The organism is Phenylobacterium sp., assembly GCF_036821595.1.
GTDB lineage: Bacteria > Pseudomonadota > Alphaproteobacteria > Caulobacterales > Caulobacteraceae > Phenylobacterium.
In genome coordinates this window covers 1-54,819 of record NZ_DAISJG010000017.1, presented here as the reverse complement: position 1 = coordinate 54,819, position 54,819 = coordinate 1, and the positions used below count along the sequence as shown (strand labels likewise).

Here is a 54,819-nt window from a genome sequence, read left to right as displayed (position 1 = left end):
CCGCACGGCCGCCAAGAAGGCCGCCAAGCCCGCGGCCAAGAAGCCGGCCGCCAAGAAGCGCGCCTGACCATTTCCAGACGGGAGAGACCACGATGATGAAGACCCTTCTGACCACGGCCGCCGCCGTGACCGCCTCGGCCCTGGTGGTGGGCTGCGACCGCTCGGCCCAGAACGCCGACGGCGCCACCCAGGCCGGTGATCCCGGCGTGGCCGCCGCGCCGGGCACGGTGGGCGGCGCGGACACCGGACGCGACACCGGTCAGGGGGGCGAGGCGGGCGGCGCGGGCGAGATCGGCGTCCCGGCCGACACCGGCTCCCTGGGTCCCGGCTCCACGGGCGCGAATGCCGGCGACTCGCCCACGTCGGGCGCGCCCAACACCACAAACAACGCCGCCTCAGGCGCGCCGCCGCAATAGGCCGCGGCGGGAGGTCAGCCGGCCTCCGAGCGGCGGTCGTGGATCCGGCCGAGGCGGAAGCCCAGGGCCGCCCAGGCCGCCGCGAAGGCGGCGCCCAGCAGGGCCACCGCCCCGCCGGAGCCCATGGCCCCGATGAGGGCGTTCAGCCAGCCGCTGACCGCGTCGCCGCCGCGGTAGACCACCGTGTCGATGACGTTCTTGGCCTTGTACTTGGTCTCGTTGTCGACGGTGGTGAACAGCATCTCGCGGCCGGGCCGGATCAGGGCGTATTCGCCGACCCGGCGCAGGACCATCACCCCCGCCAGCACCGGGAAGGTGGCGACCGCCGCCAGCAGGCCGAAACCCGCCACCATGGCGACCGGCACGGCGGTCAAGAGGACGGTGACGCCCAGCCGCCGGGTCAGCCGGCCGGTGAGGAACACCTGCACGAAGATGGTCAGGCTCTGCACCGCGACGTCGATGGCGCTGAACACCTGGGTCTGGCGGGTCCTGTCCGGGAAGGTCGCCTCCACCAGCCGCGCCTGCTCGAAGTAGAGGAAGGTGGTCACGGTCGCCAGCAGCACCACGAAGAGGGACAGCCCGAGCAGGTAGGGCGAGCGCGCGATCAGGGTCAGGCCGGCCAGGACGTTCCCGCCGATCGGCCGCCCGGAGCTTGCCGCCGCCTGGGCCTCGCCCGGCTGGCGGTCGCGCCAGCGCAGCAGGAAGAGGACGGGCAGCAGGCTGGCCATCAGCAGGCCCGCCGAGATCAGCAGCAGGCCCGCGTGACCGACGGAGGCGACCAGCAGTCCGCTGGTCAGGGGGCCCATCAGGCCGCCGAGGCTCGCGCCGGCCGCGATCTGACCGAACAGCCGCTTCGCCTGGCCGGGATGGAAGACGTCGGCCATCAGGCTCCAGGCGATCGAGACCACGAACAGGTTGAACACCGACAGCCAGATGTAGAAGGCGCGGCCGAGCCAGACGTCGTCGCTGGCCCGCCAGATGCCGAAGGCGAAGGCCGCGAAGCTGGCGGCGAAGAAGCTGTAGGTGACCGGCAGCAGGCGGCGGCGCGGCATCTTCGTGCTGACCCAGCCGTAGAACGGCACCACCAGCAGGGTGACCACGAAGGTGCCGGTGAACAGCCACTGGAGATTGTCCACCCCGCCGGCGACGCCCATGGTCTCGCGCACCGGCCGCAGCATGAAATAGCCCGTGAACAGCAGGAAGAAGACCAGGAAGCCCGCCACCACGGCGGCGACCTCCTGCGGTTCGGCGACGATCAGGCGGGAGAGGGCGGCCGCCGGGCCCCGGCGGCGCGCGCCCTCAGAGGCCGTCAATGAACTGCTCCATCCGCGTGCGCAGCGCCGCATCCGGCATCCGGCCGCGGGCGGCCCCGAGGTTGTCGTCGACATACCGCGCCTGGGCCATGCCCGGCACGGCGCAGGTCACCGCCGGATGCGACACCACATACTTCAGGAAGACCTGGGCCCAGGTCGCGCAGTCGATCTCCTTCGCCCAGTCCGGCAGCGGCCGGCCCTGGGTCGCCTGGAACAGCCGGCCCCGTCCGAACGGCAGGTTGATCATCACGGCCATGCCGCGGTCGCGGGCCAGCGGCAGGATGCGCTCGGCCGAGCCGCGGTTGTCCAGGGCGTAGTCCACCTGGATCACGTCCAGGGTCTCCCGGCGCATCATCGCCTCGAAGTCGGCGTACTGGTTGTCGAACGAGGTGGTGGCGCCGAGGTAGCGGATGCGGCCCGACTGCTTGAGGTCGCGCAGGGTCGCCAGCTGGTTGGTGATGTCGCGCAGGTTGTGCACCGCGATCAGGTCGAGGCGCTCCGTCTTCAGCTTCTGGAAGGAGGCCTCGATCTGCGCCCGGCCGGCCTCCTTGCTGTCGGCGCCGACCTTGGTGGCGAGGAACAGGCCCGGCCGGATCTTCAGCTCCGCCACCAGTTCGCCGACGATGGTCTCGGCCTGGCCGTAGGACGGGGCGGTGTCGATCACCTTGCCGCCCAGGTCGTGGAAGCGCTTCAGCGTCGCCCGCAGCGGCGCTCGTTCCGCTTCCGTCGGCGCGGCGTCGTAGCGGCGGGCGGTGCCGACGCCCACCACCGGCAGGGCCTCCCCGCTCGACGGGATCGGCTTGGTGATGAGTTCCGCCGCCTGGGCAAGCGCCGGAAGCGGCAGGGCGGCCGCCGCGCCGGCGGCCATGAGGCTGCGTCTGGTGAGGTCCATGGCGTCGCTCCCTGTTCTGGTCCGGCCAGCGAAGCCGCCGGACGTCGCCAGAATGTTTCGAGGGATTGCGCCGGCGAAACGGGTGCGCCCTTGCCGACTAGGACTTCTTCTTCGTCAACATCTGGAAGGCCAGGACGACGGCGAGGACCACCACCACCGCCCAGGCGATCACCCGGATGGCGTCCACCAGGAAGCCCACCACCGCCGCGGCGAAGATCACCCCCAGCAGGATCACGATCCACTTGCCCATCAGCCCCTCAGCTTCCTGATCGCGGGCTCAAGCGGCCGCTCGCTGTCGAAATAATCAGCCCAGGCCTTGGTCTTCTTCAAGAGGCCGGGGGCGGTGCGGATGGTGTATTTCTTCGGGTCGAGGCCGGGCTTCACCTGGGCCCAGGTCAAGGGGAAGGACACCGGCGCGCCCGGCCGCCCGCGCGGCGAGAGGGGGGCCACCGCCGTGCTCATCCGGTCGTTGCGCAGGTAGTCGAGGAAGATCCGCCCGACCCGCTTGGCCTTGGCCATGTTGACCACGTACTTGTCGGGCTCCCCGGCGGCGATCGCCAGGCAGACGTCCTGGGCGAACTTCTTGGCCGTGGGCCAGTCCATCTTGCCCTTGCCGCCCTTCAGGGGCGTGACCACGTGCAGGCCCTTGCCGCCGGTGGTCTTGCAGAAGGAGACGAGGCCCAGCTCGTCCAGCTTCGCCCTCACCGTGAGCGCGGCCTCGATCACCCGGTCGAACGGGATGTCCTCGTCAGGGTCGAGGTCGAAGACCAGCCGGCCGGGCGTCTCGGGCGAGAAGGGCTGGTTGTTCCACGGGTGGTATTCCAGGGCCCCGATCTGGGCCATGGCGGCCAGGGCTTCGACCCGGTCGAGCTGCAGATAGGGCTTGTGGTCGCCGAACACCTGCACCTCGGTGATCAGGGCCGACGAGCCCTTGCCGGCGTGGCGCTGGAAGAACCTCTGCTCGCCGTTGATGCCGTCCGGCATGCGGATGATCGAGCAGGGCCGGCCCTTGATGTGCGGCATCATCCAGGGGCCGATCGTCTCCAGGTACTGGGCGAGGTCGAGCTTGGTGACGGGTTTGCCGTCGCCGCCGTCGGGCCACAGCGCCTTGTTCGGGTTGGATAGCAGGACCCCCATCACCACCGGGTCGGGCCCCTTCGCGGCGGCCTTCGGCTTCGGGGGCGCCTTGGCCGCCTTCGGCGTCGGCTCGGCGATCTCTGTGGAGAGCGGCGCGGGCGTCTCGGCCTCGACCTCGGCGGCGGGCTTGTCCTCCCGCAGCGCCTTGAAGGCGCCCTGCCGGACCATGCCGGAGCCGGTGAAGCCGGCGAACTCGATCTCGGCCACCAGTTCGGGCTTCGCCCAGTGGACGTTGGCCTCCTTGCGCGGCGCGCCGGGGCCGCTGAACGGGCTCTTGTCGCTCTCCGCCTTCTGCAGCCGGGGCAGGACGCGGGCGACCTTGTCGCGGCCGAAGCCCGTCCCCACCCGGCCGACGTAGACCAGCTTGTCGTCCCGGTGCACGCCCACCAGCAGGGAGCGAAGCTGGCCCGCCTCGCCCGTCCAGCCGCCGATCACCACCTCGTGGCCCGCCCGGCACTTGGACTTCACCCAGTCCTCGCCGCGGCCGGAGCGGTAGGGCGCGTCCAGCTTCTTGGAGACGATGCCCTCCAGCGACATCCGACAGGCCGACTGCAGCACGGCCTCGCCCGCGGTCTCGAAGTGGTCGACGTAGCGGATCCGCTTCTCGACCTTCTTCCCGGCCGCCTCGAGCGCCGCCTGGAGCCTCGCCTTCCGGTCCCGCAGGGGGAGGTTGCGCAGATCCTCGCCGTCCAGGAACAGGACGTCGAAGGCGAAGAAGATCAGGTTGGCGGTCTTCCCGTCCGACAGCGCGGCCTGCAGCGCCGGGAAGTCCGGCGAGCCGTTGTGGTCGAGCGCGCAGGCCTCGCCGTCGTAGAGGCCGTCCGGCAGGGCTGCGGCGTCGGCGGCGATCTCCTTGAACTTCGGTGTCCAGTCCAGGCCGGAGCGGGTCTTTACCTGGGCCTTGCCCTTCTCGACCCGGAGCTGAAGCCGGTAGCCGTCGAACTTGATCTCGTGCGCCCAGCCGGACCCCTGCGGCGGCCGCTCCACCGACTTGGCCAGCACCGGCGGCACGAAACCGGGAAGGCCCGCGGCCTTGAGCTTGGGCCCGGGCGCAGCCCTCAGGGCCGCGGCCTTGGGCGCCTCGGCCTCGGTGCGGTTCGATTGCCAGATGTTCTTCGCCGAGGCCCGGGCGCGGCCGCCCTTCATGAACGGCTTCGGCCCCTTGCCCTTCCCGGCGGCGATCTCGTCCATGCTCCGGCCGGAGGCGACCGAGGTGAGCGCCTCCTGCACCAGCCTGTCGCCGTGGCCGTCGAGTTCCTGGCCGTCACGGTGCTTGATCAGCAGCCAGTTGTCCTTCTTCTCGCCCGGCCGGCGCTTCATGCGCACCAGGACGAAGCCGCCCTTCAGCCGCTCGCCGTCCATGGTGAACTTGAAGTCGCCCTTCTTCAGCATGGCGTGGGGGTCGCCCTCGGGCTCCCAGTAGCCGCGGTCCCACAGCATCACCGTGCCGCCGCCGTACTGGCCCTTGGGGATGGTCCCCTCGAAGTCGCCGTAGTCGAGCGGATGGTCCTCCACCTCCACGGCCAGCCGGCGGTCCGCGGGGTCCAGGGAGGGGCCCTTGGTCACCGCCCATGACTTGAAGACGCCGTCCAGCTCCAGGCGGAAGTCGTAGTGCAGGCGGCTCGCCGCGTGCTTCTGGATGACGAAGCGCAGCCTGTTGGACGGCTTGACCGGATCTTCGCCGCTGGGCTCCTCCGTCTTGGAGAAGTCCCGCATCGACTGGTAGCGGGCGAGCTTCTTGTCGGCCATCCGGGCTCCTTCAGCTGGCCAGCGCCGTAACCCTCGGCTCCACGCCGGCCAGCGCCGTGACGAAGGCGTCGCGCCAGGCGGTGACGTCCTCGCGCTCGACGGTGTCGAAGAGAGCGCGCCAGCGCCGGATTCGCTCCGGCTTCTCCATGGAGAGCGCCCGCTTCAGGGCGTCGGCGACCTCTTCGGGACTGTTCGGATTGACCAGCAGGGCGTCCTCCATCTGCCGCGCGGCGCCGGCGAAGCGGGAGAGGATCAGGACGCCGGGGTCCTCCGGATTCTGCGACGCCACGAACTCCTTGGCCACCAGGTTCATGCCGTCGCGCAGCGGCGTCACCAGGCCCACCCGGGCGGCCGAATAGATCCCGGCCAGCTCGTCGCGGCGGTAGTTCTTGTTCACGTAGCGGAACGGCTGCCAGTCGACGTCGGCGAACTCGCCGTTGATCCGGCCCGACAGGGCGTCCAGGCGACCACGGATCTCCTGGTAGGCCTCGACCCCCTCCCGGCTGACGGGGGCGATCTGCAGCATGAGGACTTCCCGGCGCAGGTCGGGGTTGTCGGCCAGCAGCCGCTCGAAGCCGAGGAACCGCTCCTCCAGGCCCTTTGAATAGTCCAGACGGTCGACGCCGACGATCAGGCGGCGGAAGACGGTGCAGGCGATCATGATGTCGCGCATCCGCCGCGCCTTGGGCGAGGTCACCATCCGCGCGAAGTCGCCCGCGTCGATCCCGATGGGATAGGCGTCCACCTGCACGGTGCGGCCGAAGGCCTTCAGGCGTCCAGGCGACAGCTGCTCGCCGTCGGCCTCGGCCAGGACGTACTCCTCGAACGCCTGGCGGTACTCGGCGGTCTGGAACCCCACGAGGTCGTAGTCGAACATCGCCTGCACGAGCTGGCGGTGGCCGGGCAGGGTGGTGACCAGCTGGTGCGCCGGCCAGGGCACGTGGAGGAAGAAGCCCATCCGGTTCCTCACGCCCAGCCGCCGCAGCTCCCGCCCCAGCGGGATCAGGTGGTAGTCGTGCACCCAGATCAGGTCGTCGGGCTCGATGAGCGGCCGGAGCGTCTCGGCGAAGCGGCGGTTCACCCGCTCGTAGCCCTCGCCATAGGCCCGGTCGTAGGCGGTCAGGTCGGACCGGTAGTGGAACAGCGGCCAGAGCGTCTTGTTGGCGTAGCCGTTGTAGTACTCATCGTAGTCCGCCTCCTCGAGGTCGATGGTGGCGGCGGTGACCCCGTCGATCTTCTGCATCGACAGCTGGCCGGTGAACCTGGGCGTGATCTTGCCGCTCCAGCCGAACCACAGACCGGAATACTCACGCAGCGCCGCGGCGAGCGCCATGGCCAGGCCGCCCACGCTCTCGTCGCCCTTGCCGCCGGGCGGCTGGACGCGGTTGGAGATGACGATCAGGCGGCTCACAGCGCCGCCTCCAGCCAGGTCAGGACCTGCTCGACGCTCGCGAGGCGGAAGCGGGCCGCCGTCGGCCGCGGCGGGCCCACCAGGATGCCCAGGCCGCCGGCCGCCGCCACGGCCTCGAAGCCGTGCTCGTCGGTGGCGTCGTCGCCGATGAAGATCGGTTTCGCGGCGGCGAACGGCGCCTGGCCCAGGAAGTCGCCGACGCTGTCGCCCTTGGTGGGGCCGGGCGTGCGCAGCTCCTCGACCATGTCGCCGTGCTGCAGGGTCAGCCCGGTCCCGGCGGCGATCTCCTCGGCCAGCAGGCGCGCCGGCCCGGCGTGGGAACGGGCCAGGCGGTAGTGGAGGGCGACGCTCAGCCCCTTCTCCTCGACGATCAGTCCGGAGTCCCGGCTCGCGAAGTCACGGAAGCGCTGGGCCGCAGCGGGCAGGGCCGGGTGCGGATCGGCCTCGTGCACCGTGCCGTCGGGCTCCCGGCGGACCAGCCCGTGGACGGCGGCGACGGCGACGACGCGGCCTTCCAGGATCCGATCCACGTCCGCCAGCGTGCGTCCGCTGATGACCGCGAGGCGTCCGTCCATGGCGCGGGTGAGCTTCTCCACCAGCCGGGTGCGGCGGGGCTCCGGACGCACGTCCTGCGGGCGCGAGGCGATCGGCGCGAGCGTGCCGTCCAGGTCGAGGAACAGGGCCGCGTCGGCCAGCATCAGGGGCTTGGGCGCCGGCAGTCCGATGGTCAGCTCCTCGAAAGTCATGAAGTTGCGGCGCCCCCGCTGCCCATACCACACGCAAGGCGGCCGGCCGTCGCCGGCGGCGCCATATCAACATGGAACAACTCCCGAAGCCCCTTGACGTTGCATTATCCAGTCGCCGCTATGCGCGCCGTCAATCCGCAAGCAGAAGAGGTGACGCCGATGGCCGAGACGCCGCAGGCCGACGTGATCGTGCTGTTCGGCGGCGCCGGCGACCTCGCCCGGCGCATGCTCCTGCCGTCGCTCTATTTCCTCGATTCCGACGGCTTCCTGCCGGAGGGCTTCAGGCTCGTGGCCACCGCCCGCTCGGACATGACCCGCGGGGCCTTCCTCGACATGGTCCGGGCCGACCTCGCCGCGCGGCCCGAGGGCCTGGACGAGACGGTGTGGGCGCGGTTCTCGGCCCGCGTCGAGTACGTGGCCGCCGACGCCACCTCGCCGGAGGGCGTCGCCGCCCTGAAGCCGCACCTGGAGGGCGTCCGCGCCCCGATTTTCTACCTGGCGCTCTCGCCCAGCCTCTACGGCCGCGTCTGCGTCGCGCTGGCCGCGGCCGGGCTCGCCAGCGACGAGAGCCGGATCGTGCTGGAGAAGCCGATCGGCCGGGACCTGGAATCCTCGCGGGTGATCAATGTCTCGGTCGGCGCGGTCTTCGACGAGGACCGGATCTTCCGGATCGACCACTACCTGGGCAAGGAGACCGTCCAGAACCTCATCGCGCTGCGTTTCGCCAACACCCTGTTCGAGCCGCTGTGGAACAACCTCACGGTCGACCACGTGCAGATCACGGTCGCCGAGACGGAAGGCGTGGGCGAGCGCTGGCCCTACTACGACGAGTACGGCGCCCTGCGCGACATGCTGCAGAACCACATGCTGCAGCTCCTCTGCCTCGTGGCCATGGAGCCGCCGGCCGACATGGAGCCGGACTCCGTGCGCAACGAGAAGGTGAAGGTGCTCCGCTCCCTGCGCCGCTTCACCCGCGCGGACGCCCAGGCCGCCTCGATCCGCGGCCAGTACACGCCGGGCGTGGTCGGCGGGAAGACAGCCAAGGGCTACGAGGAGGAGCGCGGCGAGCCCTCCGACATCGACACCTTCGTGGCGCTCCGGGCCGACATCGACAACTGGCGGTGGGCGGGCGTGCCCTTCTTCCTGCGCACCGGCAAGCGCCTGCCCGAGCGGCGGACCCAGATCGCCATCCAGTTCAAGGGCGTGCCCCACTCGATCTTCGGCAACGCCGCGAAGGACGACCTCACCCCCAACCGGCTGGTCATCGACCTGCAGCCGGACGAGGACATTGAGCTCCTCCTGATGAACAAGGCCCCCGGCATCACCCAGGGCGGCATCCGCCTGCAGTCCCTGCCGCTGTCGCTGAGCCTGCTCAAGGCCTACCAGGGCCCGGGCGCGCGCCGCCGCATCGCCTACGAGCGGCTGCTGCTGGACGTCATCGTCGGCAACTCCACCCTGTTCGTCCGCCGCGACGAGGTGGAGGAGGCCTGGCGCTGGGTGGACGGCGTCGCCGACGCCTGGAAGGAAGCCGGCCTCACGCCCAAGCCCTACGCCGCCGGCTCCTGGGGCCCCGCGGGCGCCTTCGCCCTGATCGAGCGCGCCGGCCGGGCCTGGTACGACTAGGTCCTAGCCCGTGTGCCCCGCGCGGCTCAGCGGGCTGGGCTCGCCGAACCGGTGAGGGTCGCGGCCGAGCGCCATGCGCAGGGTGGTGATCTCCTGCGAGGTCTCGAGCATCTCGACGATCTCGTAGAAGGCCTTCGCCTCGTCGAAGTCGTCGGGACGGGCGAGCCGGTCGGCGACCTTCTCCTGGATGCGGCTGATGAAGGCGTCGGCGGCCTCGGCTGCGGCGCGCAACTCCTCGGGGCTCCCGTGGGGCTTCGAATGGTCGGTCATGGGCGGACGACGCTCCAGATGCGGTGAAGGTTCCCTAGCGCACGCTCGACCAGGGCCGTGAGAGCAGGGCGGCGCAGTTGATCAGGCCCACCAGGGAGTAGGTCTGCGGATAGTTGCCCCAGAGCTCGCCGTCGCCGGAGAACGAGATGTCCTCCGACAGCAGGCCCGCGGCCGTGCGCCGGCCGAGCATCTCCTCGAACAGCTCCCGCGCCTCCTCCGAGCGGCCCGACAGGTGCAGGGCCTCGATCAGCCAGAAGGTGCAGAAGTTGAACGCGGTCTTCGGCTCGCCGAAGTCGTCGGGGATGGCGTAGCGCAGCATGAACGGCCCGCGGCGCAGGCCCTCCTCCACCGCCTTCATGGTGGCCACCATGCGCGGATGGTCCGGCGGGCAGAACCGCACGTCCACGAGCTGCAGCAGCGAGGCGTCCAGCTCGTCGCCGCCGAAGGTCGCCGCGTAGCGGCCGAGCTCCTCGTTCCAGGCGCGGGTCTCGATGGTCTGGCGAACCTCGGCCGCCCGACCGTTCCAGTATCGGGCGCGATCCTTCAGGCCGAGCTTCTCGGCGGCGTTGCCGAGCCGGTCGCAGGCGGCCCAGCACATCACCGACGAATAGGTGTGCACCGCCTCCCGGCCGCGGAACTCCCACAGGCTGGCGTCTGGCTTGTCGTGCAGTTCGAAGGCGCGCTCCCCAATCGGCTCCAGGGCCCGGAAGTCGTCCACCGTGGCCGGGCGCAGCAGGCGCTGGTCGAAGAAGGCCTGGACCGTGGAGAGCACGATCTGGCCGTAGACGTCGTGCTGCAGGTGCTCGTGCGCCTGGTTGCCGACGCGCACGGGCCCCATACGGCGATAGCCCGGCAGGTGCGGCGCGATCCACTCGGTGAGCACCGGCTCCAGGCCCACGCCGTAGACCGGCTGCACGTGGCCGGCGCGGCTGGTGTCGACCACCGTGGCCGGGCCCAGGCCGCCGGCCCCCGCCGCCCCGTAGACCGGCGCCTCGTCGCCCTTGCGCGCCTGGTCCACCAGGTTGCGTAGATAGACCAGGTAGTTCTCCAGCATGTCGGCCGCGCCCAGCCGGTTCAGCGCCTGGACCACGTAGTAGGCGTCGCGGAGCCAGCAGTAGCGGTAGTCCCAGTTGCGCGCGTGGCCGCTGTCGTCGGCGTGCTCGGGGATGGAGGTGGTCAGCGCCGCGACGATCGCGCCGGTCTCCTCGTAGGCGCAGAGCTTCAGGGTGATCGCCGCGCGGATCACCGCCTCCTGCCACTCCAGGGGCGTCGACAGGGTGCGCACCCAGCCCCGCCAGTAGTCGGTGGTCTCGCGCAGCATCCGCTCCGTCGTGGTCGCCACGTCGGAGCCGAAGCCCTCGTCGGGACCGAGGAACATGGCGATCGGCTCCTCCAGCCTGAACGTCCGCTCGTCACCGATGTGGCTGATCGGGGCGTCCGTGGTGAGCCTGAGCGTCACCTCCGGGCCCACGAAGCGCATGTGGTTAGAGCCCACGGTGGTCCCGGTGGCGTGCTCGCCGTAGTTGGCGGTGGGCCGCAGGCGGATGCGGATCCGTGGCGTGCCCGCCAGCGGCCGGATCAGCCGGATGAAGGCCAGCGGGCGGTAGACGCGGCCGAGCTGGCGGTAGCGCGGACAGAAGTCGATGACCTCGAACCGCGCGCCCGAACGGTCGGCGATCTCGGTGCGCAGGATGGGCGTGTTGCGCAGGTAGCCCTGGCGCACCTCCGCCTGGTCCTCCGCCTGCACGTCCCAGACGCCCTGAGCGATCTCGTCGCCCGGGTCGCGGCTGCCGAGCAGGGCGGAGAAGAACGGATCGCCGTCCACCCGGGGCACGCAGGCCCAGACGAAGCGGCCGGCCCGGTCGACGAGCGCGCTGGCGGTGCAGTTTCCAATGGGGAACAGGTCGAGTGTCTGGCCCAAGCCTTCGGATCCCTTCTCTCTGGTATCGATACCGGGCGGAGCCCCGTTTCCGCTCGACGTGCGCTAAACGTGCCTTGATAACCTTGGCTCCGGAAGCCGGGCGAGTCGCTCGCGCGTTCTCGACAGTCGACCCCACCAGAGCAGACGGAAATCAGCCGGATGATCCGAGCCCGACGCGCCCGCATCGTCGCGACCCTAGGCCCCGCCAGCCGCGAGGCCGGCAAGATCCGCGAACTCGCCCAGGCGGGCGCGGACGTCTTCCGGGTGAACTTCAGCCACGGCAGCCACGCCGACCATGCGCGCGCCATCCAGTCGGTGCGCAAGGCCGAGGCGGCGGTGGGCCGGCCGCTGGCCGTGCTGGCCGACCTGCAGGGGCCGAAGCTGCGGCTGGGCGAGTTCGCCGACGGCGCTGTGCGGCTGAAGGCGGGCCAGAGCCTGCGGCTCGACCTCAAGGCCGCCGCCGGCGACGCGGCGCGGATCGGCGTGCCGCACCCGGAGGTGTTCGCCGCCCTAAGGTCCGGCGCCGTGGTGCTGCTGGACGACGGCAAGGTCCGGCTGAGGGTCACCAGGCACGGTCCCGACTTCGCGGACACCATCGTCGAGGCCGGCGAGCAGCTCTCCAACCACAAGGGCCTGAACCTGCCGGGCCTGGCCATCCCGATCCCGGCGCTGACCGAGAAGGACCGCAAGGACCTGGCCTTCGCCCTGGACCAGGGCGTGGACTGGGTGGCGCTCTCGTTCGTGCAGCGGGCCTCCGACATGGCCGAGCTGCGACGCCTTGTGCAGGGGCGGGCCGGCGTCCTGGCCAAGATCGAGAAGCCCGCGGCGCTGGAGGTGCTGGACGAGATCCTCGACCTCTCCGAGGCGATCATGGTCGCCCGCGGCGACCTCGGCGTGGAGCTCGCGCCCGAGGACGTGCCGGTGGTCCAGAAGCAGCTCGTCCGCGCCGCACGGCTGCGCGGCATTCCGGTGATCGTGGCGACCCAGATGCTGGAATCCATGACCAAGTCGCCGACCCCCACCCGGGCCGAGGCCTCGGACGTGGCCGGGGCCGTCTACGAGGGCGCCGACGCCCTCATGCTGTCGGCCGAGAGCGCTGTGGGCGACTATCCGATCGAGGCGGTGTCGATCATGGACCGCATCATCACCCGGGTGGAGCACGACCCCCGCTGGCCGGAGCTCATGCGCGCCGAATATCCGGTCGACGACGCCGACGCCGACGCCCTGGTGGCCGCCGCGCGGCGGGCCGCGGAAGCCGCGTCCACCGCCTGCCTGGCGGCCTTCACCACCACCGGCCAGACGGCGCTTCGCCTGTCGCGGGAGCGGCCGCTGCAGCCGACCCTGGCGCTCACCCCCAGCCTCAACACCGCCCGCCGCCTCGCCCTGGCCTGGGGCGTGGAGCCCCGGATCATCCCCGAGCTGTTCGATCCAGAGGACCTCGCCCGCGTCGCCGTGGAGCAGGCGGTCGCCACCGAACTCGCCCCGCCGGGCCAGCGGGTGCTGATCCTCGCCGGCCTTCCCATGGGCTCGCCCGGCGCGGCCAATATCCTGCGGCTCGCCCATACTCCGCGGCGCTAGCCGGCTCGTGGCGCGTTAGGACGGCATGCTGGAAACCTATCCCTCCGCCGCCGCCATGGCGCAGGCCGCCGCGCACGGCGTCGAGGCCGCCCTGGCGCAGGGCCTGCGCACCCGTGGCCGGGCGAGCCTGGTGGCCACCGGCGGCCGCTCGCCCGGCGCGGTCTACGACGCCCTCCACGGGGCGAAGGTGGACTGGGCCCGGGTGATCGTCACCCTCTCCGACGAGCGCTGCGTCGCGCCGGACGCGCCCGAGGCCAACGCCCGGCTGGTGACGCAACGGCTGTTCGCCGGCGAACCCGCCAAGGCCCACTTCATCCCGCTATGGCCGGAGCCCGAGGCCGCCGCGCTGAGCGCCCTCCTGCCCTTCGACGCCGTGCTGCTGGGCATGGGCGAGGACGGCCACGTAGCCTCCCTGATCCCCGGCGATCCCGATCTCGCCGCTGGACTGGACCCGGAGGGACAGGCGCTGACCCGCGCCGTGCCGGCCGGTCTGGGCTCGCCGCCGCTGGCGCGCATCACGCTGACGCTGGCGGCCCTGCTGCAGGCGCGCGCCATCTTCCTCTTGATCGCCGGGGAGGCTAAGCGCGAGGTGATCGCCCGCGCCCGGGCCGGAGCCGACCTGCCGGTGCGGGCGCTCCTCGTCCAGGACCAGGTTCCCGTCCGCGTCCTGTGGGCGCCCGAGCATTCGTGACGCGAATGCGTTTAGGTGTTTTCGAGTACGCCGTGTCCGCGTCCCGGGACCCGGCAGGTCACTAGAGGTACCGCCATGCATCCGGTCACGGCCGAGGTCACCGAACGCATCGTCGAGCGCAGCCGCGCCACGCGGGCCGACTACCTGGAGCGGATGGAAGCCGCCCGGCACGCCGGCCCCGGACGGGCCAAGCTTTCCTGCGCCAACTTCGCCCACGCCTTCGCCGCGGTGGGCGAGGGCGACAAGCTGCGGATGCGCGATCCCACCGCGCCCAACGTGGCGATCGTCTCCAGCTACAACGACATGCTCTCGGCCCACCAGCCGCTGGAGCGCTTCCCGGCGATCATCAAGCATGCGGCCCGCGAGGTCGGCGCCACGGCCCAGTTCGCCGGCGGCGTGCCCGCCATGTGCGACGGCGTCACCCAGGGCCGGCCGGGCATGGAGCTCTCCCTGTTCTCCCGCGACGTCATCGCCATGTCGACGGCCGTGGCCCTGACCCACGACGCCTTCGACGCGGCCCTGATGCTCGGCATCTGTGACAAGATCGTGCCGGGCCTGACCATGGGCGGGCTGGCCTTCGGGCACCTTCCGACGATCTTCGTACCGGGCGGCCCGATGACCTCGGGCATCTCCAACGCCGAGAAGGCCCGCACGCGGGCGCTCTACGCGGAGGGCAAGGCGACCCGGGAGGAGTTGCTGGACAGCGAGATGAAGTCCTATCACGGGCCCGGCACCTGCACCTTCTACGGGACCGCCAACTCCAACCAGATGATGATGGAGATGACCGGCCTGCACCTGCCGAACTCCGCCTTCATCCAGCCGAACACCCCGCTGCGCGACGCCCTGGTGGCCGCTGCCGCGCGCCGGGCGGTCGAGATCCGCGACGGGACCAACGACTACACGCCCATGTCGGCGGTGTTCGACGAGAAGAGCGTGGTCAACGCCTTGGCCGGCCTGCTGGCCACGGGCGGCTCGACCAACCACACCCTGCACCTCCTCGCCATGGCGCGGGCGGCGGGAGTGGTGATCACCTGGGAGGACTTCGACGACCTGTCCCGGATCACGCCGCTGATCGCCCGCGTCTATCCGAACGGCTCGGAGGACGTGAACGCCTTCCACGCGGCCGGCGGCATGGCCTTCGTGATCCGCCAGCTGCTGGATGCGGGCCTCGCCCACGACGACGTGATGACCGTCGCCGGCCGCGGCCTGCGCCGCTACATCGCCGAGCCCTTCCTGGACGGCGACCGCCTGGTCTGGCGCGAGGGGACGGCGGCCTCCCTCGACCGCGACCTGCTCAGGCCGGTGGACGACCCCTTCCAGGCCGAGGGCGGGCTGCGCCTCCTGAAGGGTGCGCTCGGCCGGGGCGTCATCAAGACCTCGGCGGTGAAGCCGCAGCACCTGGTCATCGAGGCGCCGGCCCTGGTGTTCGACGACCAAGACGACCTGCTCGCCGCCCACAAGCGCGGCGAGCTCAACCGGGACTTCGTGGCCGTGGTCCGCTTCCAGGGGCCGAAGGCCAACGGCATGCCGGAGCTGCACTCCCTCACGCCGGCACTGGGCGTCCAGCTCGACAAGGGCTATCAGGTCGCCCTTGTCACGGACGGCCGGATGTCGGGCGCCTCGGGCAAGGTGCCGGCGGCCATCCACATGACGCCGGAGGCCGCCGACGGCGGCCCGCTGGCCTACGTCCGCGATGGCGACATCGTCCGGCTCGACGCGCTCACCGGGGAGCTGACGATCAAGGTGGAAGCGAACGAATTGATGAGCCGCACCCCCGCCGCCCCTCGGCCGTCGGGCTTCGGCTACGGCCGCGAGCTGTTCGGCTGGATGCGCCGCGCCGCGGGACCCGCCGACGCCGGCGCCTGCGCCCTGTTCGAGGCCGCCTAGTGAAACCCAGCTATGTCGGACTGGTGGGCGACGTGGGCGGCACCAACGCCCGCTTCGCCGTGGTGGACGCCCAGGGGCACATCCGCAATCCGCGCATCTTCCCCGCCAAGGACTACGCCACCATCACCGAGGTGATCGGCGAGTACCTGGAGACCACCTGCGGCCGGAAGCGGCCGCCGCGGGCGGTGATCGCCGTCGCGGGCCCCGTGGTCGACGGCGAGATCGAGTTCACCAACCTCGACTGGCAGATCTCCGAAGGCGACCTGATCGCCGACTTCGGCTTCGAGGCGGTGAAGCTGCTGAACGACTTCGCGGCCCAGGCGCTCGCCTGCCCGACACTCGACCCGGAAGAGCTGAAGCCCATCGGTCCCAAGCTGAAGGGCGGCTCCGACTGCCCCATGGTGGTCCTGGGCGCCGGCACCGGCTTCGGCGTGGCCGGCCTCGCCCGCGCTGACCGCGGCGACGTCTCGGTGGCCACCGAGGGCGGCCACGTGGCCTTCGCGCCCACCGACGAGGTGGAGGTTGAGGTCTGGCGCCGGCTGCAGTCGCGCTACGGCCGGGTCTCGGTGGAGCGGCTGCTGTCCGGGCCCGGGCTCTTCGACCTCTACCGGGCGCTCGGCGACATCGAGGGCACGCCCGCGCCGCTGGCCGACCAGCGCGAGGTCACCGAGGCCGGCAATCGGGGCGATCCGCTGGCCGACCGCACGCTCGACCGGTTCTGCGGCATCCTGGGCTCGGTGGCCGGCGACCTGGCGCTCACCTTCGGGGCCCGCGGCGGCGTCTTCATCTCCGGCGGCATCGCGCCCCGCCTCGGCGACCGGCTCGACCGTGGCGGCTTCCGCGCCCGGTTCGAGGACAAGGGCCGCCTGGCGGACTACGTCCGGCAGATCCCCACCTCGCTCGTGCTCCACCCCTATCCGGCCATCGTCGGGGCGGCGCGTGAGCTGGAGCAGATGGAGCGGCTATGAAGATCCAGGACATCCTCACCCGCGCCCCGGTCATCCCGGTCCTGATCATTGAAGACGTCGCCCACGCCGTGCCCCTCGGCCGCGCCCTGGTGGAAGGCGGCCTCTCGGTGCTCGAGATCACCATGCGCACGCCGGTGGCCTCCGAGTGCATCGCCCGCATGACCGGCGAGATCGAGGGCGCGGTGGTCGGCGCCGGCACGGTGCTCACCCCGTCCATGCGGCAGGCGGCCGCCGACGTGGGCGCCCGGTTCGTGGTGAGCCCCGGCCTGATCGAAGGCGAGGAGGCCGAGGGCCCCGTCCCCCTGCTGCCGGGGATCGCCACCGCCACCGAACTGATGGCCGGGCTGGCCGCCGGCTTCGAGTGCTTCAAGCTGTTCCCGGCCAATGTGGTCGGCGGCCCCGGCGCGCTGAAGGCCTACGCCAGTCCTTTCCCGCAGGCGAAGTTCTGCCCCACGGGCGGGGTCAGCGCGGCCAACGCGGCGGAATACCTGGCGCTTCCGAACGTGCTCTGCGTGGGCGGCAGCTGGGTCGCGCCCACGGACGCCGTCCGCGCCGGCGACTGGGGCAGGATCACCGCCCTGGCCCGGGAGGCCGCCGCGCTCGCCCCGCGCCCGCCGGCTTCGGTGGAGGGCTGATGACCCACACCAACGAACAGCTCCGCTGGCTCGTCACGGCGCGCGCCAAGCCGGGCGATCCGGGCGCGGCCACGGTCAGCGTGCTGGCCCGCAACGCCCTGGTCCCCGAGCTCGCCTTCGACATGGTCGTCGACTGGCATCCCGGCGCCGAGGCCCCCGACGTGGAAGGCCGGGCGCTGGTCATCCTGTCGCTGCTGTTCCGGGAGCTCGCCGCCGAATGCGAGCGCGCCGCGGGCACGAGGTTCAGCGAGGGCTAACGGCCCTTGAAGTTCCCCGCCCGCCGCTCGTTCACCGCGCGGACCCCCTCGGCGAAGTCCTCGGTGGCCCGCAGGATCGTCTGCTGCTGGTGCTCGTGGGCCATCTGCGCGCGCGCGGCTTCGAGCAGGCCCCTGCGCGACGTCTTGCGGGTGGCGGCGACGGCCAGCGGCGCGTTCTCGCCGATCTCCCGGGCGAGCGCCAGCGCCGCGCCGCGCAGGTCCTCGGCGGGGACGAGCTGGTCAACCAGGCCCCAGGCCAGCGCCTCCTCGGCCTTGATCCGCCGGCCGGTGAGGAACATCAGGTGCGCCCGCTGCTCACCGATCAGCCGCGGCAGGGTGTGGGTCAGCGCGAAGCCCGGGTGGAAGCCCAGCTTGACGAAATTGGCCGCGAACCGCGCTTCCGGCGAGGCGATCCGGAAGTCGCAGCAGACGGCGAGGCCCAGGCCCGCGCCCACCGCCGCGCCCTGGACGGCCGCGACAACGGGCGTCTCGATCGCGAACAGCCGGGCCGCCTGCTGGTAGAGCGCCGAGACGCCCTCCATGCCGATCGCCACCCGGTCGTCCGAGCGCGCCAGGTCGGCCCCGGCGCAGAACGCCTTGCCCTCCGCCTGCAGCACGATGGCCCGCACCGCGTCCGCCCCGTCCGCCGCCTCCAGCGCCTCGGCGAGGTCGCGCACGAGGTCCACCGAGACGAAGTTTGTGGGCGGCCGGTCGATGGTGACGACGGCCACATGGCCGTCCATGGCCGTGGTGATGTTCTCGCCGTAAGCCGTCTTCATTTCCGGGTCCCCAGAAGGTTGCGGGCCACCACCCACTTATGGATCTCGGTGGGGCCGTCGTAGATGCGCATGGTGCGCAGCTTCGCCTGCATCAACGCGAGTGGGAGCTCCTTGGTGACGCCCATGGCGCCAAAGGCCTGCATGGCGCGGTCCACGGTCTCGTAGGCCATCTCGGTGGCGTACCACTTGATCATGCTGATCTCGTTGCGGACATCGCGACCCTGGTCGAGCTTCCAGGCGCAGTCGTAGGTCATGAGCCGCGTGGCGTGGATCTTGGTCGCCGCCTCGGCCACCCAGAACTGGATCGCCTGCCGTTCCGACAGCGGCGCGCCGAAGGTCTTCCGCTGGGGCGCGTACTCCACGACCATGTCCAGCGCCCGCTGGGCCATGCCCACCGACCAGGCCGCCATCTGGATGCGCCGGGTGCCCAGCCGCGTCTGCATCGGCGCGAAGCCCGCGCCCTCCTGGCCGAGCAGCTTCCACCCCTCCACCCGGCAATCCTCCAGCGCGATCTCATAGGTGTACTGCCCGCCCACCATGGGAATGCGGCGCAGCACGTTGAAGCCGGGCGTCCCCCGGTCCACCAGGAAGGCGGTGATCCCGCCGCGGGCCTTCTTCTCCGGATCGGTCACCGCCATCAGGATGGTGAAGTCGGCGTCCTGCGCCCGGGTGATCCAGATCTTGCGACCATTGATGATCCAGTCGTCGCCGTCGCGCACCGCCCGGGTGGTCATGGCCGCCGGGTCCGAGCCCGCGCCCGGTTCGGAGATGCCGATCGCCGACACCGTCTCGCCGGCCACGTAGGGAGCCAGGTAGGCCGCCCGCTGCCGCTCGTTCACGGTCTGCATCAGCATGCGCAGGTTCGGCGAGTCCGGCGGCAGGGTGTAGGGCGTGACGCAGCGCCCGATCTCCTCCTCGACGCCCACCATGGCGGTCATCGGCAGGTCGGAGCCGCCCACGTCCTCCGGCGCGTCCAGCCCGAACAGGCCGAGCTCGCCGGCTACCTTGTCCAGGCGCGCGTGCTCCTCGGGCGCGAGGCCCAGCCCGCCGCCTTCGGCCTCGCGGGCCATGACCCCGGCTTCCAGGGGCATCAGCTCGTCGCGCACGAAGCGGGCGACGAGGTCCTTGAGCATGCGGTGCTCTTCGGAGAGTTCGAAGTCCACTGGCCTCCCCCGGGGTCACTCTGGTCTTATTGGCCGATCATAACCGGCGATGGCGGAGAGGGGAGGGCGGACGTGACGGAAGGCAAGGCTCTGGCGAGGGAGGCCACCGGCCCGCTCAGGGGAATCCGGGTTCTTGACCTGACCAGCGTGGTCAACGGGGCCTACGCCACCCAGATCCTGGCCGACCAGGGCGCCGACGTGATCAAGGTCGAGGACCCGGGCTCCGGCCGCGGCTCCGGGGGCGACATCATGCGCTGGGCCGGCCACGTGCCGGACGGCGCGCCCCGCGACATGGGCCCGATCTTCCTGACCATCAATCGCAACAAGCGCTCGGTGGTGATCGACCTGAAGCAGGAGAGCGCGCGGCGCGCGATCCGGCGGCTGATCAAATCGTGCGACGTGTTCGCCGCCTCCGTCCGCTACGAGGGGCTGAAGCGGCTGGGGCTGGGCTACGAGGACGTGGCCGCGATCAGGCCGGACATCGTCTACGTCCATGCCGCCGGCTACGGCTCGGACGGGCCCTATGCGGGGGAGCCGGCCTACGACGATCTGATCCAGTCCGCCTCGGGCCTGGCGGATGTTCTTCCGCGTACCGACGGTAATCCGACGCCGCGCATCCTGCCGACGCTCGTGGCCGACAAGGTGTCGGGCCTGTTCATGGCCCAGGCGGTCACCGCCGCCCTGCTGCACCGGGCCCGCACCGGCGAGGGCCAGTTCGTCGAGGTCCCCATGCTGGAGTGCGTCACCAGCTTCCTGCTCGTGGAGCACCTCTACGACCACACCTGGGAGCCGCCGATCGGCCAGTGGGGCTACCAGCGGGTGATCAACCCCTACCGCAAGCCGTTCGCCACCAAGGACGGCCACATCGGTCTGCTTCCATATACGGACAAGCAATGGGACCAGTTCTTCGACGCCGCCGGCTTTGGCGAGCAGATCAAGAGCGATCCGCGCTTCGCCGACTACGCGACCCGGGCGAAGCACACCCACGAGCTGTACGCCCTGGTCGAGCAGGCCGCGGCCACCAAGACCACCCAGGAGTGGCTGGACCTCCTGAAGCCGCTGTCGATCCCGGTGGTGAAGACCAACCGGCTGGACGACCTGCACGACGAGCCGCACCTGAAGGCCGTGGGCTTCTTCGAGGTTTACGATCACCCGGACGCCGGCCGCTACCGGTCCATGAAGCCGCCGGTGAAGTTCTCGAAGAGCCCGGCCAACATCCGCCGCCACCCGCCCCGCCTGGGCGAGCACACCGAGGAGGTCCTGGCCGAGGTGAGCGAGGGCGAGGAGGCGTGAGGTGCGCGCCGTCGTCATCGGCAGCTCGGGATCGGGAAAGTCGACCTTTGCGGCCCGGCTGGCGGCCGCCTGCGACCTGACGCGGATCGAGCTCGACGCGCTGAACTGGGGCCCAGGCTGGACCAACCGCTCGGCCATCGACCCGGCCGATTTCGAGCGCCGTGTGGACGAGGCGATCCGCGTCCCGCGGTGGGTGACGGACGGCAACTATCGGGCGGCGCTCGCGCGCACCCTGCCCGGCGCCACGCACCTGATCTGGCTGGACTATCCGCGGCCGCTGGTGATGGCGCGGGTGATCCGCCGCTCGTTCGTCCGCGCCGCGGGCGGCCGGGAGCTGTGGCCCGGCACCGGCAACCGCGAGGACTTCCGCCGCTGGCTGGACCGCGAGCATCCGATCCGCTGGGCCTGGGACACCTTCCAGCGCCGCCGCCTGCAGTACGAAGCCCTCTTCGCCGATCCGCGGCTGGCGCACGTGGAGAAGCATCGGATCAGCCGCCCCCATGAGGCCGGGCGGCTGATCGCGAAGCTGGCGGCGGACGCCTGCCTGGAGACCTAGGCCGGCACGAAGACCGGCACGGGCGGCCCGCCCTCGGTCTCCTGGAACTTCACCTTCACCCGCATGCCGATCTTCAGGTCCTCGGGCGTCACGTCGACGAAGTTGGTGAGGACGGCGGGACCCTCGTCGAGGGTGACGTAGCCCAGGGCGTAGGGCCCGGTCGGCGACTTGCGCATGATCGAGAAGGTGTAGACCACCCCCTCGCCCGGGCTCTCCTCCCACACCGTCTCGGCGGAGAGGCAGTGGGGGCAGATGTTGCGCGGGTACCAGTGCGCCTTGCCGCACGGCGTGCAGCGCTTGATCAGGAACCGGCCTTCGCGGGCCGCGTCCCAGAACGGCTTGGACTCGATGGTCACCGGCGGGGCGGGGACGGGGCGGGTCATCACGTCCGGCATCTCTTACGCCTCCCGTTCCAGGATCACCGTGGCCGAGCCGTGGCGCAGGCCGAGCGAGCCGCCCGTGCCGTGGGCGATGGCCAGGTCGCAGTTGGGCACCTGCACCTTCGGGTGCGCCTCACCGCGCAGCTGGCGCACCGCCTCGATCACCTTGGTGATGCCGCCGCGGTTGGTGGGGTGATTGTTGCAGAGGCCGCCGCCGTCGGTGTTGAACGGCAGCTTGCCGACGCCCGAGATCAGGTTGCCGTCGGCGACGAACTTACCGCCCTCGCCCTTCTTGCAGAAGCCCAGGTCCTCGAGCTGCATCAGCACCGTTATGGTGAAGCTGTCGTAGATCGAGGCGTACTTGATGTCGGCCGGCGTGATGCCCGCCTCCTCGAACGCCCGCGGTCCGGACCAGACGGCGCCGGAATGGGTGAGGTCGAGGTCAAGGCCACCCATCGGGCCCTTGGGCGCCTCGCCCGCCCCCAGCACCCGCACCTTCGGCCGGTTGAGGCTGCGGGCGATTTCCGGCGAGGTGACGATCAGGGCGCCGCCCCCGTCGGTGACCACGCAGCAGTCCAGCAGGTGCAGCGGGTCAGAGATCATCCGCGAGTTCACCACCTCCTCGACGGTGACCACGTTCTTCAGGAAGGCGTGCTCGTTCCACTGGGCGTGGTGGGAGGCGGCCACCTTGATCCAGGCGAGCTGCTCGGAGGTGGTGCCGTACTCGTACATGTGGCGCATGGCGCACATGCCGTAGGTGTTGTGGGTCGAGCCGCCGTAGATGTTCTCGAAGCCGGCCTCCGGCGGGCCGTCGGTCAGGCCGCCGCCGCCGGCGGGGCCGCCGCGCATGCTGGCGCCGGGCCGGTTGCCGCCGTTGCGCGGACGGCCGGCCAGGGTGATCAGCGCCACCTTGCACTTGCCGGCCGCGATCGCCTGGGCCGCGTGGCCCACGTGGACGATGTAGGACGAGCCGCCGGTCTCGGTGGAGTCCAGGTGACGGACGTTCCTGAGGCCCATGTAGTCGATCATCGACAGGCCGCCGAAGCCCGGGGCGTCGCCGGCGCAGAAATAGCCGTCCACGTCGTCGTGGCTGAGCCCGGCGTCCTTCAGCGCGCCGATGGCGCATTCGGCGTGCAGCTGCGGTGTGGAGGTGTCGGGGGCGTCGCGGAGCGGATGCTCGAACGCGCCCATCACATAGGCCTGGCCGTTGATGCTCATGAACTCCCCAAACAATCGTTCGAAGCTATGCGCGCGGGCTTAGCAGGCCTGACGCGGCGGCAGGAAGTCCGGCCTGCCCTCACGCCGGCTCCGGACTCTTCTTCAACCTGGCCTCCCGGAGCGCCGAGCGGCGGACCTTGCCGGCGTCGTCGCGCAGCGCCTCGTCGACGAACTCGTAGGTCCGGGGCTGCTTGTAGGTGACCAGCCGCTCCTTCAGGTGCGCCCGCAGCTCGTCTTCGGTCACCGGCGAACGGGCCTGGATGATGGCGTGGACCGTGGCGCCCAGGTCCTCGTCCGGCAGGCCGATCACCGCCACCGACTGGACGGCCGGGTGCTCTTCCAGCGCCGCCTCGATCTCGGCCGGATAGACGTTGGAGCCGCCGACCAGGATCATGTCGGCCCGGCGGTCGGCCAGATAGAGGTAGCCGTCGGCGTCGAACCAGCCGATGTCGCCCAGGCTCTCCCAGCCGTCGGGCAGGGTCTTGGGCGTCGCGCCCACGTACCTGTAGGTGGCCGGCGAGCCCGGCGGCCGGCGCATGTAGATCTCGCCCGTCTCGCCGGCCGGCAGCGGCCGGCCGTCCTCGCCGAAGATGGCCATCTCCCCGATCGCCACCCGGCCCACCGAGCCGCGGTGCTCCAGCCACTCCGAGCCGGTGATGATGGTCACCGCCTGGGCCTCGGTGCCGGCGTAGAGCTCCATCACCTCGCCCGGCGCGATCCAGTGGATGAAGGCCTCCTTCAGCCAGGGCGGGCAGGGGGCCGCCATGTGCCAGAGGGTCTCGACCGAGGAGAGGTCGTACTTCGCCCGGACCTCTTCCGGCAGCCGCCATATGCGGCTCATCATGGTCGGCACGAGGTAGACCCAGGTCGCCCGCCGCGCCTGGATCTCCGCCAGGGTCGCCTCGGGATCGAAGCGCGGCATGACCACCACGTGGGCGCCGAGCGCCGTGGCCTGCATCATCATGCCGAAGGGGGCGTTGTGGTACATCGGCGCCGGGATCAGGGCGGTCTCGACGGGCCGCAGCCGGAAGCCGCCCATCTCCGGCGTCTCGCGCGGCGTCAGCCCCGGCTGGCCAGCCAGGATCAGCTTCGGCCGCCCTGTCGAGCCGCCGCTGGTCGGCGCCTTGGAGATCGGCGGGACCGCGTCCGGCAGGTCGCTGTCGTCGTCCGATTTCGCCGTCAGGTCCGCGACGCTGAGGATCGGCCGGTCGATGGCGTGGTCGAAGGCTGCGATCACCACCGGCGAATTCGCCAGCTCGACGATCGCCTGCAGCTCCGCCTTCGGCAGACGGAACGAGATTGGCTGCGGGGTTGCGCCGAGCTTCCAGATGGCGTGGGCCGCCTCCACGAAGCCCACGATGTTCGGCAGGCCGAGGGTGACCAGGTCGCCCTGTTTGACGCCGTAGGTCTGCAGGCCGCGGGCGATGCGGTTCGAGCGCCGGTCCAGCTCGGCGTAGGTCAGGGTCTCGCTTCCGCAGCTCACCGCGGGCGCGTTCGGCTGGAAGCGCGCGTGCTGGCGCAGCTTCGCCCCGAAGGAGATCATCTCGTCGTCGGCCATCCATCCCTCCGCCGGCGGGTTCGTCCCGCGCTTGCTTGGCGCTACTGAACCCCCCTGACGCTGCGTCCGCAAGGCGCTATGACGTCAGATTGAAACGATTGTTTGAGGAGCCGCCATGTCCGTCGAGGAACTGCTCGCCCAGGATTTCGGGACCATCGCCGATGTCATCCGTGAGCAGGCGAAGGCGCTGAAGGACCAGCCGGCCCTCGTCGATGCCAAGCGCACGATCAGCTACGCCGAGCTGGACGCGCTCATGGACCGGATCGCCGCGGCCCTGCAGCGCGACGGCGTGGGCAAGGCCGATGTGGCGGCTATCTGCGCCTCCTCGTCGGTGGAGTATGGCGCCACCTTCTTCGGCGTCCTGAGGGCCGCCGCCATCGTCGCGCCGCTGGCGCCCTCCTCGACGCCGGAGAGCCTGATCGTCCAGCTGGAGGACAGCGGGGCCAAGGTCTTCTTCCTCGACAGGCAGCTCGCCGACCACATGGCCGGCGTCCTCGACCAGGTGAAGGCGAAACGCGTCAGCCTCGATGGCTCGGACTGCGGGACGCCGTTCGAGGATTGGCTGGCCCCCGAGGGCGCGAAGCCCGTGCTGCACGAGGTCGACCCCGACCAGGGGTTCAACATCATCTATTCGTCGGGCACCACCGGCGCGCCGAAGGGCATCGTCCAGCCGCACCGCATGCGCTGGGGCCAGATCCGCCGCGGAGTCTATCCGCCGGGCGCGGTGACCATGGTCTCGACGCCGCTCTATTCGAACACCACGCTGGTCTCCTTCCTGCCGACCATCTCCAACGGCGGCACGGCGGTGCTGATGCCGAAGTTCGACGTGAAGCAGTTCCTGGAGCTGTCGGAAAAGCATCGCGCCACTCACGCCATGCTGGTGCCGGTGCAGTATCGCCGGCTGATGGAGTATCCGGATTTCGACCGCTACGACCTGAGCGCCTTCCAGATGAAGTTCTCCACCTCGGCGCCCTTCTCCGCCGAGCTGAAGCGCCAGGTGCTGGACCGCTGGCCGGGCGGGCTCGTGGAATACTACGGCATGACCGAGGGCGGCGGCTCCTGCGGCCTTCAGTGCCACGAGTTCCCCGAAAAGCTGCACACCGTGGGCCGGCCGCTGCCGGGCCACGACATCCGGCTGATCGACGAGGACGGCAAGGAGGTCCCGCAGGGCCAGATCGGCGAGGTCGTCGGCCGTTCCGGCGCGATGATGGTCGGCTACCACAATCAGCCGGGGAAGACCTCGGAGGCGGAATGGTGGTCGCCCGAGGGCCTGCGCTACATCCGCACGGGCGATGTGGGGCGGTTCGACGAGGACGGCTTCCTCACCCTGATGGACCGCAAGAAGGACATGATCATCTCGGGCGGGTTCAACATCTACCCGAGCGACCTGGAGGCGGAACTCGTGAAGCACGAGGCAGTGCTCGAGGCCGCGGTCGTGGGCGTGCCGTCGAAGGCCTGGGGCGAGACCCCGGTGGCCTATGTGGCCCTGAAGCCCGGCCAGGCGGTGTCGGCCGACGAGCTTAAGGCCTGGCTGAACGGCCGGGTCGGCAAGACCCAGCGTCTCGCCGACCTGCAGTTCGTGGACAGCCTGCCGCGCAGCCACATCGGCAAGATCCTGAAGCGGGAGCTGCGCGACGGCTACCAAGGCCCGGCGACCGCGGCGTGAGGAAGTTCGGGGCGCCGGCTTGTCTTCCCCGACGTCCGCCTCCCAAGTCGGGTCGAGCACGGAGGGCAGGGCTATGATGGAAGGCAACCAGGCGGCGGCGTTCGCCGAGCGGCAGAAGGGTACGCTGCCCGGCAATCTCGCGATCGAATGGGAGGAGGTGGCCAACGGCGCCGCGCGCGGACGCTTCAGCGTCACCCAGGGCCACATGGCGCCCAACGGCTTCGTCCATGCCGCCTCGGTGATCGCCCTGGTGGATAGCGCCTGCGGCTACGCCTGCGCGGCCTCGCTGCCGGAGGGCGCCGGCGGTTTCACCACCGTGGAACTGAAGTCCAACTTCCTCGCCACGGCCAAGGTGGGCGAGGTCGTGGCCTGCCGCGCCTGGCTGGTGCACGGCGGCCGCATGACCCAGGTTTGGGACGCCGAGGCGGTCAACGAGACCACCGGCAGGATCATGGCGGTGTTCCGCTGCACCCAGATGGTGCTTTACCCGCGCTAATCAGCCGCTTGCGCGAGCGGGGTCGGATGAGTAGGTTCCGCCGCTCACTCGGCGGGCCCCTCTGCGGCGGCCCGAAAAGACGGCCTGGAGAGGTGGCTGAGTGGTCGAAAGCACCGCACTCGAAATGCGGCGTACTCGCGAGGGTACCGTGGGTTCGAATCCCACCCTCTCCGCCATTCCTAAGGGCCGCGTCGCCACGCCGCCAATCTGGCGGGCCGATACCGATCGGACCCCGACCTGTCCGACCTGATCCTCCCCTTCCCGGGCTCCGAAGCCCAAGCCGCCGCGCTGGCGGACGTCCTCGGCGCGGACCTGGGCGTGCTGGAGAGCCGGCGGTTCCCGGACGGGGAGACCTACGTGCGGCTCGGCTCGGACGTGGCCGGCCGCCGGGTGCTGGCGGTCTGCAGCCTGGCCGGGCCGGACGAGCAGTTCCTGCGGCTGGTCTTCGCGGCCCGCGCGGCCCGCGAACTCGGCGCGGCGCGGGTCGACCTCGTCGCCCCATATCTGGCCTATATGCGCCAGGACATGCGCTTCCTGCCCGGCGAGGCGGTCACCTCGCGCCACTTCGCCGAGCTGGTGTCGCGGGAGTTCGACGGCCTGGTGACGGTCGATCCGCACCTGCACCGCCACAGCTCGCTGGACGAGATCTACGCCATACCCGCGGTCGCCGCCCGCGCCGCGCCGCTGCTCGCCGCCTGGGTCGCGGGAAATCTCGAGCGCCCGCTGGTCGTCGGGCCCGACGCCGAGAGCGAGCAGTGGGCGGCCGAGGTCGCGGCCCTGGCCGGTGCGCCCCATGTGGTCCTGGAGAAGTCCCGTCACGGCGACCGCGACGTCTCCATCGAGGTCCCCGACCTCGCCGGCTGGCGCGACCGTCAGCCGGTGCTGATCGACGACATCGTCTCCTCCGGCCAGACGGTGATCGAGGCCGCCGCGGGCATCGTCCGCCAGCGCCTGGCCCCGCCGGTCTGCCTGGCCGTCCACGCCCTGTTCGACGCCGATGTCGGCCGCCGCCTCGCGCGCGCCACCCGCGCGGTGGTCTCCACCGACACCGTGCCGCACCCGAGCAACCGGATCGCCGTCGCCCCCTTGCTGGCCGAAGCGGTGCGGAGCCTTCCCAGGTGAGGCGGGGCCGTTCCACCGCCAGTCCACCGGAATCCCGACGAAGCCCTTGACCTTCCCACCATGGGAAGCCGTATCGGCCGCTTCCTGACTTGTCGAACGACACCGGAGACGGCATGGCCGCGGGACACCCGAATCCTCATCGACGCCGGATCCTGGCTGGCGGCGTCGGCCTGGCCGCGGCCGGGCTGCTGCCCGGCTGGGCGCGAAGCCAGACGCCGGGTCTGAGCCCGCGCCCCGTCGCGCTGGAAGGCGAGGACATCCGGCTCAGCATCGGCCACGTCCCCTTCCAGGTGGATGGGCGTCGTGGCCACGCGGTGGCGATCAACGGGACCGTGCCCGGGCCGCTGATCCGGCTCAGGGAAGGCCAGAACGTCCGCCTGCACGTCACCAATACCCTGACCGACGAGGAGACCTCGATCCACTGGCACGGCCTTCTGCTGCCGTTCCAGATGGACGGCGTGCCGGGGGTCAGCTTCCCGGGCATCAAGCCGGGGGAGACCTTCACCTACGAGTTCCCGGTGAAGCACGCGGGGACCTACTGGTACCACAGCCACTCCGGCCTCCAGGAGATGATCGGCCACTACGCCCCGATGGTCATCGATCCGGCGGGCGAGGAGCCGAACCCCTACGACCGCGAGCACGTGATCGTGCTGTCGGACTACACCTTCATGCATCCGCATCACCTGCTGGTGAAGCTGAAGCAGCAGCCGGGCTACTCCAATCGCCAGAAGCAGACCGTGGCGGGACTGCTGGCCGGCAAGGACCAGCCGCTGAAGGACCGCATCGAATGGTCGAAGATGCGCATGGACCCCACCGACATCGCCGACGTGACGGCCGCCAACTTCAGCTACCTGGTCAATGGCCACGGTCCGAAGGACAACTGGACCGGCCTCTTCCGGCCGGGCGAGCGGGTGCGGCTGCGGTTCGTCAACGCCGCCTCCATGACGATCTTCAACGTGCGCATCCCGGGCCTGAAGATGACGGTGGTGCAGGCCGACGGCATGGACGTGCGTCCGGTCGAGGTGGACGAGTTCCAGATCGCCAATGCCGAGACCTATGACGTCATCGTCCAGCCGACCGAGGACCGCGCCTTCACCCTGGTGGCCGAGACCTCCGACCGCTCGGGCATGGCGCGCGGCACCCTGGCGCCGCGGCCCGGCATGGCCGCCGAGGTCCCGCCCCTGCGCGATCGGCCGATCCTGACCATGAAGGACATGGGCATGGGGAGCATGGACCACGGGGCCCACGGCGGCCACCAGATGGACCACGGCTCCATGGGCATGCGCGATCCCGCCAACGCCCCGCAGGTGAAGATGACGCCGGGCGTGCAGATGATCTCGCCCATGCCTGTGGACCGGGTGGGCGACCGCGGCACGGGCCTCGAGGGCGCGCCGCACAAGGTGCTGACCTACACGGACCTCGTGGCGACCCGGCCCAATCCGGACACCCGCACGCCGTCGCGCAGCCTGGACATCCACCTGACCGGCAACATGGAGCGGTTCATCTGGGGGTTCGACGGGGAGAAGTACTCCGAGACCACCAGGCCGATCCCGTTCCGCCTGAACGAGAAGGTGCGCGTGACGCTCGTGAACGACACCATGATGGCCCACCCGATCCACCTGCACGGCCACTTCATGGCCCTGGTGAACGGCCACGGCGACCACCAGCCGCTGAAGCACACCCTGAACGTCCTGCCCGGAGGCAAGCTGTCGTTCGACCTTGTGGCCGACGCGCCCGGGGACTGGGCCTTCCACTGCCACATGCTGCTGCACATGCACGCCGGCATGTTCCGCGTGGTGACCGTGCGTCCGATGGAAGGGGCCGCGGCATGAGGCGCCTGCTGCTGATCGCCGCCGCGCCGCTGGCGCTCGCCGCCCCCGCCCTGGCCCAGCCCGCCGACCCGCACGCGGGCCATCACATGCCCGCCCAGGCGCCGGCTGCGGCCGACCCTCACGTGGGCCACAACATGCCGGCGAGCCCCGCACCGGCGACGGCCGACCCGCATGCCGGCCACAGCATGCCGGGCAGCCCCGCCCCGACTGCGGCCGATCCGCACGCGGGCCACCACATGCCCGCCGCGCCGGCTCCCCCGGCCGACCCCCACGCCGGTCATCACATGCCGGCCGAGGCTCCGGCGCCCGCCGATCCGCATGCCGGCCACAGCATGCCGGCCAGCCCTGCCCCGGCGGCGGTCGATCCGCACGCCGGGCACCACACGCCTGCCGCCCCGGCCCAGCCGGCCGATCCGCATGCGGGGCACGCCATGCCGGGGCCGACGGCCGACCCGCACGCCGGACACGTCATGGCGCCGTCGGCCGTGGGCTCCGAGCCCGCCCCGGCTCCCCCCACGGACCATGCGGCGGAGCGCTTCTTCGACGCCCGGGCGATGGCCGAGGCCCGCGCCCTGCTCCGCAAGGAGCACGGCGACATCCGCTGGTCGCGGGTGCTGCTGGAGACGGCCGAGGTGCGGCCCTCCGACGACGGCGACGCCTACGCCTGGGAGGGCGAGGCCTCGTTCGGCGGCGACATCAACCGCTTCGTCCTCTCCACGGAAGGCGAGGCGGAGGACGGCGACCTGCACGCGGCGGAGGTCCAGGCGCTCTACTCGCGGGCGATAGGGCCCTACTTCAACCTGCAGGCCGGCGTCCGCCAGGACTTCGAGCCCCGGCGGCGCCGGACCTACGCCACCGTCGGCGTGGAGGGCCTGGCGCCCTACTGGTTCGAGGTGGGCGGGGCGCTCTTCCTGTCGGACGAAGGCGATCTCTCGGCCCGGCTGGAGGGCTCCTACGACCTGCGGCTGACCCAGAAGCTGATCCTGGAGCCGCGGGCCGAGGTGAACCTCGCCGCCAGCGCCGACCGGGCGCTGGAGGCGGGCGCGGGCGTCCGCGACGTCGAGCTCGGCCTTCGCCTGCGGTACGCCATCAGGCCCGAGTTCGCCCCCTACGTGGGCGTGAACTGGGAGCGGAAGTTCGGCGACACCGCCGACTTCGCCCGCGCCGCCGGGGAGGGGGTGGAGGATACCCGCTTCGTCGTCGGCCTGCGCGCCTGGTTCTGATCCCGCGGCCGCCGGGCGATCTGCGACGGCGCGTCATCGCGGGCTGGACGGACGCCGACACCGACGCCATGACGTACGGCCGGTCCGGTCGTCGCGGCGACGTCCTTCCAGGGACCTGAGGTCCGGGGCCGGAGGGGACCTGACACCCCTCCGGCGCCTCCTGTTGCGAGATGCCCATGCGTTGGCCGGCCCTGGCCCGTAAGATCCACAAGTGGCTCGCCCTCGTCGTGGCGATCCAGGCGGTCCTCTGGACCCTGGGCGGCGTCTACATGACCGCCGTCCACATCGACATCATCCACGGCGACCGGCTGGTGAAGGCGCCGCCCGCCCGCCCGATCGCCCTGGCCGGCCTGGTGGAGCCGGCCCACCTGGCCCGCCTGGCGCCGGGGATGACGAGCGCCCGGCTGGAGACCCAGCTCGGCCAGCCGGTCTATGTGGTGCAGGCCGAGGGCGGCCCCGCCCTCTTCGACGCCCGCACGGGCCGGAAGCTGTCGCCGCTGAACGCCGACCAGGCCAAGGCCCGGGCCCGGGCCCTGTTCGCCGAGGACGGCGCGGTGGTCGGCGCCCGGTACCTGACCAGGGCGCCCCTGGAGATCCAGACCCGGCCGGCGCCGGTCTGGCGCGTGGAGTTCGAGGGCGCCTGGCGGCCAACCTTCTACATCTCGCCGTTCACCGGCGAGCTGGTGTCGCGCCGCCACGACCTGTGGCGGATGTTCGACGTCGTGTGGATGCTCCACATCATGGACTACGACGACCGCCTGGACGTGAACAACGTGCTGATCCGCGTCTTCACCTGGCTCGCCGTGGCCACCGCCGCCTCCGGCGGCTGGCTCCTGCTCTACAGCTTCCGCCGCAGGCGACGGGTCCGGGAGGCCGCGACATGACCTGGTCCCCGATGTTCCTGATCCGCTGGCTCCACAAGTGGATCGGCCTGGCGCTCGGCCTGCAGTTCCTGCTGTGGTCGGTGAGCGGCGCGACCATGGCCCTGCTCGACCACCGCAAGGTCGCCGCCGAGGACGCCGTCCTGCCGGTCGCCCAGCCCGCGGCGCCGGCCGATCCGCTGCCGCTGGCCCGGGTGGCGGAGGCCGTTGGCGCGCCGATCCTGAAGCTCCAGCTCAAGCCGCTCTACGATGCCTGGGTCTACGAGGCGACGACGCCGCAGGGCGTCCGGCTCGTGGACGCCGCGCGCGGCCAGGTCCTGCAGATCGACGCGGCCAAGGGCCGGGAGCTGGCGGTGGCCCGCTTCAGCGGCAGCGCGCCCGTCCGTTCGGTCGAGCGGGTGGAGAAGACGACGCTGGAGACCCGCGACGTCACCCTGCCGGTCTGGCGGGTGGAGTTCGCCGATCCTGACCGCACGACCCTGCTGGTCTCCACGGAGACCGGCGAGGTGCTGGCTGCGAGGAACGACACCTGGCGGCTGTGGGACATCGCCTGGATGCTGCACATCATGGATTACCGCGACCGGCAGAGCTTCAACCATCCGCTGATCGTCACGGTCGGCACGGGGGCCGCGTGGCTGGCGCTGAGCGGTCTGGTCCTGCTGTTCCGCAGTTTCCGGCGCGGCGACTCCGCCCGAACCCGGGGCCCAACTGGCGCCGTCGGAACGGACGCGCGCTGATACCCCGCCGCGGGGCGGCCGGGATCACGACCGGCGGCGGCCGAGATCCTGCAGCAGGTTGCCGCACAGGGCGAGCAGCGCGCCCGCCATCGCCCCGAAGGCGATGGCCCAGGCCACGCCCTGCAGCAGCACCCGCGGCGACAGCGCCCCGTTCGGGCCGAAGAAGGCGACGACCGCGCGGGTCGGCGGGGCGCCGCCCATGGCCTCGCCGACCCAGCTCAGCAGGAAGATGACCGCCAGCACGAGCGCTCCCAGCAGGGAGGCGTGGAAGACGCTGTGGCGCGGGCGGTCGGCGTGGGCCATGCCGGACCCTAGGCCGCGAGGCGGCGTCCGGCGTTGATAACGGTCAAGCCTAGCGGCGGCGGCGACCGAAGTCGGATTCGGTGTGGCTCACGCCCACGGTGACCTGGCCGCAGTCGCCGAGCGGCTGGGTGACCACGCCGCCCACCGTGCGGTAGCCGCGCGTGCCGATCCCGGCCCAGACCTGGCCGTGGGGCCTGCCGTCGGAAGCCGGACAGCGGGAAGCCCCGGCCGCGGCGATCTCCTCCGACGGGCGTCCGTCGAGTACGCCGCGGGCCCAGTCGCCGATCTCGCGGGCCGCGCGGTCCTCCGCGGCGGTAGGGCCCGGAGCTGCGGGCGGCGTCTCTGCGGCCGGCGGCGGCGAGGCGCTCGCGCCGGCGGTGGCCATCGCCTCCTCCGCCGCGGCAGCCGGTCCGAAGGCGAGCGCGAGGCCGGCGAGGGCGAGCAGGCGAAGGGTCATCGGCGAACTCCAGACACCCCGGGAGCCTGGCGGTCAACCGCGACCGGAAGATGGCCGGTCCGCCGCCCGCGGCGAGGCGGCCACCTAAAATGAGTAGGCGGGCGGCCGCGGACCGGCGCTTGTTAACGATTGAAGACCCGCCCGCCGTGATAGCCGGAGCCGTTCGCGAACTTCGCGACCGGCCCCGGGAACGACCGAATGGACAAGCTCACCCCAGACGACCGCCACGAGTTCGCCCGCGAGCTGGTGATCGTCGCGCGCCGTTGGCGCGCCCGCCTCGACGAACGGCTGAAGGTGCTCGGTATGAGCCAGGCGCGCTGGTCGACGCTCTACTGGCTGTCGCAGTCGCCGGAGGGCGTCAGCCAGACCGCCCTCGCCGAGCGGACCGGCGTCGAGGCCGCCACCCTGGTCCGGGTGATCGACGCCCTGGAGGCCCAGGGGCTCGTGGAGCGCCGGCCCCGCCCCGGCGACCGGCGGGTCAAGGTGGTCCACCTGAAGGATGCCGCCCATCCGGTGCTGGCCGAGATCGACGCGGTCGGCGAGGCGCTCCGGCAGGAGGTGATGGAGGGCGTCAGTCGCGAGGAGGTGGACCAGGCGCTGAGCCTCCTGCGGCGCATCCGCGGCCGGCTAGACGGCGAGACGACGATCGCCTTTCCGGCGCTGCGGCTCGCCAACGGTTGAGCGGGTAGCCGGTCAGGCCTCCCCGGCGGGCGCGGCCGTCTAGCGCCTGGCGCGCCAGGCGGCCGCCTGGTCGGAGGCGAGCTCCACGAGGTCGCCCATGGCCACCGGCACGTCGAGCGAGTGCAGCCCCCAGTCCGGCAGGACGGCGCCGTTCGCGAGATGGTCGCCCGAGATCTCGTCGGTGCGCGGATCGGCGGGATCGGCCTCCACCCGGACCGCCAGGTAGGAGCCGTTGTCGTCGGAGACGCAGATGCCGCTGATCAGGCCGGGGACTTTCACGAACGGCGTGTCGACGGGCCTGTCGGGCGTCACCCAGGGCGGCGGCGGCGCGGCGGTGGGGTGCATGCTCCTGGCGCCGAACACCGGATTGAGGGTGGCGCGGCCGCCGCCGAGGGCGGCCGGATTGGTGCAGGCCACCTGCATGCCCTCGGCGGTGGTGCGGCCGAAGCGGCTGTTGGCCGGCGGCGGGGCGCGCTCGCGGAAGCTCACATAGGTCACCACGCAGCCCAGTTGGTCGCGGCTGCGGCAGAGCGGCATGGCGCGGAAGTCGCCGCCCACATCCTTGTCCTTCGGCACGAGGACGTTGGCGCCCAGCAGGTAGGCGGCGACGACGCGCGCCTGGGCCGGCTTGCCGTCGATCTCCTCCTGGATCAGCCGCTTCAGCACGCTGGCGCCCTGGCTGTGGCCGAACAGGATGACCCCCCGGCCCTGGTTTTCGCGCGCGAGATAGTGGCGCCAGGCGTCGCGCACGTCGCCGTAGGCCAGGTCGCGGTCCACCGGCACATCCTCCCCGGCCGTCATCCGCCGAAGCGCCGGGATGGTGATCTGCCGGTAGAGCGGCGCGAAGATCCGGCACACCTGACCGAAGCGGGCGAGCTGGCGAGAGACCACCGCGCGTTCCTCCGCTCCGGGGACCATGTCGCTGTTGGGCGCGGTGTCGGCCGAGACGGTGGGATAGACGTAGAAGCAGTCGACCTCCGGGGCCGGATGGCGTGTCCAGCTCTCGCGGCTGAACGCGCCGTTCGCCGCCACGACCGTCGCGGTCAGGTCGAGGTCGCAGGCGTCGCTGCGTCCCGGCCGGCACAGCCAGGCCTCATCGCGGGCGTAGTCGTTGGCCGGCGGCCGCGGCGCCTGGGCGGCGGCGGTCCCGGCGACGGCGAACAGGCCAAGGGCCAGGCCGGCGAGCAGGGCTCTGCGCATCGATGTTCCTCCCCCGGCCCCTCTCGCACGCGCGGGAGGCCCTGACGCCCAGTCGAACACCGGGCCCTGCCCGGACGCAAGGCCGCTATGCCTGGGGCCGCGAATGCGGTTCTCTCGCTGAAACGGCTGGCGAAACAGCTCAGCAATACGCTAGACACTTTTCGGAAGAACGGTACGGCGGGGTGACCCGCACGGGGCCGCGAAAGTCCGGGGGAGGGCTTCTGTGATACGAGAGTTCCTGGTCTGGCTGCAGACCGAACTGGGCAAGGGGCCCGGCGAGTATCCGATGTCCTGGAGCGAGGCGCTCCTCGGCTCGCTGAACTTCTGGGGTCTCCTGGAAGGCACCCACCTGCTTTCGCTGATGCTGTTCGCCGGCACCATATTCGTGGTCGACCTGCGGCTTCTGGGCGTCACCTTCAGGCGGACCCCGGTCTCGGTGCTCAGCGACAAGGTGCTGCCGCTCACCATCTTCGGCTTCGTGCTGGTGATCCTGACCGGACTGGCGCTCTTCTACGCCAAGCCGCTGGTCTATTTTCACAACATCTGGTTCCGCGCCAAGCTGGTGTTCATCGTCCTGGCGCTGATCAACATCGTCGTCTTCCACCGTCGCGTGCAGCGCAACATCCAGGAGTGGGACACCCTCGCGAGCCCCCCGAGGGCGGCGCGCGCCTCGGCGGTCATCTCGCTCGCTTCCTGGGCCGTGGTGATCATGCTGGGCCGCTTCATCGCCTACGACTGGTACGAGTGCGGCAAGCCGATTCCCGACTGGGCCAACACCCTTCAGGAGTGCGCCGCCTCGGAGCGCGGCGCGGCCCCCCTGGGAGGCGCCCAATGACCCCCGCCGAAGTGTTTCCCGAACTGCGGCCCTGGGTCGAGAACCTGGTCAACGTCTGGCCGGCCTATGTGATCAAGCCGCAGTTCGCCCAGTGGCAGGTGCTGCACATCCTGTCCCTCGTCATCCTCGGCGGCGCCAGCATCCTCCTGAACCTGCGCCTGATCGGCGTGGGCCTGACCGAGGAGCCGCCCTCGGAGATCCACCGCAACCTGCGGCCGTGGATCCACGTCGGCGTCGTCGGCATCATCGTCAGCGGCGTGCTGATCGGCATGGCCAACGCCGAGCGGCTCTACGACAGCGCGGCGTTCACGGTGAAGATGGCCGCCCTGCTCGCCGGGATCATCCTGACCTATGGCGCGAGCGGGCTGACCGCCAGGGCGGACGGCCAGGTCACGCCGGCCGCCAGGGTCTTCTTCCTGCTGGGCATGGCGGTGTTCGCCTTCGCGCTGTGGGTGTTCGTCACCGCGGAACTGATCAATCCGGGCGTATTCCACGTGCTGACGGCCGCGGCGCTGATGGTGCTGTTCGTCACCCGCGGGCCGATCCGTTGGGTCTACCTGACCGGCCTGATCCTGCTGATCCTGGCGCAGTTCGGAGCCACCCACATCGTCATCAAGCCGGACGACTACGCCCGGCTCGACCCGGTGAACATCGCCTTCGCCTGGGTGTTCGCCGCCTGGATCTTCGGCCTGGCGGGGTTCCAGCTGTTCGCCGCCGGCCGCGGGCCGGAGGGCGGCCCGCTGACCAGGACGATCGGCTACGCCACCATCCTGGTGTGGGTGACCGCCGCCGCCGCCGGCCGCTGGATCGCCTTCGCCTAGCTCTCCTGCGCAGGCGCGGGCTCGCCGGCGAGCGCCCGGGCGGCCCAGGCGAGGTTGCGGGCGCAGTTGCGGCCGACGCGGTCGGAGTACTCGTGCGCCTGGCGGGTCTCGGTGTAGTCGGGGCCTGGGCCGGGTCCCAGGTGCCAGTAGGTCCAGGCCTGGCCGGGAACGGTGAAGCCCACGTCGATCAGCGCCTGGGCGACCGTCGCCACGATGTGGTGGGCGCCGTCCTCGTTGCCGGTGACCACCACGCCGGCTACCTTGCCCATGGCCGGCGAGCGGCCCTGGTCGTCCGTCTCGGAGAGCAGCGCGTCCAGGCGCTCGAGGGCCCGCTTGGCGACGCTGGACATCTGGCCCATCCAGGTGGGCGTGGCGACGATCAGGATCTCGGCGCCGGCAAGTTTCTCGCGCACCTTCGGCCACTCGTCTCCGCCGCCCTCGTCGGACGTCACGCCCGGCTTGATGTCGAGGTCGACGAGGCGGACCATCTCGGCGCCGATCCCGTCCCTCTCCAGCTGGTCCATGACGACACGGGCCAGAGCCTCGGTGTTGGAGACCTCCGGGGAGGCTTTCAGGGTGCAGTTCAGGACAAGCGCCTTCATGCGTCGGCTCCTCGACAGATGGACCGGGAGCTAACGGCCCGGCTGGGCGCCCGTTCCGGCGTTCCCGCGCCGGCGCTCAGGCGCGCCGGCTGGTCACCGCGTGATAGACGAGCAGGACGACCACGGCGCCAATGATCGCCACCAGGATCGAGTAGGGGCTGACGCCATCGACGGCCGGGCCGCCGAAGCGGGTGAACAGGAAGCCGCCGACGAAGGAGCCGACGACGCCCAGGAGGAGATCGACGACCAGCTTGCCGCGCGGCCGGTTCACCAGCTTGCTGGCGATGAAGCCGGCGATCAGCCCGAGCATGATCCAGGCCAGGATGGACATGGCGTCTCCCAGGGTCGCGCCTGCCGTCCGTCCCGGCAGGCGCCGCGAAAAAGTCCGCAAGGCGCAGTTAGTTCCGTCGCCCTCCGGCGCGGAGGCGCTCGCAACCTCGACCGCCTGCAGGGGTTTAGGCCTTTCGCGTGTCGCTGGGACTGAAGGAGACCATCCCTTGACCAAGAAGATTTTCGCCGCCGCGGCCATGGCCGCCTCGGCCCTGTCGCTCGCCGCCGCCCCCATGGTCGCCGAGGCCCAGACCCGCCAGCGGGTGCTGGTCTGCGACGGCAAGGTGAAGAAGAAGGCCAACACCGGCACGATCGTCGGCGCGGTGGCCGGCGGCGTGCTCGGCAACGCGGTGGCCGGCAACGGGGCCAAGACGGAAGGCACGGTGCTCGGCGCCGGCGTCGGCGCCGTGGTGGGCCACCAGGTGGCCAAGAAGAAGGCCAAGAAGAAGAACTGCCACTACGAGTACGTGCGGCGCTGAGGGCTCATGGGGTCGGAGCGCGTCCCGGCGGCGGACCGCCCATGCTTCGCCTGACGCGCTCTAGCCCTTCACGCACATCCACCGCGCCCGGTGGAAGTTCAGGGCGTTGTCCGTCCAACCGGTGACGCGCGGGTTCACCAGCGCGCGGGTCACCTGGTAGAACAGGGGCGCCGTCCCCTCCTGGTTCAGCATGATCTGCTCGGCGCGCGACAGGATCTGCGCGCGCCGGGCCGCGTCCGGCTCCTGGTCCGCCTGGGCCAGCAGGGCGTCGTAGGCGGGATTGCGGTAGTCGCCGTAGTTCTGCGCGCCCGTGGTGGACTGCATCAGCGCAAGGAAGGTGACGGGGTCGTTGAAGTCGGCGTACCAGCTCATCGAACCCACCTGGAAGTCGCGCTCGCGGTAGGCGGCGAAGGCGATGGCGCCCTCGTTCTGCACCAGGCTCACGTCCACCCCGATGGCCCGCCAGTCGGCCTGGACCGCCTCCATGAGGAGGAGGGAGTCGGTATTGCTTGCGGTCTTGATCTCGATCTTCAGCGGCCGCTCGGGCGTGTAGCCGGCCTGGGCCAGGAGCGCGCGGGCCTCCGCCTGCCGCGCCTCGAGACTCTTGTCCGCCCAGACCACCTTCGGCCCCGGCGCGTAGCCGGCGGTGATCGGCGGCACGAAGCTGTAGGCCGATAGCTGGCCCGCCCGCAGCAGCTTCCTGGTGATGAAGTCCCGGTCGATGCTCTCGGAGAGCGCGCGGCGCACGCGAACGTCTTTCAGCGGCGCCACGTCACGGGTGTTGAACGACAGGTAGGAGGTTGCGAGCGCCACATGGGTCCGGGCGTAGCCGGGGAGGGTCTTCTGCAGCCGCTCGAACCGGTTCGACTGGAAACTGGTGTTGATGTCCAGCTCGCCGCGCTCGATGCGCCGCTCGGCGGCCACGGCGTCGGGGGTCGGATAGTAGTTGATGCGGTCGAGGCAGACCTTGTCGGCCTCGAAGAAGTGCGGGTTCTTCACCGCCTGGATGCGGTCGCCGAGACGCCAGGAGACCAGCTGGAAGGCGCCGTTGGAGACGTACTTGCCCGGCTGCACCCAGGCGTCGCCGTGCTTCTCCACCACGTGCTTCGGGGCCGGGTAGAAGCTCTGGTGCATCAGGAGCTGGGGCAGGTAGGGCGCGGGATGCTCGAGGGTGAGTTCCAGGGTCCGTGGGCCGAGGGCCCGGGCGCCGAGGGTCTCGGGCCCGGCCTTTCCCTCGTTCACCGCCTGGCCGTTCTTCAGGATGTAGACCATGTAGGCGTAGATCGAGGCCGTCTCGGGGGCGAGGACACGCCGGAAGCCGAAGACGAAGTCGTCGGCCGTCACAGGCCTGCCGTCCGACCACTTCGCCTCGCGAAGCTGGAAGGTCCAGGTGAGGCCGTCGGGGCTGGTGGCCCAGGACGTCGCCATGCCGGGCGAGGGCGTGGCGTCGGGCGTCTCGGTGGTCAGGCCCATCATCAGGTCGCCGATGACCCGGCTCTCCGAGAGCAGGTTGGCCTTCTGGGGGTCGAGCGTCAGGGGCTCGATCTCGATGCCGTATTCCAGGCACGTCTGGCCGGCGGGGCAGGCGGGCCGCTGCACCTTCCCCTGGCAGCCGGCCAGCGCCACGGCGGCGGCGGCCAGCGCCACGGATAAGAACCTACTCTTCACGGCGACCCCTGCTCCAAAGCGGCCGCCATCACGCCATGCCGGCGGGCCCGTTGTCGAGCCGCCTCAGTGCAGCCGGAACTCGCCCGCCACGGCCTTCAGCTCGGCCGGCTTGATCAGCTTGCAGTGGCCGATGGTGACCTTGAACAGGGGGCCGTCGAGCGTGCGCTCCCAGAAGTCCAGGAACTTCTTCAGCACGGGAAATTCCGGGAAGACGTCGTAGTCCTGCCAGATGTAGCTCTGCAGCAGGGCGGGGTGGTCGGGCATCCGGTAGAGGATCTCGGCCGTGGTCAGGCTGTAGCCTTCCAGCTGCTTCCGGAATTCGGGCGACGCCAGCATGTGCAACCTCGACGCTGTTGGTCCAGGCGCGGCGCGCAGTCACCGCGCACCGAGAGCTACGCGCGATTCGTCTGAATGTTCCATGAATTCCGCGACTTAGCACTCATCAAGCGCAACTGCTGCCAAGCTTCAGCCCGCCGCGCCGTAGGCCCTGGGCTCCAGCCGTACCGGGATCGGCTCGGGAAACGGCCGCCACCCCATGTGCCGCAACACGTCGTTGCTCTCCCTGGCCCTGCGGCCCGGCGCCAGCGACCAGGTGATGTGGTAGGTGGAGCCGTCCGGCCGGTCGGTGGCGCCGGAGATCCGCACGACCATGGCCTGTACGCCCTCGCCGTCGTCCGCCTCGCCGACGATCTCGCCCGCGCGCTCGGTGGGCAGCTTCATCTGTCCCGGGCCGAACTTCAGGGTCACATGATCGGCCACCGTCTCGGCGTAGCGCGGCGGGAAGCGGGCGAGGAGCTGGCGCCGGTCCTCGCGGTCCACCGACCATCCGATGAAGACGCCCTTGCCCGCCATGACCGCTCCTTGAGCCTTCCTTCCCCACCAACCGGCCGCCGCGCCGTGGGTTCCGCCAAGCTCAGGCGGGGAACAGCTCGGGCCGGCGCACGCGCAGCGCCAGCACCAGGGCGAGGGTCTTCAGGTCCTCGATGCGCCGCTGCGCCACCCAGTCCCAGAGCTGCGCCAGCGGGACCTCCATGACGGTGATGTCCTCGCGCTCGCCGTCGACGCCGCCGCCTTCGGCCACGCGGTCCGTTGCTGCATATGCCGCGAGGAAGAGGTCGATCCGCTCCGAGGAGATCCCCGGCGTCGAGAAGGGCGAGCCCACGTGCTCCAGCCGGTCGAGCCGGACGCCCACCTCTTCCAGCGCCTCGCGGCGGACGGTGTCCTCCACGTCCTCGTCCTCGACCATCCCGGCCGGCGCCTCGGCGAGCTCCGGCGGCCCGCCGGCCCATATCACCGGCGGCCGGGGCAGGCTGGCCAGCAGCGCGACCTTGCGGACCGGGTCGTAGGGCAGGACGCAGACGGCGCGGCCGTGGTGCTCGATCTCACGGCGGAAGGTCTCCCCGCCCGCGTCGGCCAGGGTGGCCACCATGATCGTGGAATAGCCCTGGTAGACGGTTTCCACCTTGCGCAGCTCGACCGGCATCCCGCCTCCTGGTTTGACGTCCGTCAGATACAGGAACCCGGCCTTCCGTGCTTCAGTTCAGGCCTGAGGACGGAGCATCGCCATGACGCCTTCCGAACGGCCGGGCGGGGAGCCCGGCGCATCGATCGCCCGGCTGATCGCCGAGGCGGCGACGCCCCTTCCGGACCCGGACGACCTGGCGTTCGGGCGCTGCTTCGAGGTCTTCGCCGACGCCCGGGTGGTGCTGCTCGGCGAGGCCAGCCACGGCACGTCGGAGTTCTACCGGGCGCGGGCGGCGATCACCCGCTGGCTGATCGAGCAGCACGGCTTCTCGGTGGTGGCGGTGGAGGCCGACTGGCCCGACGCGGCGGCGATCGACCGCCATGTCCGCTACCGCGGCCGCGCGGACGGGGACGCCGATGCCTTCGCCCGGTTCCCCACCTGGATGTGGCGCAACCGCGAGGTCCAGCAGTTCACCGAGTGGCTACGGGACCACAACCGGATGCGCGCCGCGGCGAGCCGGGCGGGCTTCTACGGCCTCGACCTCTACAACATGTCGGGCTCGATCCGGGCGGTGGTCGACTACCTCGACCGGGTGGACCCGGAGGCGGCCCGGGTGGCGCGGGCGCGCTACGGCTGCATCCTGCCCTGGAGCCGGGAGCCCGCCGTCTACGGCCGGGTGGCGCTCTCCCGCGGCTATGCGCCCTGCGAGGCGGAGGTCGTGGCCATGCTGAAGGACATGCTGGCCCGGGAGCTCGCCGCCCGCGACGGCGACGACGTGCTGGACGCGGCGATGAACGCCCGGCTGGTGCAGAACGCCGAGGCCTACTACCGGGTGATGTACTACGGCGCCGAGGAGAGCTGGAATCTCCGCGACACCCACATGTTCGAGACCCTGGAGGCGCTGCTCGAGGCCAAGGGCCCCGACGCCCGCGCCGTGGTCTGGGCGCACAACTCCCACATCGGCGACGCCCGGGCGACCGGCATGGGGCGCGAGCGGGGCGAGCTGAACCTCGGCCAGCTCTGCCGCCAGCGGTGGGGCGACGAGGCCCGGCTGATCGGCCTCGGGACGCATACGGGGCAGGTCGCCTGCGCCTCCGACTGGGACGAGCCGATGGAGGTCAAGACCGTGGTCCCGTCGCGCGCTGACAGCTACGAGCGGCTGGCCCACGACGCCGGCCGCGCGCGCGCGCTCGTCGACCTGCGGCCTGGCCGTCACGACGAACTCCGCGCCCGGCTGATGGCCCCGCGGCTGGAGCGGTTCATCGGCGTGATCTACCGTCCCGAGACGGAGCGTTGGAGCCACTACGTGGAGTGTGTCCTGCCCGAGCAGTTCGACGCCTACGTCTGGTTCGACGAGACGTCGCCGGTCACCCCGCTGGAGGCCCGCCCCCTTCCCGACCACGAGACGGGGGCGGAGGAGACTTGGCCGTTCGGCCTCTAGCGGGACCCGAGGCTCGCCCGGAGCATCCAGGCGTGTTTCTCGTGGGCGGTGAGGCGGTCGGTGATGAGGCCGGTCGTGACCTCGTCGCCGGCCTGCTGGGCCGCGGGCAGCACCGCGCGGGCGCTGCGGATCAGGGTCTCGTGGTCCGTCGAGAGCTCCGCCAGCATGCCCTCGGCGTCCTGTTCGGGATCGCCGTCCTGGATGCCGGAGAGATTGGCGAAGGTGCGGTAGCCCTGCGGCGCCGTCGCCCCCAGCGCCTTGATGCGCTCGGCGATGTCGTCGATGGCGTTCCACATCTCGGTGTACTGCTCCATGAACAGCGCGTGCAGCGAGGCGAAGTTGGGGCCCCGCACGTTCCAGTGGTAGCCGTGGGTCTTCAGATAGACCGCGTAGGTGTCGGCCAGGAGCCGGGAGAGGCCCGAGGCCACGTCTTCGCAACCCCTGGTGTCGATGCCGGTGTCGATCCTCAGGGACATGGTGCTCTCCTATTCGTTAGGCGGCCGCGGCGCGTTCGCGCCGGCCAATCCGCTCCCACACGCGCTCGTGCACGGCGAAGGCCAGGGTCTGGAAGATGGGCTCGATGAGCCCGATGGCGAGCGCGGCCCGCCAGTCGCGGGTGAGCGCGTAGGCCACGGTGATCGCCACCACCAGGTGCATGATCGAGTAGCTGACGGTCTTCTTGGCGGTGCGCATGGCGACGCTCCTGTTGCGAACGGTTCTCAACATAATCCCCGCCGATCAAAATTCCAAGATCAATTGGAAATTTCTTGGGGTCGGGAAACGGTCGGTCGCAGGTTGCGTTCCCTGGGGGGTCAGTCGGCGCTTGGCGCCGGGCGCCAGCCGGTTATCGTCGTTCAGTCGGACCGCCCACCAGAGGCGGCCGCGGGAGGACGACGCCATGAAGTTCACCTGGTTCAACCTGATGCCGTGGCCGCATCTTCCGGACGACTTCCGGGAAAAGCACCGCTCGGTCTGGGTGGACATCGACCAGAGGCTCTTCGACCCGGCCAGGAGCCACGAGGTCTACAACACCTACATGGACCTCCTGGAGTACGCCGGGACGCTGGGGTTCGACGGCATCGGGGTCAACGAGCACCACCAGAACGGCTACGGCATCATGCCCAGCCCCAACATCATCGCCGCAGGCCTGGCGCGCCGGACGAGCGACGCGGCCCTGGTCGTGCTGGGCAACTCCATCGCGCTCTACAATCCGCCGGTCCGGGTCGCGGAGGAGTTCGCCATGCTGGACTGCATCTCCGGCGGGCGGTTGGTGGCCGGCTTCCCGGTCGGTACGTCAATGGACACCAACTACTGCTACGGCCAGATTCCCAGCCTGACGCGGGAGAAGTACGCCGAGGCCCACGACCTGATCATCAAGGCCTGGACGACCCGCGATCCGTTCGCCTTCAACGGCCGCTACAACAAGCTCCGGCACGTCAACATCTGGCCGCGCCCCATCCAGCAGCCGCACCCGCCGGTGCACATCCCTGGCGGCGGCTCGGTGGAGACCTACGACTTCTGCATCGACAACACCTACTCCTACTCCTACCTCAGCTTCTCGGGTTACCTGCGGGCCCAGGCGCTGATGGACGGCTACTGGCGACGGGTCGAGGAGCGGGGCGCGCCGGACAAGAGCCCCTATCGGGCCGGCTTCGCCCAGACGATCTGCGTGGCCGAGACCGACGAGGAAGCCGAGCGGCTCTACTCCGAGCACGTCAGCTACTTCTACAACCGCTGTCTGCACGTCTATCCGGGGTTCGCGGACGCGCCGGGCTACCGCACCATCAAGACCATCCAGTCGGGGGCGCTGTCGCAGTACGCCCCGCCGAAGGGCGGCTACGCGACGCTGACCTGGAAGGAGCTCACCGAACAGGGCCACGTGATCGCCGGCAGCCCCGAGACCGTGCGCCAGCGGATGGAGGACCTGATCAAGGGGCTGCGGGTCGGCAACATCTTCTGTCTGATGCACGTCGGGAACATGCCCGCCGACAAGTGCATGTACTCGACCCGGCTGTTCGCCGAGAAGGTGATGCCCAAGCTGCGCAACATCTTCCCCGATTATGCCGACGACGACCGCTTCTGGTGCAAGCCGCTCCAGAAGCGGGTCGCGCCAGGTTCCCTGCCCGCCGCGCCGGCGCGCGCGCCGATCCCGGCCGAGTGACGGAGGCGGACATGCTCGAGCTGAAGACCGTCCAGACCCACCACGTTCCGGTCCGCTACATCGAAGGCGGCGCGGGGCCGGAGCTCGTGTTCCTGCATGGCGCCGGCGGCGTGACGCCGGAGGACCCGCTGCTGAAGGCGCTGGCCCGCGACCACCGGGTGATCGCCCCGCTGGTCCCCGGCTACGGCGACAGCGAGGAGGCGCCGGCCATCCGCGACATGCTGGACTTCACCCTGCACACCTGGGACGTGCTCGACGCGCTGGGCGTCCGCGATCCGATCCTGGTGGGCCACTCCATGGGCGGGATGATCGCCGCCGAGATGGCGGCGGTGCAGCCGCACGACGTCTCGCGCCTGGCGCTGATCGCCCCGGCCGGCCTATGGGACGACGACCACCCGATCGCCGACCTGTTCGCCACCCTGCCTTACGAGATGCCGGCCCTGCTGTTCCACGACGCGGCGGCCGGCGCGGCCCTGCTGACTGCCGGGCGCAACGTGGAGGATCCGGGCTTCCTGCAGCAGTACCTGGTGACCAACGCCCGCCAGCTCGGCATGGCCGGGCGGATCCTGTTCCCCATCCCCGAGCGGGGGCTGAAGGACCGCCTCTACCGGATCCGGGCCAAGACGGTGATCGTCTGGGGCGACAGCGACCGCCTGATCCCGCCGGTCTACGCCCACGCCTTCAAGAAGGGCGTCGCCGGGGCGGAGCTGGTCTCCATCCCGGAGGCCGGCCACATGGTGATCCTGGAGCAGACCGAGGCGGTAGCGGCGGCGATCGGCCGCCTGGGCTGATCGCGTCCTAGATCACAAGGCCGATGGCGTTGCCGAAGTTGTGCAGGAGGACGGGCAGCAGCACGCTGCGCGTCCGCAGGGCGAGCCACACGGCGATGAACGAGGGCCCTGCCGTCAGCAGCATGGTCAGCGGGTCGAACTGGAAGGCGCCGTTCGAATAGCCGAAGGCGTGCGCCAGGCCGAACAGGCCGCAGGAGACCACCGCGCCCCAGCTCCAGTCCACGCCCAGGATACGCCTGCGCCCGGGGAAGGCGCGCATGAGCGCGATCAGCAGCACGCCGCGATAGAACGGCTCCTCCTCGAGGCCGGGGAGGGTCAGTTGGAAGGCCACGGTCTCGGCCGAGGCGGGCGCGTTCGGGAAGGCCAGGGCGAGCGCCAGGAAGACCGCGACGTAGGCCCCCGAGACGAGCAGCACCGGCCGCCAGCCGTCATCAGCCTGGGGCAAGGCCAGCCCCGAGGCGCGCCAGCCGAAGGCGGGGAGGGACGCTACGGCCAGGGTGCCGGCCAGCGCCAGCAGCTTGCCCTGCCAGTTCCAGTCCGCGCCGGGCGTGAGGTCGGGCAGCAGGCCGTAGAGACGGGTGAGCAGCAGGTCGTTCAGCAGGACCAGACCTGCGGCCGCGCCCAGCCAGCGGGCGGATACGCCGCCCCGCTGGACGAGCGCGACCAGTCCGCCCGCGGCGAGCAGGATCGCCAGGACGCCCGCCATGCCAATGATTCCGTTCAAGGTCTCGCCTCCGCTATTGATGGGGGAGGCATTAGGGCGCTCTGCGGAAGCCGGCGTCTCAAAAGCCGGCCCAAGGCGCCTCAGAACACGGCCGTGGCGTGCTTCCCGGTCTCCCCCGGCGCGGCGTCCGCGAGCGCCGCGGCCCGGAACGCGCTGGGCGTCCGGCCCTCGATCTCCCGGAACACCCGGTTGAACGAGGGCAGGGAGGCGAAGCCGCTGTCGAGGGCGACGGCGATCAGCTTGTCGCCCCGCCGGGCCGGGTCGGCCAGCATCCGGCGGGCCTCGGCGACCCGGTAGCTGTTCAGGAAGGTCCGGAAGTGGTCGTAGCCCAGCCGCTGGTTGATCAGCCGCCGCACGACCTTCTCGGACCCGCCCACGGCCTTCACGAACTCCCCGAAGGTGAGCTCCGGATCGAGATGGACGCGCTCCACCTCCATGAGCCGCCGGAGCCGGACCAGGGCCGGGTCGGCGTCCGGCTCAGCTTCCGCCGGCGCGGCCTCGGCCACCGGATGGCGCCGCGGCGCCAGGCTGAGGAGCCAGACGGTGAAGGCGAGCAGGGCGCCGTTCTGCGCGATCGCGAACGCCTGCGGCTGCCAGTCCATGCCGAGCACGAGGTCCACGGCGATGTCGGCCGCGAGCTGGCCGCCGAGCGCCGCGACAACGGCCCGCCGCACCCGCCTGCGCCCATAGACGAGGTCTCCCTCGCGATCCCCGAGAAGGCGCCAGCCCAGATGCCCCACCATGACGAGGCCCAGTACGACCAGGACCCAGGAGAGCCCGGCCTGCGCCAGCCGCTCGCCGAACAGGCCGCGGTCGGCGCTGGCGATGACGATCCAGGCCACCCCGATCGCCAGCACCAGGCCGCGCGGGCGGAAGCTGGCGTCGAACACCGCCAGGCAGAACCACCACAGGAAGACGGCGGCGTATCCCGCCAGGATCACCGCCAGGGACCCCAACGGTCCGCCGAGCTGCAGGCTCGGGTCCGGGGTGTTTCCGGCCAGGAAGCCGCAGAGGCAGACGGCGAACGGGACGAAGAAGGCGCGGGCCCGCCCCATCCGGCCGTGCGAGGTCGCCGCCGCCAGGAGCAGGAGGGTCGCGCCGGCGACCCTGATGATCACGTCGAACTGGTCCAGCGGCATCGGCCCATCTACCGATGGCCTGGCGTCGCGCACAAGCCGACCACTTCGCCTGGCCTGGCATGCTGGAGGACTGGGCTAGACTTCCCATATGGGCGTGCGATGCCGCCCTCGACGCCTCTACAAGCCGACCTCTTCGGGGCTCCCGAGCCCGACCTCCCGGAGGGCTTCGACTATCGGCCCGACTTCCTGTCGGCCGAGGAGGAGCAGGCGATCGCCGCCGAACTGGCGAAGCTGCCGTTCGAGCCCTTCCAGTTCCGCGGCTACGAGGCGCGGCGACGGGTGGTGTCGTTCGGCTACCGCTACGACTTCAACTCCGCGCGGCTGGAATCGGCCGAGCCGATCCCGGCGTGGCTGCAGGCGGCGCGCGAACGTGCGGAAGCCTTCGCCGGCGTCTCGCCCGGCGGCCTGCAGCAGCTGCTGATCAACGAGTACCTGCCCGGCGCGCCGATCGGCTGGCATCGCGACCGGCCGCAGTTCGAGAAGGTGGTGGGTATCTCCGTGCTCGCGCCCTGCGTCTTCCGCCTGCGGCGGCGCATCGGCTCTGGCTTCGAGCGCCGGTCGCTGACGCTTGCGCCGCGCTCAGTCTACCTGATCTCGGGCGAGGCCCGGGAGCAGTGGGAGCACTCCATCCCGCCGGTGGCCGAGCACCGCTACTCGATCACCTTCAGGAGTTTCCGCACGGATCGGGCGCCCCGGGCCTGACGCCGGCCTGAGGTTGCGCCGCGGCTGAACAGCGTTCACCTTGCCCGCAATACGGGGAGGAACAACGCATGATCCGGCACGCGCTCTTTGCGGCCACGGCGCTCGTGGCCGCCGGCACGGCCCAGGCGAAGACGCTCATGGTGACGCCCGGCGGCGACGCCCAGGAGAAGATCCAGACCGCGCTGCTGGACGCCAAGTCCGGCGACGTGGTGGAGATCGCCGCCGGCCGCTACGAGCTCTCCGACGGCCTGTCGCTCGACGTGGACAACGTCACGGTGAAGGGCGCCGGGCCCGAGGCCACGGTGCTCTCCTTCAAGGGCCAGAAGGGGGCGGGGGAGGGGCTTTTGGTCACCTCCGACCGCGTCACGGTCCGCGACCTCGGCGTCGAGGACACCCGCGGCGACGGCCTGAAGGCCAAGGGCTCGGACCGCATCAGCTTCGTCAACGTCCGGGTGGAATGGACCGGCGGGCCGAAGGAGACCAACGGCGCCTACGGGGTCTACCCAGTCTCCTCGACCAATGTGCTGATCGACAGGGCGGTGGTGAAGGGCGCCTCCGACGCCGGGATCTACGTCGGCCAGTCGAAGAACATCGTGGTGAAGAATAGCCGCGCCGAGTTCAACGTCGCCGGGATCGAGATCGAGAACTCGTACAACGCCGACGTCTTCGACAACGTGGCGACCCGCAACACCGGCGGCATCCTGGTGTTCGACCTGCCCAACCTGCCGCAGATGGGCGGCCACTCGCACCGGATCTACCGCAACCGGATCGTCCAGAACGACACGCCGAACTTCGCGCCAAAGGGCAACATCGTGGCCAGCGTGCCGGTGGGCACCGGGGTGATGGTGATGGCCAACAGGAACGTCCACGTGTTCGACAACGAGATCGACGGCAACCAGTCGGCGGCCGTGATGCTGGTGAGCTACACCCAGACGTTCGACGACAAGACCTACAACCCGCTGCCGCGGGACGTGGTGGTGCGCGGCAACCGGATGGGTCGGAACGGCTACGATCCCAAGTTCGCCGGCGCCGAGATCCTGGCCAAGGCGGTGGGCGGAACCATCCCGCCGGTGCTGTGGGACGGCGTCACGGCGCACCCGCAGAATACTGACGCGGTGCGCGTGCGGATCGAGGACGGGCCGGTGCTGAACCTCAGGCTCGCCGGTCCCGGCCAGCTGATGAGCGCCGATCCGACCGTGACGCCGACGGCCGGCGATGCGGCCATCACCGAGCCCAGGGCGGTGGTGCTGCCGGCGGAGCAGGCCGGGCTTTGAAGCGACTGCTCGCCAGCCTCGCGGCGCTTCTGAGCCTGGGCGCCGCGCCCGCGCCGAGCGGGGTAAGCATGACGGCCCTGCTGGCGGAGACTCCGGCCCCGACGCTCGACGTCTACGGCCTGTTCGTGGACTCAGGTGGGCGCCAGCCCAGTCCGCGGGTGATCCCCTACGGGCTGAACACACCGCTGTTCAGCGACTACGCCGAGAAGGCCCGCTATGTCTTCGTGCCCGAAGGCAAGGCCGCCCGGTACGCCGCCGAGGGCGCGCTGGACTTTCCCGTCGGCACGACCCTGGTGAAGACCTTCGCCTATCCGGCCGACCTGCGCCGGCCGGCCGACGACGTGCGGCTCGTCGAGACCCGGCTCCTGATCCACAAGGCCGACGGCTGGGCGGCCTACGCCTATGTCTGGAACGCTGCGCAGACGCAGGCGGTGCTGAAGCGGGCGGGCGCCCGGCTGCCGGTGAGCGTGGTGGATGCGACGGGCAAGCGGCGCGACATCGACTATGCCGTGCCGAACCAGAACCAGTGCAAGGAGTGCCACCAGGTCGACAAGGCGATCGCCCCGATCGGCCCCCGGGCGCGCAACCTCAACGGCGACTTCGCCTATGCCGACAGCCGGGAGAACCAGCTCGCCCGCTGGACGCGGCTGGGCATCCTGGCGGGCGCGCCGCATTCGGCCGCGGCCCCGCGGACGGCGGTCTGGGACGATCCCGCCGAGCCGCTGGCGGCGCGGGCCCGGGCCTACCTCGACGCCAACTGCGCCCACTGCCACAACCCGGCGGGGATCGCGTCGAACTCGGGCCTGTTCCTGCAGCTGGAGGAGACCCGCGCGGCCAACCTCGGCGTCGGCAAGCGGCCGGTGGCGGCGGGCCGCGGCTCCGGCGGCCTGGAGGTCTCCATCGAGCCCGGCCACCCGGAGAAGTCGATCCTGGTGCACCGCATGGCCTCGTCGGAGCCGGGGGTGATGATGCCCGAGCTCGGCCGCAGCCTCGTCCACGAAGAGGGCGTGGCGCTCATCCGGCAGTACGTGGCCAGCCTGAAGCCCTGAACCGCACCCTGTTGGGGTTGGTGGCAGCATCGCTTCGCATAGGGGGCGAGGCGTGGGTTGACGATGGCAAGGACCGTCCCCGCAGGGTGCGGGCGAACGGGCGGGAAGTCCAAGATTCGGTGGGGTGAAGTTCAGCGACCGGCCTGGGCGAGCGCGGGGCCGCCGCCCTGGAGCTGGGCCAGCAGCGGCGCGTCACGGCCGTAGATGTCCTCGCGCAGCGCCAGGCCGCCACCGCTCGGCATGGCTGTGAAGTAGGTGATGTAGACGGGGACGGGTTTTTCCAGGTTCACCTGCTGCTCGATCTCCTCGCCGGCGGCCTTTTCGAGGGCGGTGTCGCCGAGGAGTTGGGCGGCGAGCGCGACGGCGTCCTCGAGGCGCACGCAGCCGGAGCTGACGTAGCGGGCCTCCTCACCGAACACCGCCTTGTTGGGCGTGTCGTGCAGGTAGATGCCGAGCGGATTCGGCAGCATCAGCTTGACCTTGCCCATCATGTTGCGCGGGCCAGGCCGCTGGCGCACCCGGACCTCCAGGTCGCCCCGGTAGATGGCTTCCCAGTCGAGCGTCGCGGGATCGAGCTCGGGCGAGTCGTCCTCGTAGCCGGCGAACACCACCATGCCCTCCGTCTGGAGGTAGCCCAGGCCCTGGTCGAGGACGTTGCGGGCGACGGTGGTGCGCACGAGGTCCGCCGGAATGTTCCAGTAGGGGTTGAAGATGGCGTGGCGGATCAGGCCGGTCATCAGGGGGGTCGGCTGGTCGGGCTTGCCGACGGCGACGCGCATGGCGGTGCGCAGCTCGCCGTCCTCGTAGAGCCAGAGCTGGCGCGCGGCGGTGTCCACCAGGATGAACCGGTCGCCGAATTCGGCGGGCAGGGCGCGGGCCCGCTCCAGGTTGGCGAGGATCAGGCTCTCCTCGCCGAGATCGGCCTCGCCAGCTTCCGCCCGGGCGCGGTAGGCGGCCAACGCACGGCGGAAGCCGTCGTAGATCGGGTTCATGCGGGTGACGGCCGCGAGGTCGGGCTCGTCGCCCTGCGCGGCCTGGTCGAGGACGGCGCGGACGGTGAGCGGCGGCGAGCCGACCTGCGGATCCACGAAGGCCTGACCGGCGTCGCCTCGGCCCTGACGCAGGTCGAGGACGAAGTCCGCCAGCGTGCGGGACAGCATCAGTTCGGCCTCGGCCAGGCGGGCGGGATCGCCGGTCGCGGCGGCGGCGAGCGCGGCGGCCAGGTCGTCGGGCCGGTAGCGGCCGGCGTCGAGGCCGTCGGCTTCGGCGTCACGGACGCGATCGAGCAGGGCCTGCGCCTGCGGCTTCAGCCCGCCGTCGATCCAGACCGGCGCGTGGCCGCGTGCGGCGTAGAAGGCGGCGAGATCGCCGTCATCGGCGGCTGGGGCCAGCAGGCGGTAGCGGACCTCGGCGCGCAGCACCGTGTCGGCGATTGCCGAGCCCGACCAGGGGTCCGGGAGCTGGGCCTGCGCCGGGGCCGCTGCGGCGGCCAGGCCGAGCGCCGTCAGGATGGTAGCGGCGAGAAGCGCGCCCGGTCGGCGACCGGACGCGCTGGTCGAGGGGGCTATGGTCAGCCCCGCTCGCCGGTGCTCGGCGCGGGGGCCGGAGCCGGCGCAGGAGCCGGTTCGGGCATCGGCGCCGGGGCGGGGGCCGGAGCCGTCTCGGCGACCGGCGCGTAGGAACCCGTGTCGGCGGCCATCTCGTCGTTGTTGCTGGCGCAGGCGCTCAGGAGGCCCGCGGCGGCGACCGCGCAAACGATGAAGCGCATCTTGTTCTCCTCATGTCGTGAAGCGACGCCGTGTAATTTTTCACGGCGCGGCTTGGTTCCGCCGTTCTGCGAAATGAGGCGAAGGTCGCGCAGAGGTGATCGGGGCGGGCTACTGGGCGTGGGCGGGCGCCTCCGCGCGGGCGGCGGCCTGAGTCTCGAGTCCCGCCCGCCAGAGCAGGTAGGCCCGCAGATCCTCCGCGGCGCCCTCGTCGAAGTGGCGGCGGAAGCCGGCCATGCCGTTGGCCTTCAGGGCGCCGTCGAGCACGATGGCCCGGAACCCCTCCGGCTCCAGGATGGCCGGCGAGCGCGCGAGGTTCGGCAGGTAGGGTCCGGCCTTGTGGCAGGCGGCGCAGTACTGGTCGTAGACCACCCCGCCCCGGTCGGCGTCGCCGGCGGACCGCGTGGCAAGCGACAGGTCCAGCGCGGCCGGAAGCACGTCCTCGGGATAGGGGGGCGGCTTCGCCGTCCCGCCCAGGCGGAAGACCAGCAGCCGGCCCTTGCGCCGCGCCTGGTCGCCGCCGCCCGCGCCGCCGGCCCCGACCATCAGGGCCAGGTGCTGTTCCCCGTCGATCGCGTAGGTCATGGCCGGCGCGATGACATTGGCGCCGGCGTCGTGGGTCCAGAGCGCCTGGCCGGTGGCGGCGTCATGGGCGGTGAAGCGGGGGCCGACGGCGTGGAAGACGAGGCCGCCGTCGGTGGCCAGCACCCCGCTCGTCCACGACCGCTCGAAGGGGACCTTCCACCTCGCGCGGCGGGCGACGGGGTCCCAGGCGATCAGCTCGCCGCGGGCGGGCTCGCGGGCACCCGGACGGACCAGCTTCGCCGAGGGCCCGTCGGGGTAGCGGCGCATGCCGGTGTTCCAGAGGCCCGGCGCGAACCGGAAGTGCTGCGGATCGGCGTAGTTTCCGCGGCCGAGCTGGGCGGGGATGTAGACGAGGCCGGTCTTCGGGCTGAACGCCATCGGCTGCCAGTTGTGGCCGCCGAGCGCGCCCGACATCTGGCGGCTCACGGCGCCGTTCGCATAGCGGGCGGAGGGCGCCTCCACGGGCCGCCCGGTCGCGAGGTCCACGCGCTCGGCCCAGTCCACGGGCACGTATTTGTCGGCGGAGAGCAGCCTCCCCGTGGCGGCGTCGAGGACATAGAAGAAGCCGTTCTTCGGCGCCTGCATGACCACGCGGCGCGAGGTCCCGCCCACCGGCAGGTCGGCCAGCATGATGTGCTGGGTGGCGGTGTAGTCCCAGCTGTCGCCGGGCGTGGTCTGGTAGTGCCAGACGTATTCGCCGGTCTCGGGTTTCAGGGCGACGATGGACGACAGGAAGAGATTGTCGCCCCTGCCGCCCGAGCGGAGCTTGTGGTTCCAGGGATTGCCGTTGCCGACGCCCACGAAGACCAGGCCGGTCCCGGGGTCGTAGGTGATGGCGTCCCAGACCGTGCCGCCGCCGCCGCTCTGCTTCCAGGCCCCGTCATTCCAGGTGGCGCCGGCCTTCGCCTTCAGCACCCCGTCGGAGGCCGCCCCGTCCGCCGCGCCCGTCGGGTTGGGCGTGGTGTAGAAGCGCCAGGCGAGCTTCCCCGTGGCTGCGTCATAGGCCGAGACGTAGCCCCGCACGCCGTATTCGGCGCCGCCGTTGCCGATCAGCACCTTGCCCTTCACCACCCGGGGCGCGCCGGTGATGGTGTAGGGCTTCGAGGCGTCGGTGGTCTGCACCGTCCAGGCGGGCTTGCCGGTCTTCGCATCCAGGGCGATCAGCCGCCCGTCCAGGGTCCCGACGTAGAGCCGGCCCTTCCAGAGCGCCGCGCCGCGGTTGACCACGTCGCAGCAGGCGTTGAAGCCCGCCTCGCCGGGGACCCTGGGGTCGTAGCTCCACAGCCGCGCCCCGGTCCTGGCGTCGAAAGCGTGGACCTTGGACCAGGCGGTGGTGGTGTAGAGCACGCCGTCGTGGACCAGCGGCGTCGCCTCCTGGCCGCGGTCGGTGTCGAATTCCGCCCACCAGGCGACGCCGAGGCGGCGGACGCTCGTCCGGTCGACCTGCGTCAGGGGGGAGAAGCGCTGCTCGTCGTAGGTGCGGCCGTAGGTCAGCCATTCACCCGGATCGGCCCTCTCGATCGCCGCGCCGTCGACGCCTTTCCCGCACGCCGCCAGCGCCAGCCCCACGCACAGCGCCGCGGCCAGCCGCACCACCCGTTCCATACGCATTCCCCCGCACTTTTGCGGCGGAGCTTCGCAGAGGAATCGGGAGGCGGCTACTCGCCGTAGGGCGAACGGGTGGAGATCGGCGCCTCGGGATCGGTCGGCGGCGGCGTCGCCGGGGTGGGGGCCGGCGTGGGCGCGGGCTGGGGAGCGACGACCAGCGGCGGCGGGACCACCAGCGGGGCCGGCGTCACCGCCGGCGGCGCAGGCTCGGGCGCCTCGGCCTCCGTCGGCTGGGGCCCGGCGGCCGGACGGGGCGCGCGCCTGGGAACGGCAGCCGTCCGCACGGGGGCGCTCTCCACAGAGCCGCGCAGGACCCGCGCGGGTGCGGCCGGGTCCGTGG

At 71.2% G+C, this 54,819-nt stretch carries 57 protein-coding genes, 1 tRNA gene and 1 pseudogene (1 of these 59 only partly in view); 29 read left to right on the top strand and 30 right to left on the bottom strand.

All coding sequences use genetic code 11. The features are described from left to right. Both ku and V7Z97_RS10590 read left to right on the top strand, forming a co-directional pair. Window positions 1–67 carry the 3' end of a non-homologous end joining protein Ku gene (gene ku / locus V7Z97_RS10595; RefSeq protein ID WP_334163388.1) on the top strand. Its footprint begins 818 nt before the window's first position, so 67 of the gene's 885 nt are visible here — the last part of the coding sequence; the start codon falls outside the window, past its left edge; its stop codon occupies window positions 65–67. 25 nt (window positions 68–92) lie between these two features. After that, entirely contained in the window at window positions 93–416 is a 324-nt protein-coding gene (locus tag V7Z97_RS10590; RefSeq protein ID WP_334163387.1) for a hypothetical protein, read from the top strand. 14 nt (window positions 417–430) lie between these two features. Here the strand turns inward: V7Z97_RS10590 and V7Z97_RS10585 are convergent, their stop codons facing one another. The 6 genes from V7Z97_RS10585 to otsB form a co-directional block, all read right to left on the bottom strand. After that, the gene (locus V7Z97_RS10585; RefSeq protein ID WP_334163386.1) at window positions 431–1,729 is read right to left on the bottom strand and encodes an NTP/NDP exchange transporter; all 1,299 of its coding nucleotides are present in this window, start codon (window positions 1,727–1,729) and stop codon (window positions 431–433) included. Continuing rightward, window positions 1,716–2,621, bottom strand: coding sequence for an aldo/keto reductase (locus V7Z97_RS10580; protein WP_334163385.1), 906 nt, complete (start codon window positions 2,619–2,621; stop codon window positions 1,716–1,718). The genes V7Z97_RS10585 and V7Z97_RS10580 overlap by 14 nt, the downstream gene beginning before the upstream one ends. A 97-nt stretch (window positions 2,622–2,718) precedes the next feature. Continuing rightward, window positions 2,719–2,871 (bottom strand): hypothetical protein, encoded by a 153-nt coding sequence (locus V7Z97_RS10575; RefSeq protein WP_334163384.1) that lies wholly within the window; start codon window positions 2,869–2,871, stop codon window positions 2,719–2,721. Further along, window positions 2,871–5,507, bottom strand: coding sequence for a DNA ligase D (ligD, locus tag V7Z97_RS10570; RefSeq protein ID WP_334163383.1), 2,637 nt, complete (start codon window positions 5,505–5,507; stop codon window positions 2,871–2,873). Before ligD ends, V7Z97_RS10575 begins: the two co-directional genes overlap by 1 nt. 10 nt (window positions 5,508–5,517) lie before the next feature. Continuing rightward, window positions 5,518–6,918 carry an alpha,alpha-trehalose-phosphate synthase (UDP-forming) gene (locus tag V7Z97_RS10565; protein ID WP_334163382.1) on the bottom strand — a complete coding sequence of 467 codons (1,401 nt, stop codon included), beginning with the start codon at window positions 6,916–6,918 and terminating at the stop codon, window positions 5,518–5,520. Continuing rightward, entirely contained in the window at window positions 6,915–7,664 is a 750-nt protein-coding gene (otsB, locus tag V7Z97_RS10560) for a trehalose-phosphatase (RefSeq protein ID WP_334163381.1), read from the bottom strand. Before otsB ends, V7Z97_RS10565 begins: the two co-directional genes overlap by 4 nt. A gap of 159 nt (window positions 7,665–7,823) precedes the next feature. Between otsB and zwf the strand changes: the two genes are divergently transcribed. After that, window positions 7,824–9,287: a glucose-6-phosphate dehydrogenase gene (zwf, locus tag V7Z97_RS10555; protein WP_334163380.1), complete on the top strand. Its 1,464-nt coding sequence runs from the start codon at window positions 7,824–7,826 to the stop codon at window positions 9,285–9,287. Window positions 9,288–9,290: 3 nt separating this feature from the next. On the opposite strand, the gene V7Z97_RS10550 is transcribed toward zwf, so the two are convergent. Next, window positions 9,291–9,557, bottom strand: coding sequence for a hypothetical protein (locus V7Z97_RS10550; protein ID WP_334163379.1), 267 nt, complete (start codon window positions 9,555–9,557; stop codon window positions 9,291–9,293). Between the two features lie 34 nt (window positions 9,558–9,591). After that, a complete protein-coding gene (locus V7Z97_RS10545) occupies window positions 9,592–11,478 on the bottom strand; it encodes a glycoside hydrolase family 15 protein (RefSeq protein WP_334163378.1) in 1,887 nt (628 codons plus the stop codon). Window positions 11,479–11,637: 159 nt separating this feature from the next. On the opposite strand from V7Z97_RS10545, the gene pyk reads away from it, so the two are divergent. The 6 genes from pyk (at window position 11,638) to V7Z97_RS10515 (ending at window position 17,494) form a co-directional block, all read left to right on the top strand. Continuing rightward, window positions 11,638–13,056: a pyruvate kinase gene (gene pyk / locus V7Z97_RS10540; protein ID WP_334163377.1), complete on the top strand. Its 1,419-nt coding sequence runs from the start codon at window positions 11,638–11,640 to the stop codon at window positions 13,054–13,056. 25 nt (window positions 13,057–13,081) lie between these two features. Next, window positions 13,082–13,747, top strand: coding sequence for a 6-phosphogluconolactonase (gene pgl / locus V7Z97_RS10535; RefSeq protein WP_334163376.1), 666 nt, complete (start codon window positions 13,082–13,084; stop codon window positions 13,745–13,747). Window positions 13,748–13,822: 75 nt separating this feature from the next. Continuing rightward, window positions 13,823–15,634, top strand: coding sequence for a phosphogluconate dehydratase (gene edd / locus V7Z97_RS10530; protein WP_334163375.1), 1,812 nt, complete (start codon window positions 13,823–13,825; stop codon window positions 15,632–15,634). Further along, on the top strand, window positions 15,634–16,602 hold the full coding sequence (gene glk, locus V7Z97_RS10525; RefSeq protein WP_334163374.1) for a glucokinase: 969 nt from the start codon (window positions 15,634–15,636) through the stop codon (window positions 16,600–16,602). Before edd ends, glk begins: the two co-directional genes overlap by 1 nt. Further along, window positions 16,599–17,237, top strand: coding sequence for a bifunctional 4-hydroxy-2-oxoglutarate aldolase/2-dehydro-3-deoxy-phosphogluconate aldolase (eda, locus tag V7Z97_RS10520; RefSeq protein WP_334163373.1), 639 nt, complete (start codon window positions 16,599–16,601; stop codon window positions 17,235–17,237). Before glk ends, eda begins: the two co-directional genes overlap by 4 nt. After that, window positions 17,237–17,494: a hypothetical protein gene (locus tag V7Z97_RS10515; RefSeq protein WP_325459574.1), complete on the top strand. Its 258-nt coding sequence runs from the start codon at window positions 17,237–17,239 to the stop codon at window positions 17,492–17,494. The genes eda and V7Z97_RS10515 overlap by 1 nt, the downstream gene beginning before the upstream one ends. Here the strand turns inward: V7Z97_RS10515 and V7Z97_RS10510 are convergent. Together V7Z97_RS10510 and V7Z97_RS10505 are read right to left on the bottom strand one after the other, a co-directional pair. Continuing rightward, the gene (locus V7Z97_RS10510; RefSeq protein ID WP_334163372.1) at window positions 17,491–18,273 is read right to left on the bottom strand and encodes an enoyl-CoA hydratase/isomerase family protein; all 783 of its coding nucleotides are present in this window, start codon (window positions 18,271–18,273) and stop codon (window positions 17,491–17,493) included. The genes V7Z97_RS10515 and V7Z97_RS10510 overlap by 4 nt on opposite strands. Continuing rightward, window positions 18,270–19,436 carry an acyl-CoA dehydrogenase family protein gene (locus tag V7Z97_RS10505; protein ID WP_334163371.1) on the bottom strand — a complete coding sequence of 389 codons (1,167 nt, stop codon included), beginning with the start codon at window positions 19,434–19,436 and terminating at the stop codon, window positions 18,270–18,272. The genes V7Z97_RS10510 and V7Z97_RS10505 overlap by 4 nt, the downstream gene beginning before the upstream one ends. 72 nt (window positions 19,437–19,508) lie before the next feature. On the opposite strand from V7Z97_RS10505, the gene V7Z97_RS10500 reads away from it, so the two are divergent. Beyond that, entirely contained in the window at window positions 19,509–20,729 is a 1,221-nt protein-coding gene (locus tag V7Z97_RS10500) for a CaiB/BaiF CoA transferase family protein (RefSeq protein WP_334163370.1), read from the top strand. Between the two features lies 1 nt (window position 20,730). Then, window positions 20,731–21,285 carry a hypothetical protein gene (locus tag V7Z97_RS10495; RefSeq protein WP_334163369.1) on the top strand — a complete coding sequence of 185 codons (555 nt, stop codon included), beginning with the start codon at window positions 20,731–20,733 and terminating at the stop codon, window positions 21,283–21,285. Here the strand turns inward: V7Z97_RS10495 and V7Z97_RS10490 are convergent. From V7Z97_RS10490 to V7Z97_RS10480, 3 genes are all read right to left on the bottom strand, one after another. Beyond that, a complete protein-coding gene (locus tag V7Z97_RS10490; protein ID WP_334163368.1) occupies window positions 21,282–21,680 on the bottom strand; it encodes a Zn-ribbon domain-containing OB-fold protein in 399 nt (132 codons plus the stop codon). The two genes, V7Z97_RS10495 and V7Z97_RS10490, sit on opposite strands and share 4 nt — an antisense overlap. Before the next feature lie 3 nt (window positions 21,681–21,683). Continuing rightward, a complete protein-coding gene (locus V7Z97_RS10485) occupies window positions 21,684–22,883 on the bottom strand; it encodes a thiolase domain-containing protein (protein WP_334163367.1) in 1,200 nt (399 codons plus the stop codon). Window positions 22,884–22,962: 79 nt separating this feature from the next. Next, window positions 22,963–24,441: an AMP-binding protein gene (locus V7Z97_RS10480; protein ID WP_334163366.1), complete on the bottom strand. Its 1,479-nt coding sequence runs from the start codon at window positions 24,439–24,441 to the stop codon at window positions 22,963–22,965. A 115-nt stretch (window positions 24,442–24,556) separates the two neighbouring features. Here V7Z97_RS10480 and V7Z97_RS10475 point away from each other — a divergent pair, with 115 nt between their 5' ends. The 8 genes from V7Z97_RS10475 (at window position 24,557) to V7Z97_RS10440 (ending at window position 32,398) form a co-directional block, all read left to right on the top strand. Next, entirely contained in the window at window positions 24,557–26,107 is a 1,551-nt protein-coding gene (locus V7Z97_RS10475; RefSeq protein WP_334163365.1) for a class I adenylate-forming enzyme family protein, read from the top strand. Between the two features lie 73 nt (window positions 26,108–26,180). Next, a complete protein-coding gene (locus V7Z97_RS10470; protein ID WP_334163364.1) occupies window positions 26,181–26,603 on the top strand; it encodes a PaaI family thioesterase in 423 nt (140 codons plus the stop codon). A gap of 86 nt (window positions 26,604–26,689) precedes the next feature. After that, window positions 26,690–26,779 (top strand) — tRNA-Ser (locus V7Z97_RS10465). 31 nt (window positions 26,780–26,810) lie between these two features. Continuing rightward, the gene (locus V7Z97_RS10460; protein WP_334163393.1) at window positions 26,811–27,725 is read left to right on the top strand and encodes a ribose-phosphate diphosphokinase; all 915 of its coding nucleotides are present in this window, start codon (window positions 26,811–26,813) and stop codon (window positions 27,723–27,725) included. Between the two features lie 113 nt (window positions 27,726–27,838). Beyond that, window positions 27,839–29,557: a copper resistance system multicopper oxidase gene (locus V7Z97_RS10455; RefSeq protein ID WP_334163363.1), complete on the top strand. Its 1,719-nt coding sequence runs from the start codon at window positions 27,839–27,841 to the stop codon at window positions 29,555–29,557. Next, entirely contained in the window at window positions 29,554–30,780 is a 1,227-nt protein-coding gene (locus V7Z97_RS10450) for a copper resistance protein B (protein WP_334163362.1), read from the top strand. Before V7Z97_RS10455 ends, V7Z97_RS10450 begins: the two co-directional genes overlap by 4 nt. A 176-nt stretch (window positions 30,781–30,956) precedes the next feature. Continuing rightward, complete coding sequence (locus V7Z97_RS10445; RefSeq protein WP_334163361.1) at window positions 30,957–31,664, top strand: PepSY domain-containing protein; 708 nt, start codon at window positions 30,957–30,959, stop codon at window positions 31,662–31,664. Further along, window positions 31,661–32,398 (top strand): PepSY domain-containing protein, encoded by a 738-nt coding sequence (locus V7Z97_RS10440; protein WP_334163360.1) that lies wholly within the window; start codon window positions 31,661–31,663, stop codon window positions 32,396–32,398. The genes V7Z97_RS10445 and V7Z97_RS10440 overlap by 4 nt, the downstream gene beginning before the upstream one ends. A 24-nt stretch (window positions 32,399–32,422) precedes the next feature. On the opposite strand, the gene V7Z97_RS10435 is transcribed toward V7Z97_RS10440, so the two are convergent. Further along, the gene (locus V7Z97_RS10435) at window positions 32,423–32,701 is read right to left on the bottom strand and encodes a hypothetical protein (protein WP_334163359.1); all 279 of its coding nucleotides are present in this window, start codon (window positions 32,699–32,701) and stop codon (window positions 32,423–32,425) included. A 49-nt stretch (window positions 32,702–32,750) separates the two neighbouring features. After that, on the bottom strand, window positions 32,751–33,158 hold the full coding sequence (locus tag V7Z97_RS10430; RefSeq protein ID WP_334163358.1) for a hypothetical protein: 408 nt from the start codon (window positions 33,156–33,158) through the stop codon (window positions 32,751–32,753). 198 nt (window positions 33,159–33,356) lie between these two features. Between V7Z97_RS10430 and V7Z97_RS10425 the strand changes: the two genes are divergently transcribed. Continuing rightward, a complete protein-coding gene (locus V7Z97_RS10425) occupies window positions 33,357–33,839 on the top strand; it encodes a MarR family transcriptional regulator (RefSeq protein WP_334163357.1) in 483 nt (160 codons plus the stop codon). Window positions 33,840–33,878: 39 nt separating this feature from the next. Here V7Z97_RS10425 and V7Z97_RS10420 read toward each other — a convergent pair whose 3' ends face one another. After that, window positions 33,879–35,039 (bottom strand): DUF3089 domain-containing protein, encoded by a 1,161-nt coding sequence (locus V7Z97_RS10420; protein WP_334163356.1) that lies wholly within the window; start codon window positions 35,037–35,039, stop codon window positions 33,879–33,881. A 223-nt stretch (window positions 35,040–35,262) separates the two neighbouring features. Between V7Z97_RS10420 and V7Z97_RS10415 the strand changes: the two genes are divergently transcribed. Then, window positions 35,263–35,874, top strand: a complete 612-nt coding sequence (locus V7Z97_RS10415) for a DUF6644 family protein (protein ID WP_334163355.1) — start codon at window positions 35,263–35,265, stop codon at window positions 35,872–35,874. Continuing rightward, complete coding sequence (locus V7Z97_RS10410) at window positions 35,871–36,695, top strand: DUF6644 family protein (RefSeq protein ID WP_334163354.1); 825 nt, start codon at window positions 35,871–35,873, stop codon at window positions 36,693–36,695. Before V7Z97_RS10415 ends, V7Z97_RS10410 begins: the two co-directional genes overlap by 4 nt. Here V7Z97_RS10410 and V7Z97_RS10405 read toward each other — a convergent pair. Next, window positions 36,692–37,297, bottom strand: a complete 606-nt coding sequence (locus tag V7Z97_RS10405) for a flavodoxin family protein (RefSeq protein ID WP_334163353.1) — start codon at window positions 37,295–37,297, stop codon at window positions 36,692–36,694. The two genes, V7Z97_RS10410 and V7Z97_RS10405, sit on opposite strands and share 4 nt — an antisense overlap. Before the next feature lie 76 nt (window positions 37,298–37,373). Further along, window positions 37,374–37,628, bottom strand: a complete 255-nt coding sequence (locus V7Z97_RS10400; protein WP_334163352.1) for a GlsB/YeaQ/YmgE family stress response membrane protein — start codon at window positions 37,626–37,628, stop codon at window positions 37,374–37,376. A gap of 166 nt (window positions 37,629–37,794) precedes the next feature. Here V7Z97_RS10400 and V7Z97_RS10395 point away from each other — a divergent pair, with 166 nt between their 5' ends. After that, entirely contained in the window at window positions 37,795–38,106 is a 312-nt protein-coding gene (locus tag V7Z97_RS10395) for a glycine zipper 2TM domain-containing protein (protein WP_334163350.1), read from the top strand. A 60-nt stretch (window positions 38,107–38,166) separates the two neighbouring features. Here the strand turns inward: V7Z97_RS10395 and V7Z97_RS10390 are convergent, their stop codons facing one another. From V7Z97_RS10390 to V7Z97_RS10375, 4 genes are all read right to left on the bottom strand, one after another. After that, window positions 38,167–39,753: a peptide ABC transporter substrate-binding protein gene (locus V7Z97_RS10390; RefSeq protein WP_334163348.1), complete on the bottom strand. Its 1,587-nt coding sequence runs from the start codon at window positions 39,751–39,753 to the stop codon at window positions 38,167–38,169. Window positions 39,754–39,837: 84 nt separating this feature from the next. After that, window positions 39,838–40,110 carry an usg protein gene (locus tag V7Z97_RS10385; protein WP_334163346.1) on the bottom strand — a complete coding sequence of 91 codons (273 nt, stop codon included), beginning with the start codon at window positions 40,108–40,110 and terminating at the stop codon, window positions 39,838–39,840. Between the two features lie 129 nt (window positions 40,111–40,239). Next, entirely contained in the window at window positions 40,240–40,626 is a 387-nt protein-coding gene (locus tag V7Z97_RS10380) for a hypothetical protein (protein WP_334163344.1), read from the bottom strand. A 61-nt stretch (window positions 40,627–40,687) separates the two neighbouring features. Further along, window positions 40,688–41,257, bottom strand: coding sequence for an NUDIX domain-containing protein (locus V7Z97_RS10375; RefSeq protein WP_334163342.1), 570 nt, complete (start codon window positions 41,255–41,257; stop codon window positions 40,688–40,690). Between the two features lie 82 nt (window positions 41,258–41,339). Between V7Z97_RS10375 and V7Z97_RS10370 the strand changes: the two genes are divergently transcribed. Beyond that, the gene (locus tag V7Z97_RS10370; protein ID WP_334163340.1) at window positions 41,340–42,680 is read left to right on the top strand and encodes an erythromycin esterase family protein; all 1,341 of its coding nucleotides are present in this window, start codon (window positions 41,340–41,342) and stop codon (window positions 42,678–42,680) included. Here the strand turns inward: V7Z97_RS10370 and V7Z97_RS10365 are convergent. After that, a complete protein-coding gene (locus V7Z97_RS10365; RefSeq protein ID WP_334163338.1) occupies window positions 42,677–43,156 on the bottom strand; it encodes a Dps family protein in 480 nt (159 codons plus the stop codon). The two genes, V7Z97_RS10370 and V7Z97_RS10365, sit on opposite strands and share 4 nt — an antisense overlap. 16 nt (window positions 43,157–43,172) lie before the next feature. Then, complete coding sequence (locus V7Z97_RS10360) at window positions 43,173–43,373, bottom strand: DUF2061 domain-containing protein (RefSeq protein ID WP_334163337.1); 201 nt, start codon at window positions 43,371–43,373, stop codon at window positions 43,173–43,175. 205 nt (window positions 43,374–43,578) lie between these two features. Between V7Z97_RS10360 and V7Z97_RS10355 the strand changes: the two genes are divergently transcribed. Continuing rightward, window positions 43,579–44,841: an LLM class flavin-dependent oxidoreductase gene (locus V7Z97_RS10355; protein ID WP_334163335.1), complete on the top strand. Its 1,263-nt coding sequence runs from the start codon at window positions 43,579–43,581 to the stop codon at window positions 44,839–44,841. Between the two features lie 11 nt (window positions 44,842–44,852). Continuing rightward, window positions 44,853–45,632 (top strand): alpha/beta fold hydrolase, encoded by a 780-nt coding sequence (locus V7Z97_RS10350; RefSeq protein WP_334163333.1) that lies wholly within the window; start codon window positions 44,853–44,855, stop codon window positions 45,630–45,632. Window positions 45,633–45,639: 7 nt separating this feature from the next. On the opposite strand, the gene V7Z97_RS10345 is transcribed toward V7Z97_RS10350, so the two are convergent. Together V7Z97_RS10345 and V7Z97_RS10340 are read right to left on the bottom strand one after the other, a co-directional pair. Beyond that, window positions 45,640–46,356, bottom strand: coding sequence for a CPBP family intramembrane glutamic endopeptidase, BDIM_20840 family (locus tag V7Z97_RS10345; RefSeq protein ID WP_334163332.1), 717 nt, complete (start codon window positions 46,354–46,356; stop codon window positions 45,640–45,642). A gap of 80 nt (window positions 46,357–46,436) precedes the next feature. Beyond that, window positions 46,437–47,495, bottom strand: a complete 1,059-nt coding sequence (locus V7Z97_RS10340; RefSeq protein ID WP_334163330.1) for an AraC family transcriptional regulator — start codon at window positions 47,493–47,495, stop codon at window positions 46,437–46,439. Window positions 47,496–47,594: 99 nt separating this feature from the next. Between V7Z97_RS10340 and V7Z97_RS10335 the strand changes: the two genes are divergently transcribed. From V7Z97_RS10335 to V7Z97_RS10325, 3 genes are all read left to right on the top strand, one after another. Further along, on the top strand, window positions 47,595–48,197 hold the full coding sequence (locus V7Z97_RS10335; protein ID WP_334163328.1) for an alpha-ketoglutarate-dependent dioxygenase AlkB: 603 nt from the start codon (window positions 47,595–47,597) through the stop codon (window positions 48,195–48,197). Between the two features lie 68 nt (window positions 48,198–48,265). After that, window positions 48,266–49,471 (top strand): parallel beta-helix domain-containing protein, encoded by a 1,206-nt coding sequence (locus tag V7Z97_RS10330; protein ID WP_334163326.1) that lies wholly within the window; start codon window positions 48,266–48,268, stop codon window positions 49,469–49,471. Then, window positions 49,468–50,520 carry an SO2930 family diheme c-type cytochrome gene (locus tag V7Z97_RS10325; RefSeq protein ID WP_334163324.1) on the top strand — a complete coding sequence of 351 codons (1,053 nt, stop codon included), beginning with the start codon at window positions 49,468–49,470 and terminating at the stop codon, window positions 50,518–50,520. Before V7Z97_RS10330 ends, V7Z97_RS10325 begins: the two co-directional genes overlap by 4 nt. Window positions 50,521–50,651: 131 nt before the next feature. Here the strand turns inward: V7Z97_RS10325 and V7Z97_RS10320 are convergent, their stop codons facing one another. The 4 genes and pseudogenes from V7Z97_RS10320 to V7Z97_RS10305 form a co-directional block, all read right to left on the bottom strand. After that, window positions 50,652–51,941 (bottom strand): L,D-transpeptidase family protein, encoded by a 1,290-nt coding sequence (locus V7Z97_RS10320; protein WP_334163321.1) that lies wholly within the window; start codon window positions 51,939–51,941, stop codon window positions 50,652–50,654. Between the two features lie 149 nt (window positions 51,942–52,090). Continuing rightward, a complete protein-coding gene (locus V7Z97_RS10315) occupies window positions 52,091–52,288 on the bottom strand; it encodes a hypothetical protein (protein WP_334163318.1) in 198 nt (65 codons plus the stop codon). Window positions 52,289–52,397: 109 nt separating this feature from the next. Next, window positions 52,398–54,482, bottom strand: a complete 2,085-nt coding sequence (locus V7Z97_RS10310; protein ID WP_334163316.1) for a PQQ-dependent dehydrogenase, methanol/ethanol family — start codon at window positions 54,480–54,482, stop codon at window positions 52,398–52,400. Window positions 54,483–54,529: 47 nt separating this feature from the next. Beyond that, a pseudogene (locus V7Z97_RS10305) lies at window positions 54,530–54,819 on the bottom strand (hypothetical protein); the annotation flags it as partial.

Coding starts and splice junctions, on each gene's coding strand:
- V7Z97_RS10590 (WP_334163387.1), top strand. CDS start 93: ATGATGAAGACCCTTCTGACCACGGCCGCCGCCGTGACCGCCTCGGCC.
- V7Z97_RS10580 (WP_334163385.1), bottom strand. CDS start 2,621: ATGGACCTCACCAGACGCAGCCTCATGGCCGCCGGCGCGGCGGCCGCC.
- V7Z97_RS10575 (WP_334163384.1), bottom strand. CDS start 2,871: ATGGGCAAGTGGATCGTGATCCTGCTGGGGGTGATCTTCGCCGCGGCG.
- ligD (WP_334163383.1), bottom strand. CDS start 5,507: ATGGCCGACAAGAAGCTCGCCCGCTACCAGTCGATGCGGGACTTCTCC.
- otsB (WP_334163381.1), bottom strand. CDS start 7,664: ATGACTTTCGAGGAGCTGACCATCGGACTGCCGGCGCCCAAGCCCCTG.
- zwf (WP_334163380.1), top strand. CDS start 7,824: ATGGCCGAGACGCCGCAGGCCGACGTGATCGTGCTGTTCGGCGGCGCC.
- V7Z97_RS10550 (WP_334163379.1), bottom strand. CDS start 9,557: ATGACCGACCATTCGAAGCCCCACGGGAGCCCCGAGGAGTTGCGCGCC.
- pyk (WP_334163377.1), top strand. CDS start 11,638: ATGATCCGAGCCCGACGCGCCCGCATCGTCGCGACCCTAGGCCCCGCC.
- pgl (WP_334163376.1), top strand. CDS start 13,082: ATGCTGGAAACCTATCCCTCCGCCGCCGCCATGGCGCAGGCCGCCGCG.
- edd (WP_334163375.1), top strand. CDS start 13,823: ATGCATCCGGTCACGGCCGAGGTCACCGAACGCATCGTCGAGCGCAGC.
- eda (WP_334163373.1), top strand. CDS start 16,599: ATGAAGATCCAGGACATCCTCACCCGCGCCCCGGTCATCCCGGTCCTG.
- V7Z97_RS10515 (WP_325459574.1), top strand. CDS start 17,237: ATGACCCACACCAACGAACAGCTCCGCTGGCTCGTCACGGCGCGCGCC.
- V7Z97_RS10510 (WP_334163372.1), bottom strand. CDS start 18,273: ATGAAGACGGCTTACGGCGAGAACATCACCACGGCCATGGACGGCCAT.
- V7Z97_RS10490 (WP_334163368.1), bottom strand. CDS start 21,680: ATGCCGGACGTGATGACCCGCCCCGTCCCCGCCCCGCCGGTGACCATC.
- V7Z97_RS10485 (WP_334163367.1), bottom strand. CDS start 22,883: ATGAGCATCAACGGCCAGGCCTATGTGATGGGCGCGTTCGAGCATCCG.
- V7Z97_RS10480 (WP_334163366.1), bottom strand. CDS start 24,441: ATGGCCGACGACGAGATGATCTCCTTCGGGGCGAAGCTGCGCCAGCAC.
- V7Z97_RS10475 (WP_334163365.1), top strand. CDS start 24,557: ATGTCCGTCGAGGAACTGCTCGCCCAGGATTTCGGGACCATCGCCGAT.
- V7Z97_RS10470 (WP_334163364.1), top strand. CDS start 26,181: ATGATGGAAGGCAACCAGGCGGCGGCGTTCGCCGAGCGGCAGAAGGGT.
- V7Z97_RS10455 (WP_334163363.1), top strand. CDS start 27,839: ATGGCCGCGGGACACCCGAATCCTCATCGACGCCGGATCCTGGCTGGC.
- V7Z97_RS10450 (WP_334163362.1), top strand. CDS start 29,554: ATGAGGCGCCTGCTGCTGATCGCCGCCGCGCCGCTGGCGCTCGCCGCC.
- V7Z97_RS10445 (WP_334163361.1), top strand. CDS start 30,957: ATGCGTTGGCCGGCCCTGGCCCGTAAGATCCACAAGTGGCTCGCCCTC.
- V7Z97_RS10440 (WP_334163360.1), top strand. CDS start 31,661: ATGACCTGGTCCCCGATGTTCCTGATCCGCTGGCTCCACAAGTGGATC.
- V7Z97_RS10435 (WP_334163359.1), bottom strand. CDS start 32,701: ATGGCCCACGCCGACCGCCCGCGCCACAGCGTCTTCCACGCCTCCCTG.
- V7Z97_RS10430 (WP_334163358.1), bottom strand. CDS start 33,158: ATGACCCTTCGCCTGCTCGCCCTCGCCGGCCTCGCGCTCGCCTTCGGA.
- V7Z97_RS10425 (WP_334163357.1), top strand. CDS start 33,357: ATGGACAAGCTCACCCCAGACGACCGCCACGAGTTCGCCCGCGAGCTG.
- V7Z97_RS10420 (WP_334163356.1), bottom strand. CDS start 35,039: ATGCGCAGAGCCCTGCTCGCCGGCCTGGCCCTTGGCCTGTTCGCCGTC.
- V7Z97_RS10410 (WP_334163354.1), top strand. CDS start 35,871: ATGACCCCCGCCGAAGTGTTTCCCGAACTGCGGCCCTGGGTCGAGAAC.
- V7Z97_RS10405 (WP_334163353.1), bottom strand. CDS start 37,297: ATGAAGGCGCTTGTCCTGAACTGCACCCTGAAAGCCTCCCCGGAGGTC.
- V7Z97_RS10400 (WP_334163352.1), bottom strand. CDS start 37,628: ATGTCCATCCTGGCCTGGATCATGCTCGGGCTGATCGCCGGCTTCATC.
- V7Z97_RS10385 (WP_334163346.1), bottom strand. CDS start 40,110: ATGCTGGCGTCGCCCGAATTCCGGAAGCAGCTGGAAGGCTACAGCCTG.
- V7Z97_RS10380 (WP_334163344.1), bottom strand. CDS start 40,626: ATGGCGGGCAAGGGCGTCTTCATCGGATGGTCGGTGGACCGCGAGGAC.
- V7Z97_RS10375 (WP_334163342.1), bottom strand. CDS start 41,257: ATGCCGGTCGAGCTGCGCAAGGTGGAAACCGTCTACCAGGGCTATTCC.
- V7Z97_RS10370 (WP_334163340.1), top strand. CDS start 41,340: ATGACGCCTTCCGAACGGCCGGGCGGGGAGCCCGGCGCATCGATCGCC.
- V7Z97_RS10365 (WP_334163338.1), bottom strand. CDS start 43,156: ATGTCCCTGAGGATCGACACCGGCATCGACACCAGGGGTTGCGAAGAC.
- V7Z97_RS10360 (WP_334163337.1), bottom strand. CDS start 43,373: ATGCGCACCGCCAAGAAGACCGTCAGCTACTCGATCATGCACCTGGTG.
- V7Z97_RS10355 (WP_334163335.1), top strand. CDS start 43,579: ATGAAGTTCACCTGGTTCAACCTGATGCCGTGGCCGCATCTTCCGGAC.
- V7Z97_RS10350 (WP_334163333.1), top strand. CDS start 44,853: ATGCTCGAGCTGAAGACCGTCCAGACCCACCACGTTCCGGTCCGCTAC.
- V7Z97_RS10340 (WP_334163330.1), bottom strand. CDS start 47,495: ATGCCGCTGGACCAGTTCGACGTGATCATCAGGGTCGCCGGCGCGACC.
- V7Z97_RS10335 (WP_334163328.1), top strand. CDS start 47,595: ATGCCGCCCTCGACGCCTCTACAAGCCGACCTCTTCGGGGCTCCCGAG.
- V7Z97_RS10330 (WP_334163326.1), top strand. CDS start 48,266: ATGATCCGGCACGCGCTCTTTGCGGCCACGGCGCTCGTGGCCGCCGGC.
- V7Z97_RS10315 (WP_334163318.1), bottom strand. CDS start 52,288: ATGCGCTTCATCGTTTGCGCGGTCGCCGCCGCGGGCCTCCTGAGCGCC.
- V7Z97_RS10310 (WP_334163316.1), bottom strand. CDS start 54,482: ATGCGTATGGAACGGGTGGTGCGGCTGGCCGCGGCGCTGTGCGTGGGG.